At 58.6% G+C, this 56,176-nt stretch carries 54 protein-coding genes and 1 pseudogene (2 of these 55 cut by a window edge); 35 read left to right on the plus strand and 20 right to left on the minus strand.

Translation table 11 applies throughout. The features are described from left to right. A protein-coding gene (locus ACSQ13_RS17865; RefSeq protein ID WP_176248968.1) for an AEC family transporter crosses the window boundary here: on the minus strand, positions 1–424 show its start. 458 nt of this gene lie to the left of the window's left edge; 424 of the gene's 882 nt are visible here — the first part of the coding sequence; its start codon is at positions 422–424; its stop codon lies beyond the left edge, outside the window. Between the two features lie 84 nt (positions 425–508). On the opposite strand from ACSQ13_RS17865, the gene hspQ reads away from it, so the two are divergent. After that, the gene (gene hspQ / locus ACSQ13_RS17870) at positions 509–835 is read left to right on the plus strand and encodes a heat shock protein HspQ (RefSeq protein WP_176248969.1); all 327 of its coding nucleotides are present in this window, start codon (positions 509–511) and stop codon (positions 833–835) included. 35 nt (positions 836–870) lie between these two features. Here the strand turns inward: hspQ and ggt are convergent, their stop codons facing one another. The 3 genes from ggt to ACSQ13_RS17885 all read right to left on the minus strand — a co-directional run bounded on the left by ggt (position 871) and on the right by ACSQ13_RS17885 (position 3,577). Continuing rightward, positions 871–2,448: a gamma-glutamyltransferase gene (gene ggt / locus ACSQ13_RS17875; RefSeq protein WP_295508228.1), complete on the minus strand. Its 1,578-nt coding sequence runs from the start codon at positions 2,446–2,448 to the stop codon at positions 871–873. 290 nt (positions 2,449–2,738) lie between these two features. Then, entirely contained in the window at positions 2,739–3,239 is a 501-nt protein-coding gene (locus ACSQ13_RS17880) for an ATP-binding protein (RefSeq protein WP_176248971.1), read from the minus strand. A 2-nt stretch (positions 3,240–3,241) separates the two neighbouring features. Then, on the minus strand, positions 3,242–3,577 hold the full coding sequence (locus ACSQ13_RS17885) for an STAS domain-containing protein (protein WP_176248972.1): 336 nt from the start codon (positions 3,575–3,577) through the stop codon (positions 3,242–3,244). Positions 3,578–3,666: 89 nt separating this feature from the next. On the opposite strand from ACSQ13_RS17885, the gene ACSQ13_RS17890 reads away from it, so the two are divergent. The 9 genes from ACSQ13_RS17890 (at position 3,667) to rarD (ending at position 13,847) form a co-directional block, all read left to right on the plus strand. After that, positions 3,667–4,839: a thiolase family protein gene (locus tag ACSQ13_RS17890; protein WP_295508223.1), complete on the plus strand. Its 1,173-nt coding sequence runs from the start codon at positions 3,667–3,669 to the stop codon at positions 4,837–4,839. A gap of 77 nt (positions 4,840–4,916) precedes the next feature. Continuing rightward, positions 4,917–5,375 carry a GAF domain-containing protein gene (locus ACSQ13_RS17895; RefSeq protein ID WP_176248974.1) on the plus strand — a complete coding sequence of 153 codons (459 nt, stop codon included), beginning with the start codon at positions 4,917–4,919 and terminating at the stop codon, positions 5,373–5,375. Positions 5,376–5,442: 67 nt separating this feature from the next. Next, complete coding sequence (locus ACSQ13_RS17900; RefSeq protein WP_176248975.1) at positions 5,443–6,015, plus strand: helix-turn-helix domain-containing protein; 573 nt, start codon at positions 5,443–5,445, stop codon at positions 6,013–6,015. Then, the gene (locus ACSQ13_RS17905) at positions 6,015–6,638 is read left to right on the plus strand and encodes a LysE family translocator (protein WP_176248976.1); all 624 of its coding nucleotides are present in this window, start codon (positions 6,015–6,017) and stop codon (positions 6,636–6,638) included. The genes ACSQ13_RS17900 and ACSQ13_RS17905 overlap by 1 nt, the downstream gene beginning before the upstream one ends. A 2-nt stretch (positions 6,639–6,640) precedes the next feature. After that, a complete protein-coding gene (locus ACSQ13_RS17910) occupies positions 6,641–7,024 on the plus strand; it encodes a GFA family protein (RefSeq protein WP_176248977.1) in 384 nt (127 codons plus the stop codon). Continuing rightward, positions 7,017–9,464: a GcvT family protein gene (locus ACSQ13_RS17915; RefSeq protein WP_295508217.1), complete on the plus strand. Its 2,448-nt coding sequence runs from the start codon at positions 7,017–7,019 to the stop codon at positions 9,462–9,464. Before ACSQ13_RS17910 ends, ACSQ13_RS17915 begins: the two co-directional genes overlap by 8 nt. 63 nt (positions 9,465–9,527) lie before the next feature. Next, complete coding sequence (locus tag ACSQ13_RS17920) at positions 9,528–10,418, plus strand: homocysteine S-methyltransferase family protein (protein ID WP_295508214.1); 891 nt, start codon at positions 9,528–9,530, stop codon at positions 10,416–10,418. A gap of 12 nt (positions 10,419–10,430) precedes the next feature. Next, the gene (locus ACSQ13_RS17925) at positions 10,431–12,875 is read left to right on the plus strand and encodes a GcvT family protein (RefSeq protein ID WP_295508210.1); all 2,445 of its coding nucleotides are present in this window, start codon (positions 10,431–10,433) and stop codon (positions 12,873–12,875) included. A 51-nt stretch (positions 12,876–12,926) separates the two neighbouring features. Continuing rightward, positions 12,927–13,847 carry an EamA family transporter RarD gene (gene rarD, locus ACSQ13_RS17930; RefSeq protein WP_176248981.1) on the plus strand — a complete coding sequence of 307 codons (921 nt, stop codon included), beginning with the start codon at positions 12,927–12,929 and terminating at the stop codon, positions 13,845–13,847. A gap of 29 nt (positions 13,848–13,876) precedes the next feature. Here the strand turns inward: rarD and ACSQ13_RS17935 are convergent, their stop codons facing one another. After that, positions 13,877–14,287: a nuclear transport factor 2 family protein gene (locus tag ACSQ13_RS17935; RefSeq protein WP_176248982.1), complete on the minus strand. Its 411-nt coding sequence runs from the start codon at positions 14,285–14,287 to the stop codon at positions 13,877–13,879. A 58-nt stretch (positions 14,288–14,345) separates the two neighbouring features. Between ACSQ13_RS17935 and ACSQ13_RS17940 the strand changes: the two genes are divergently transcribed. Next, on the plus strand, positions 14,346–14,993 hold the full coding sequence (locus ACSQ13_RS17940) for a pseudouridine synthase (RefSeq protein ID WP_176248983.1): 648 nt from the start codon (positions 14,346–14,348) through the stop codon (positions 14,991–14,993). Positions 14,994–15,038: 45 nt separating this feature from the next. Here ACSQ13_RS17940 and ACSQ13_RS17945 read toward each other — a convergent pair whose 3' ends face one another. After that, positions 15,039–15,875 carry an alpha-1,2-fucosyltransferase gene (locus ACSQ13_RS17945; RefSeq protein WP_295508205.1) on the minus strand — a complete coding sequence of 279 codons (837 nt, stop codon included), beginning with the start codon at positions 15,873–15,875 and terminating at the stop codon, positions 15,039–15,041. A 148-nt stretch (positions 15,876–16,023) separates the two neighbouring features. Continuing rightward, complete coding sequence (locus ACSQ13_RS17950) at positions 16,024–17,463, minus strand: aldehyde dehydrogenase family protein (RefSeq protein WP_176248985.1); 1,440 nt, start codon at positions 17,461–17,463, stop codon at positions 16,024–16,026. Between the two features lie 163 nt (positions 17,464–17,626). On the opposite strand from ACSQ13_RS17950, the gene ACSQ13_RS17955 reads away from it, so the two are divergent. After that, entirely contained in the window at positions 17,627–18,280 is a 654-nt protein-coding gene (locus ACSQ13_RS17955) for a peroxiredoxin (protein ID WP_176248986.1), read from the plus strand. Positions 18,281–18,287: 7 nt separating this feature from the next. Here the strand turns inward: ACSQ13_RS17955 and ACSQ13_RS17960 are convergent, their stop codons facing one another. Continuing rightward, a complete protein-coding gene (locus tag ACSQ13_RS17960) occupies positions 18,288–19,004 on the minus strand; it encodes a glycosyltransferase family 25 protein (protein ID WP_295508199.1) in 717 nt (238 codons plus the stop codon). Positions 19,005–19,134: 130 nt separating this feature from the next. After that, positions 19,135–21,270, minus strand: coding sequence for a polyribonucleotide nucleotidyltransferase (gene pnp, locus ACSQ13_RS17965; RefSeq protein ID WP_176248988.1), 2,136 nt, complete (start codon positions 21,268–21,270; stop codon positions 19,135–19,137). A gap of 250 nt (positions 21,271–21,520) precedes the next feature. Between pnp and ACSQ13_RS17970 the strand changes: the two genes are divergently transcribed. Both ACSQ13_RS17970 and ACSQ13_RS17975 read left to right on the plus strand, forming a co-directional pair. Then, on the plus strand, positions 21,521–22,744 hold the full coding sequence (locus tag ACSQ13_RS17970; protein WP_295511074.1) for a cytochrome P450: 1,224 nt from the start codon (positions 21,521–21,523) through the stop codon (positions 22,742–22,744). Positions 22,745–22,840: 96 nt separating this feature from the next. Further along, the gene (locus ACSQ13_RS17975) at positions 22,841–23,332 is read left to right on the plus strand and encodes a hypothetical protein (RefSeq protein ID WP_176248989.1); all 492 of its coding nucleotides are present in this window, start codon (positions 22,841–22,843) and stop codon (positions 23,330–23,332) included. Between the two features lie 115 nt (positions 23,333–23,447). Here ACSQ13_RS17975 and rpsO read toward each other — a convergent pair whose 3' ends face one another. The 6 genes from rpsO to rbfA form a co-directional block, all read right to left on the minus strand. Beyond that, on the minus strand, positions 23,448–23,717 hold the full coding sequence (rpsO, locus tag ACSQ13_RS17980) for a 30S ribosomal protein S15 (protein WP_176248990.1): 270 nt from the start codon (positions 23,715–23,717) through the stop codon (positions 23,448–23,450). Positions 23,718–23,914: 197 nt separating this feature from the next. Beyond that, complete coding sequence (locus ACSQ13_RS17985) at positions 23,915–24,844, minus strand: calcium-binding protein (RefSeq protein WP_295511079.1); 930 nt, start codon at positions 24,842–24,844, stop codon at positions 23,915–23,917. A 130-nt stretch (positions 24,845–24,974) separates the two neighbouring features. Continuing rightward, positions 24,975–25,484: a DUF1643 domain-containing protein gene (locus ACSQ13_RS17990; RefSeq protein WP_176248992.1), complete on the minus strand. Its 510-nt coding sequence runs from the start codon at positions 25,482–25,484 to the stop codon at positions 24,975–24,977. Continuing rightward, positions 25,481–26,398 (minus strand): tRNA pseudouridine(55) synthase TruB, encoded by a 918-nt coding sequence (truB, locus tag ACSQ13_RS17995; protein WP_176248993.1) that lies wholly within the window; start codon positions 26,396–26,398, stop codon positions 25,481–25,483. Before truB ends, ACSQ13_RS17990 begins: the two co-directional genes overlap by 4 nt. A gap of 121 nt (positions 26,399–26,519) precedes the next feature. Beyond that, the gene (locus tag ACSQ13_RS18000) at positions 26,520–27,260 is read right to left on the minus strand and encodes a phosphodiester glycosidase family protein (RefSeq protein ID WP_295511083.1); all 741 of its coding nucleotides are present in this window, start codon (positions 27,258–27,260) and stop codon (positions 26,520–26,522) included. Further along, positions 27,257–27,688, minus strand: a complete 432-nt coding sequence (gene rbfA, locus ACSQ13_RS18005; RefSeq protein WP_176249065.1) for a 30S ribosome-binding factor RbfA — start codon at positions 27,686–27,688, stop codon at positions 27,257–27,259. The genes ACSQ13_RS18000 and rbfA overlap by 4 nt, the downstream gene beginning before the upstream one ends. 80 nt (positions 27,689–27,768) lie before the next feature. Between rbfA and dapB the strand changes: the two genes are divergently transcribed. Together dapB and ACSQ13_RS18015 are read left to right on the plus strand one after the other, a co-directional pair. Continuing rightward, complete coding sequence (dapB, locus tag ACSQ13_RS18010) at positions 27,769–28,584, plus strand: 4-hydroxy-tetrahydrodipicolinate reductase (protein ID WP_176248995.1); 816 nt, start codon at positions 27,769–27,771, stop codon at positions 28,582–28,584. Between the two features lie 87 nt (positions 28,585–28,671). Beyond that, entirely contained in the window at positions 28,672–29,028 is a 357-nt protein-coding gene (locus ACSQ13_RS18015) for a dihydrodipicolinate reductase (RefSeq protein WP_295511087.1), read from the plus strand. A 71-nt stretch (positions 29,029–29,099) separates the two neighbouring features. Here the strand turns inward: ACSQ13_RS18015 and ACSQ13_RS18020 are convergent, their stop codons facing one another. After that, entirely contained in the window at positions 29,100–29,288 is a 189-nt protein-coding gene (locus ACSQ13_RS18020) for a DUF1674 domain-containing protein (RefSeq protein WP_375708105.1), read from the minus strand. A 180-nt stretch (positions 29,289–29,468) separates the two neighbouring features. Between ACSQ13_RS18020 and ACSQ13_RS18025 the strand changes: the two genes are divergently transcribed. The 7 genes from ACSQ13_RS18025 to ACSQ13_RS18055 all read left to right on the plus strand — a co-directional run bounded on the left by ACSQ13_RS18025 (position 29,469) and on the right by ACSQ13_RS18055 (position 38,074). Then, on the plus strand, positions 29,469–30,740 hold the full coding sequence (locus ACSQ13_RS18025; protein WP_176248998.1) for an RsmB/NOP family class I SAM-dependent RNA methyltransferase: 1,272 nt from the start codon (positions 29,469–29,471) through the stop codon (positions 30,738–30,740). A gap of 114 nt (positions 30,741–30,854) precedes the next feature. Next, positions 30,855–32,603 carry a heparinase II/III family protein gene (locus ACSQ13_RS18030; protein WP_295511090.1) on the plus strand — a complete coding sequence of 583 codons (1,749 nt, stop codon included), beginning with the start codon at positions 30,855–30,857 and terminating at the stop codon, positions 32,601–32,603. Positions 32,604–32,619: 16 nt separating this feature from the next. After that, on the plus strand, positions 32,620–34,206 hold the full coding sequence (gene purH / locus ACSQ13_RS18035) for a bifunctional phosphoribosylaminoimidazolecarboxamide formyltransferase/IMP cyclohydrolase (protein ID WP_295511093.1): 1,587 nt from the start codon (positions 32,620–32,622) through the stop codon (positions 34,204–34,206). Between the two features lie 34 nt (positions 34,207–34,240). Beyond that, positions 34,241–34,738 carry a signal peptidase II gene (lspA, locus tag ACSQ13_RS18040; RefSeq protein WP_176249001.1) on the plus strand — a complete coding sequence of 166 codons (498 nt, stop codon included), beginning with the start codon at positions 34,241–34,243 and terminating at the stop codon, positions 34,736–34,738. Between the two features lie 51 nt (positions 34,739–34,789). Then, positions 34,790–35,293, plus strand: coding sequence for a DUF3035 domain-containing protein (locus ACSQ13_RS18045; RefSeq protein WP_176249002.1), 504 nt, complete (start codon positions 34,790–34,792; stop codon positions 35,291–35,293). A gap of 124 nt (positions 35,294–35,417) precedes the next feature. Further along, positions 35,418–36,761 (plus strand): M16 family metallopeptidase, encoded by a 1,344-nt coding sequence (locus ACSQ13_RS18050; protein WP_295511097.1) that lies wholly within the window; start codon positions 35,418–35,420, stop codon positions 36,759–36,761. Then, positions 36,758–38,074 carry a M16 family metallopeptidase gene (locus ACSQ13_RS18055; RefSeq protein ID WP_176249004.1) on the plus strand — a complete coding sequence of 439 codons (1,317 nt, stop codon included), beginning with the start codon at positions 36,758–36,760 and terminating at the stop codon, positions 38,072–38,074. Before ACSQ13_RS18050 ends, ACSQ13_RS18055 begins: the two co-directional genes overlap by 4 nt. 108 nt (positions 38,075–38,182) lie before the next feature. Here ACSQ13_RS18055 and ACSQ13_RS18060 read toward each other — a convergent pair whose 3' ends face one another. From ACSQ13_RS18060 to uraH, 3 genes are all read right to left on the minus strand, one after another. Next, a complete protein-coding gene (locus ACSQ13_RS18060; protein WP_295511100.1) occupies positions 38,183–40,522 on the minus strand; it encodes an aldehyde dehydrogenase family protein in 2,340 nt (779 codons plus the stop codon). A 49-nt stretch (positions 40,523–40,571) separates the two neighbouring features. Beyond that, a complete protein-coding gene (gene deoC, locus ACSQ13_RS18065) occupies positions 40,572–41,573 on the minus strand; it encodes a deoxyribose-phosphate aldolase (RefSeq protein ID WP_295511104.1) in 1,002 nt (333 codons plus the stop codon). Between the two features lie 85 nt (positions 41,574–41,658). Beyond that, positions 41,659–42,018, minus strand: coding sequence for a hydroxyisourate hydrolase (uraH, locus tag ACSQ13_RS18070; RefSeq protein WP_176249007.1), 360 nt, complete (start codon positions 42,016–42,018; stop codon positions 41,659–41,661). A 531-nt stretch (positions 42,019–42,549) separates the two neighbouring features. Here uraH and puuE point away from each other — a divergent pair. The 12 genes and pseudogenes from puuE (at position 42,550) to ACSQ13_RS18130 (ending at position 55,020) form a co-directional block, all read left to right on the plus strand. Next, complete coding sequence (puuE, locus tag ACSQ13_RS18075) at positions 42,550–43,962, plus strand: allantoinase PuuE (RefSeq protein ID WP_295511107.1); 1,413 nt, start codon at positions 42,550–42,552, stop codon at positions 43,960–43,962. Next, a complete protein-coding gene (locus ACSQ13_RS18080; protein ID WP_176249009.1) occupies positions 43,959–44,774 on the plus strand; it encodes a bifunctional allantoicase/(S)-ureidoglycine aminohydrolase in 816 nt (271 codons plus the stop codon). Before puuE ends, ACSQ13_RS18080 begins: the two co-directional genes overlap by 4 nt. Beyond that, entirely contained in the window at positions 44,771–45,259 is a 489-nt protein-coding gene (locus ACSQ13_RS18085) for an ureidoglycolate lyase (RefSeq protein ID WP_176249010.1), read from the plus strand. Before ACSQ13_RS18080 ends, ACSQ13_RS18085 begins: the two co-directional genes overlap by 4 nt. Positions 45,260–45,314: 55 nt before the next feature. Further along, a pseudogene (locus ACSQ13_RS18090) lies at positions 45,315–45,748 on the plus strand (solute carrier family 23 protein); the annotation flags it as partial. 153 nt (positions 45,749–45,901) lie between these two features. Beyond that, positions 45,902–47,125, plus strand: coding sequence for a urate hydroxylase PuuD (locus tag ACSQ13_RS18095; protein WP_295511111.1), 1,224 nt, complete (start codon positions 45,902–45,904; stop codon positions 47,123–47,125). An 83-nt stretch (positions 47,126–47,208) separates the two neighbouring features. After that, entirely contained in the window at positions 47,209–49,050 is a 1,842-nt protein-coding gene (gene mutL, locus ACSQ13_RS18100; RefSeq protein ID WP_295511113.1) for a DNA mismatch repair endonuclease MutL, read from the plus strand. Next, positions 49,047–50,294, plus strand: a complete 1,248-nt coding sequence (locus ACSQ13_RS18105) for a DNA recombination protein RmuC (RefSeq protein ID WP_295511115.1) — start codon at positions 49,047–49,049, stop codon at positions 50,292–50,294. Before mutL ends, ACSQ13_RS18105 begins: the two co-directional genes overlap by 4 nt. A gap of 125 nt (positions 50,295–50,419) precedes the next feature. Beyond that, positions 50,420–51,739 carry an NAD(P)/FAD-dependent oxidoreductase gene (locus tag ACSQ13_RS18110; RefSeq protein WP_176249014.1) on the plus strand — a complete coding sequence of 440 codons (1,320 nt, stop codon included), beginning with the start codon at positions 50,420–50,422 and terminating at the stop codon, positions 51,737–51,739. Continuing rightward, positions 51,736–52,497 (plus strand): DUF1365 domain-containing protein, encoded by a 762-nt coding sequence (locus tag ACSQ13_RS18115; protein ID WP_295511119.1) that lies wholly within the window; start codon positions 51,736–51,738, stop codon positions 52,495–52,497. Before ACSQ13_RS18110 ends, ACSQ13_RS18115 begins: the two co-directional genes overlap by 4 nt. Next, positions 52,494–53,732, plus strand: coding sequence for an MFS transporter (locus ACSQ13_RS18120; protein WP_295511121.1), 1,239 nt, complete (start codon positions 52,494–52,496; stop codon positions 53,730–53,732). Before ACSQ13_RS18115 ends, ACSQ13_RS18120 begins: the two co-directional genes overlap by 4 nt. Continuing rightward, a complete protein-coding gene (locus ACSQ13_RS18125; RefSeq protein WP_295511124.1) occupies positions 53,732–54,292 on the plus strand; it encodes a DUF3833 family protein in 561 nt (186 codons plus the stop codon). The genes ACSQ13_RS18120 and ACSQ13_RS18125 overlap by 1 nt, the downstream gene beginning before the upstream one ends. Further along, positions 54,289–55,020, plus strand: coding sequence for an SDR family NAD(P)-dependent oxidoreductase (locus ACSQ13_RS18130; RefSeq protein WP_176249018.1), 732 nt, complete (start codon positions 54,289–54,291; stop codon positions 55,018–55,020). Before ACSQ13_RS18125 ends, ACSQ13_RS18130 begins: the two co-directional genes overlap by 4 nt. Before the next feature lie 158 nt (positions 55,021–55,178). Here the strand turns inward: ACSQ13_RS18130 and ACSQ13_RS18135 are convergent, their stop codons facing one another. Next, on the minus strand, positions 55,179–56,176 hold the 3' portion of the coding sequence (locus tag ACSQ13_RS18135; protein ID WP_295511126.1) for a saccharopine dehydrogenase. It continues 61 nt past the right edge of the window; 998 of the gene's 1,059 nt are visible here — the last part of the coding sequence; its start codon lies beyond the right edge, outside the window — the gene reads right to left on this strand; the stop codon is at positions 55,179–55,181.

A 56,176-nucleotide genomic window follows, 5' to 3' on the forward strand; every position in this document is an offset into this window, starting at 1 on the left:
GCCAGATGCCAAAGGTGAAAGACCAGATGGCCATGATCGCGAACACCACAACGGCATAGCTAAGCCCCGCATCGCCAAAGGCGAACAAAGCCAGCGGCAGGCCCAGATTGCCGGTATTGCCAAAGATCAGCGGGGCCAGATAGGTGCGGCGGTTTAGGCCCATCCCCCAGACAAGTGCCGCCGCCACCAAGGTCACAGCGCCATATGCAGCCACAGTCGCCAGCGACAAGGCGGTCAGCGCGGCAGGGTCGATCTGCGCATTCATCAAGGACACAAAGATCAGGCAGGGAACAGACAGGGTCATTGCCAGTTGGGTGACAAACTGGATGCGGTATTCAAACCCCAGTTTCACCCAGACATATCCGATCCCGGCAAGCAGGAATACCGGGGCGACGATCTCTAGCACTGTCAGCGTTAGGTTCACACACTGTTTCCTTGTCTTGGTATTCTGTGATTGGACAAATGCCCCTTGAAGGGATTACTAACGAAAGGTAGGTGCATCAATGTTATGATTAGAACACGCGCAAAATATCATCTTGGCCAGATTGTTCGGCACAAAAAACACCCGTTTCGCGGGGTGATTTTTGACGTGGACCCGGAATTTGCCAATACCGATGAATGGTACGAAGCGATTCCCGAAGACAGCCGCCCCATCAAAGGCCAGCCCTATTACCATTTGCTGGCTGAAAACGACCAAAGCTATTACGTGGCCTATGTGTCCGAACAGAATTTGGTCGCTGATTATTCTGGTGAACCTGTCGATCATCCCGATATTCCCGATCTGTTCGGGCCGTTCACCGATGGCGCATATCCCCTGCATTTCCAACTGAACTAAACGGGAAGGCGCGTTTCCACGCCCTCCCTTTTGCATCAGTAGCCCAAGGCGCAGCCGTCTTTGCGCGGGTCGCTTGCCCCTTCCAAAACGCCATCGCCGCGCAATTTGATCGCTTGCGCCCCGCCAATCGCGGTTCGAGGGATTTCGACCTTGTGACCCATGTCCGACAGCTTGGCGCGGACATCGTCGGAATATCCGCGCTCCACATTCAGCACACCTTTGTCGGTAAACGCACGTGGCGCATCAATGGCGGTCTGCGGGTCCATGCCGAAATCGGTCAGGTTTGAAACAAGCCGCGCATGACCGTTGGGCTGATACGCGCCGCCCATCACACCAAACGGCATCATGACTTTGCCGTTCTGGCGGATCATGCCCGGAATAATCGTGTGCATCGGGCGTTTGCCGCCTTGCAGCTCGTTCACATGCCCTTCTTCCAGGGTGAAGCCCGCGCCGCGGTTTTGCAGCAAGATGCCGAACTTATCCGACGCAATACCCGACCCAAACCCGTGGAAAATCGAATAGATCAGCGAAACCGCCATGCCATCCTTATCGACCACAGTGATGTAAATCGTGTCTTTATGCACGGCCTCGGACAGGGGGGCCGGGTCTGCCATCGCCTTGGACGGATTGATCAGCGCGGCCAGTTTCTGTGCGGTGGCCGGATCCAGCATATGTGCCAACCGCGACGTGTGATCGGGATCGGCAAGGAAACGGTTGCGCGCGTCATAGGCCAGCTTTGCGGCCTCGGCTTCGATGTGCACACGTTCCGCGCCAAACGGGTCCATCGACGCGATATCAAAATGACCTAGCATATTGAGCATCAAAAGCGCGGTGGCACCCTGGCCGTTGGGGGCGTGTTCCAACACTTCGAGGTCTTTGTAAGCGGCCGCGATCGGGTCGCCATAGGTGCAGGCGGTATTTGCGAAATCCTCGGCTGTGTGCAGCCCGCCAAGTTTGCCAAGCGCCGCAACCATGTCCTCGGCGATTTCGCCGGTGTAGAATGCATCGCGGCCGTCTTTGGCCACCCGACGCAACACTTCGGCCTGGCCGGGCGCACGGAAGATCGCACCAGACTTCGGTGCCTTGCCCTCCATCAAATACACATCACGCGCCTTGCCCTGCAACGTGCCGGCATCATTGGCCCAGTCAAAGGCCACGCGCGCAGCAACAGGTACGCCGTTTTCAGCATAGTGGATGGCAGGGGCCAAAAGCGTATCAAGACCCAGTTTCCCAATGTCGTTCGACAAGGTGCAGAACGCACCCATCGCACCGGGCACGGATACGGCATGGGCACTCGTCAGCGGGACTGTGGTTTCGCCTGCGTTACGCAAAATGCCTGCGTTCAGGGCCTTGGGCGCGCGACCCGATCCGTTCAGCGCATGCACCTCGTCGCTGCCGGCAGGGGAATAGAGCACAAAGCAATCGCCGCCGATGCCCGTCATTTGCGGCTCGCAAATCCCCAGCAGAACAGCACCTGCAATTGCGGCATCCATGGCGTTTCCGCCCTGCTCAAGGATGTTGATCGCAGTCTTTGCGGCCAAGGGATGTGATGTGGCGCACATGCCGTTTGTCGCCAGAACGGGGGACCGTCCGGGAAATTGAAAGTCGCGCATGATGAGAGGTTTCCTGTTGCGATTGTGATTTGCGCCGAACCTAGCGCGGCACAAGTCGGAAAACCAATTTTTTCTGGGGGGTAAGAACCTCAACGTCGCGCACTGGGTGGGGGCTATTAGACGCGACGTTGAGGGAAGCTATTGCAGCTACGTCTTATGGTATGATGGCTAAGATGGGCGAAACTGTGATGCCGCTGCGGCGGTTTTGGGGTGAAAACAGGAAATAATAAGGCTTTCTAAGCCGGGATTGTTTTTATTACCATGCGGGCGGTCTGTCGGCCGGTAACCCGCTATTGCCGCGTTTTGTCATCGAAGTCTGTGCTTACGTGCATTATGATCGTCAGTCTGTTCAGCCGGTCACAGCGCCGGTAAGAAACGCTATCGGTCAGGCTGTGTATCAAATGCCAGCCAAATCCTCCCTCGGGCAAGGATTTAGGGTCTGTTGGCCCCCTCTCAAACGCGGTGGGGGGCAAGGTACTGCCGAAAAAGGGCGCGCCGGAATCCTGGAACACGAGCGAAAGGGCGTCGCCCTTTAGTGTGCAGGACATTGAAATCGGGTTGTCGCCTGATTGGCCGGTCAAAGCATGTTCAACAATATTGTTCAGGGTTTCAGCCATCACCAGCTCTATCTGGTCCAGCGCGGTCTGATCGAAAACAACTGTTGAAAGACGTGTCCGGCATGTCGCCAGAGCATCCCTGACATTACGGGCGGTCCCGCCAAGCGATAGGTTGAAAACCTGTGCTGGTCCGGTGCCACTGTCTGTTTGGTTCCTAGGGCTGTGTGCAATCATATCTAGAATTGATCTTGCAGCGCATGGTCCAAAGTGGGGTAAAGCGAAAAGACGCTATCCATCCGCGTCAGGCGAAAAACACGGTCAACCGGGCCATTCAGCCCTGCAAGCACCAAGGTTTTTCCAGGCGACAAATGTTTCATCGTGGCGACGATTGCACCCAACCCACTGGAATCGATGAAAACCACAGCACTCAGGTCAAGCAGGACTTTTTCAGGCGCGTTTTCTGTTATCTGGCGCATATTTTCCTTGAACTCGAGCGCAACGGCTGCGTCGATCCGGTTGTCCAGGACAGTGACAACTTGCAGTAGCTCTTCTGTTCTTGCGGAGAGTCTCATATGCTGGTTCCAAAAATATTGCAGTGTTCCAGCGGGATAAAGCAGATATCTTACGATTCGGTATTCAAGTCCTTTGGGGAGAGCCAAAAATGCAGAAAGTTGTAATCGCAGGTGCTTCGCGCACGCCGATGGGTGGATTTCAAGGCATTTTCGCCGATATGACAGCTGCCGATCTTGGCGGTCATGCGATCAAGGCCGCCATGGAAGGTGCCGGGGCCAAGACTGTGGACGAGGTGCTGATGGGCTGTGTCCTGCTAGCCGGGCAAGGTCAGGCACCCGCACGTCAGGCAGGTTTCAAGGCGGGTCTGGGCGAAGACGTCCCCGCCACGACCCTCAATAAAATGTGCGGTTCCGGGATGAAGGCCGCAATGATCGCCTTTGACCAAATCGCGCTGGGCCAAACCGGTGTCATGGTCGCGGGCGGCATGGAAAGCATGACAAATGCCCCCTACATCCTGCCTAAAATGCGCAGCGGGGCCCGTTTGGGCCATAGCCAGGTGATCGACCACATGTTCCTGGACGGGCTCGAAGACGCCTATGACAAAGGACGCCTGATGGGTACCTTTGCCGAGGATTGCGCCGAAACATTCCAGTTCACCCGCGCCATTCAGGATGACTATGCGCTGGCCTCCCTGTCCCGCGCGCTCCACGCGCAGTCCTCCGGCGCATTCGATAACGAGATTGCGCAGATGGAACTTACCTCGCGCAAGGGCAGCATCACCGTCAGCGCCGATGAACAACCCGCAAATGCGCGCCCTGAAAAGATACCGAATCTCAAGCCCGCCTTCCGTGAGGGGGGCACCGTGACTGCGGCGAATTCGTCCTCGATCTCGGATGGCGCGGCGGCTTTGGTGCTCGCTTCCGAACAAGCGGCCGCTGATCAGGGTCTGACCGTGCGCGCGCATATCATGGGCCACGCCAGCCACGCCCAGGCCCCCGGTCTTTTCACCACCGCCCCTGTTCCGGCCGCGCAAAAATTGCTCGCACGGCTTGGCTGGCAAAAAGAAGATGTCGACCTGTGGGAGGTAAACGAAGCCTTCGCCGTGGTTCCGCTTGCCTTCATGCACGAGATGGGGCTGTCCCATGACATCGTGAACGTCAACGGCGGCGCATGTGCGCTTGGCCACCCGATCGGGGCCTCAGGGGCAAGAATTATCGTGACCTTGCTCAACGCCTTGGAAAAACGCGGCCTGAAACGCGGCATCGCGGCGATCTGTATTGGCGGCGGCGAAGGCACCGCCATCGCAATCGAACGTCCCTAACTTCCAAATGGTTTTAAATCCTCGGGGGGATTGGGGGGCAGACAGCCCCCTTCAACCGTCGTTTCAAAAGGCACCCCATGCAAATCGACTACTCCACTCTTTCACAAACGCTCAAGTCCCTGACAGAGGGCGAAACCGATGCTGTCGCCTTGATGGCCACCGTCACCTGCGAGGTGCATCACGCGGATGACCGCTTTGACTGGACCGGATTTTACCGGGTCACCGAATCGGAACTGCTGAAAATAGGTCCGTATCAGGGTGGTCATGGCTGCCTGGTGATCCCGTTTTCACGCGGCGTTTGCGGGGCTGCTGCACGCACGGGGCAGACCCAGCTGGTGGCCGATGTTGATGCCTTTGAAGGTCATATCGCCTGCGCAAGCTCTACCCGTTCAGAACTGGTTTTGCCCGTGTGGAACGGGTCTGGCGATTTGATCGGCGTGTTCGATATCGACAGCAATCAACCCGATGCTTTCACCCAAGATGACGCGGATCATTTGCAGGCCATTCTGAAAGATTGCTTTGCGGGCGTGAAATAGTTCTGGATTTTTTCATAAAGCTGGCGCAGCGTGAAATTATCATCAGTAATTTCACGAGCCCCCGCCAGTGCAACACGCCCCGCTTTCCTCATCGCAAACCCTGGGTGCTGATCTGCGTGCCCTGCGCAAGGCGCGCGGGCTGACTCTGCACGCGCTCGCGGATGTGTTGAACCGGTCGGTGGGATGGATGAGCCAGGTCGAGCGTGATTTATCCGATCCGTCCATCACGGATCTGCGGCACATTGCAAAGGCGCTTGGTGTTTCTGTTTCAATGTTGTTCCGCCACGCGGCCGCACCGGCACACGAGGCGGGGTTTATCGTGCGCAAGGGCGCGCGCCGCCCCATCGGATCGTCCGTGGCGGGGCTGGTCGAAGAACTGCTGTCCCCTGATCTGACCGATGATTTCGAGATGGTCCATTCCACATTCCTGCCGCATAGCCGGATCAAGGACCGGGTCACGCGCCCGACCCAAGAGGTCGGCTACATCATCTCGGGCAGCCTCGAGATCGAGATCGGCACGACGACCCACATATTGCACCCCGGCGACAGTTTCCGCGTACGCGGAGAGCCGTTTCGCTGGGCCAATCCCAACCCCGACCCCGCTGTTGCGATCTGGGTCATTGCCCCGCCGGTGTATTGATGAGCTTTGAGGCATGGATCATCTTCGCGTTGTTTTGGGTGGTGTTCGTGACCACGCCCGGGCCGAATGCGGTTAATTGCATTAACAATGGTATGAACCTCGACTTCAGCCGCGCGATGATCGGGGTGCTGGGGATACTGACGCAGGCCGCCTTGTTTCTTGTCCTGTCCGCCTTTGGGATCACGGCACTGATCGCAACATCCCAGACCGCCTTTACCGTGGCTAAACTGATCGGTGCGGGGTTTTTAATCTATCTTGGCGTGCGCGGATGGATCAATGCGAAAACGGCTGTCAGCATTATTGAACGCCCCACGCGGTCCATCTATCTGCGGGCCTTTGCCATCGCCACGATCAATCCCAAATCTGTTGCCGGATATCTGGCCGCGTTCAGCCAGTTCGTACAGCCTGACGTGCCGATCTGGGATCAGATGCTGGTCATTGTTCCCACCGCGCTCACGCTGACCGCACTCAGCTACACGGGGTTTACCGCGCTTGGTGCAGGGTTGGGGCGCGCAGCGATGGGGGCTGTTTTCAACGTTTGGGTGCGCCGCGTGATGGCGGCCAGCTTTATCCTTTATGGCATTTTGCTCGGGGCAGCGTCTGCTCCGGCGGGAAGGGGCTGACCATGATGCAGGGAAGCTGTTTGTGCGGCGAGATCACATTTCAGGCCGAGGCGGCAGCGCGGGAACCGGCGGCGTGTCATTGCACCCAGTGTCGCAAGCAATCGGGGCATCATTGGGTTTCGGTTCAGGTGATGGACAGCGCGCTAAAGATTAACGGCAGCCCGCGCTGGTACACGTCGTCCCCCGGCGTGCGGCGCGGGTTTTGCCCGACATGCGGCAGTTTCCTGTTCTGGAAATCCGACGCCGACCCGGATACGGGCGTTTCCCTTGGTGCGGTTGACGGCCCCACGGGGCTGCACCTGACGCGGCATATCTTTGTCGCGGACAAGGGCGATTATTACGACATCCCCGATGGTGTCCCCCAAGAGGAGAAGGAAGATGGCTGAGTTTCCCACAACAGCACGGGTTGTCATCATCGGAGGCGGTGTCGTCGGTGTGTCGTCCCTGTACCATCTGGCGAAAATGGGCTGGACCGATTGCGTCTTGCTGGAAAAGAACGAACTGACCGCCGGATCGACCTGGCATGCGGCAGGCAACTGCCCCAGTTTCAGCACCTCGTGGGCGGTGATGAACATGCAGCGCTATTCGCTGGGCCTGTACAAGGGGCTTGCCGACGAGGTTGACTATCCAATGAATTACCACGTCACCGGATCGGTCCGGTTGGCCCATGGTAAAAACCGCATGATGGAGTTCGAGCGCGCCTGTTCGATGGGCAATTATCAGGGCCTAAACCTCGAGATGATGGACCTTGCCGCGATCAAGGAAAAATACCCGTTCATTGAAACCCATGATCTGGCGGGCGGCCTGTATGATCCCGATGATGGCGATATTGACCCCGCGCAACTGACCCAGGCACTGGCCAAAGGCGCGCGTGACATGGGCGCGCGGATCGAACGGTTCTGCCCCGCAACGGGGGTGAGCCGCGAGAATGGCGAATGGATCGTGCACACGGCCAAAGGCGATATCCGCTGCGAAAAGGTGGTGAACGCCGCTGGCTACTATGCGCAGCGCGTGGGCGAATGGTTCAAACCCTATGGCGGGCGCACGGTGCCGATGGCCACGATGAGCCATCAGTATTTCCTGACCGACGACATCCCCGAGCTCAAGGAATGGACCTTGGCCCAAGGTCACAAGGTGCCGCTGTTGCGCGACGTCGATAGCTCTTACTACCTGCGCCAAGACAAATACGGGCTGAACCTTGGCCCCTACGAGCGGAACTGCAAAGGCCACTGGATGCGGCCCGATGATCCGATGCCCGATGACTTCTCGTTCCAGCTTTACCCTGACGATCTGGAACGGCTCGAATGGTATATCGAGGACGCAATGGCCCGTGTGCCGATCCTTGGCACGGCAGGTGTCGGCCGTGTGATCAACGGCCCGATCCCCTATGCACCCGATGGTCTGCCCCTGCTGGGCCCGATGCCCGGCGTGCCCAATGCGTTCGAGGCGTGCGTGTTCACCTTTGGCATCACCCAGGGCGGTGGTGCGGGCAAGGTGCTGGCCGAATGGGTCACCGAAGGCCAGACCGAATGGGACATGTGGGCCACGGACCCGCGCCGCTATACCGATTACACCGATCAGGATTATGCCAACCAGAAGGCCATCGAAGTCTACGGCCACGAATACGCCATGCATTTCCCGCGCCACGCCTGGCCTGCGGGGCGCGATAAAAAGCTGTCGCCTGTGCATGACCGGATCATCGCACAGGGCGGGCAGATGGGGGCCTATAACGGCTGGGAACGCGCCAATTGGTTCGCAGCTCCGGGCGATGATGTGTCAGAGGAGGCGACCCAGACATGGGACAGAAACGGCCCGTGGGCGCAGCGCATCCGCGAGGAATGCGAGGCGGTGCGCGATCATGTCGGCGTGCTGGATTTGCCGGGGTTCTCGCGGTTCAATCTGTCAGGGGCAGGGGCCGCTGAATGGCTGCGGGGCCGGATCACGGGCGGGCTGCCCAAGATCGGGCGGATGAACCTTGCCTATTTCGCCGATGACCGCGGGCGCATTGTGACAGAGATGTCGGTGCTGCGGGATGGCGATGATGCCTTTACCCTGATCACCGCCGCCACCGCCCAGTGGCATGATTTCGATGTGCTGCGCCCTGCGATCGAGGCAGGCCTGACCCTGAGAGACCACACGCGCGACTATTCGACGTTGATCGTCACAGGCCCGCAGTCACGTGAGCTGTTCAAGGCGCTGGATACGCAGGCTGATTTGTCTGCGTCCTGGTTGTCACATCAGGCCGCTGTCGTCGCAGGGCAAAATTGCGCTTTGGCACGGGTCAGCTTTGCGGGCGAGTTGGGCTGGGAAATTCACGCCGCCAATGCGGATATGCCGGTGATTTATGATGCGGTCATCGCAGCCGGGGCAAAACCCTTTGGCATGTGGGCGCTGAATTCACTGCGGATGGAAAAGGGCTATCGCGCGTGGAAAGGCGATTTGTCGACGGATTATACCATGCTGCAAGGCGGGCTGGACCGGTTCGTGAAATTGGACAAACCGCAGGATTTCCCCGGCAAGGCCGCGTTGCAAAATGAACAGCAACAGGGCGTCTCAAAACGCTTTGTCACGCTGGTTGTCGAAGCGGGGGATCAGGACGCGCCCTATATGTCGACGCTGTCGCATAACGGTGAAGTGGTTGGTGAAACGACCTCGGGCGACTGGGGCTACCGTGTGAACAAATCAATCGCTTTCGGGATGCTGCGGGCCGACCTTGCGACAGCCGGAACAGAGGTCTACGTGGACATCTTCGGCACCAAGTGCCGCGCAATTGTGCAGGCGGACCAGCCGCTATGGGATCCGGAAAACGAGCGCCTGCGGGCGTAGTCGTTTTCTTTCAAAGAAATCGGGCCGGAATTTTCTGAAAATTCCGGCTCAACAGGAGATGTTATGACAGAAATCACCCTTCTTGATGGTGGCATGGGGCAGGAATTGGTCCACCGTGCCGGCGACAAGGCAACGCCGCTTTGGGGCACGCAGGTCATGATCGACCACCCCGGCATGGTCGAGGCGGTGCACCGCGATTACTTTGCCGCCGGTGCCACCATCGCGACAACCAATACCTACGCGATCTTTCGCGACCGTCTGGACGGCACCCCCTACGAGAGCCGCTTTGCCGAGTTGAACGATGCGGCGATGGCCGAAGCCAGGGCCGCTGCGGCTGATTTTGATGGCGCGCGCGTTGCCGGTGGTATTGGCCCGATCAAGGCCAGCTACCGCCCGGATCTGCACCCCGACTATGACACTGCCATCAAGATTTACCGCGAAAAGGCGCAGTTGACCGCCCCGTTGTCGGACCTGATCCTGTGCGAAACCGTGGTGTCTGTTTTGCATGCACGCAGCGTTCTGGATGCCGCGCTGGAAACAGGTCTGCCGGTTTGGGTGGCCTTGTCGGTCGATGACCAGGACGGCACGCGCCTGCGCTCGGGAGAGCCTTTGGCCGATGTGCTGCCCTATGTGGGCAAGGCCGCCGCACTGCTGATCAACTGTTCTTCACCCGAAGCGATCAAACCTGCCTTGGATATCCTCAAGACTGCTGGTCTGCCCTTCGGGGCCTATGCAAACGGGTTCGAGAAGATCACGCAGGAGTTTCTGGAAGACAAACCCACCGTTGATGCCCTGAACGCACGACAGGACCTCACGCCCGCGGCTTATGCCGATCACGTCATGGGCTGGATCGACCAAGGGGCCACGATTGTTGGCGGCTGCTGCGAAGTCGGCCCCGCCCATATCAAAGAAATCGCCAAGCGTTTGCGCGCGGCCGGTCACACCATCGTCTAAGGAACACATCTTATGGCACTCCCCTCTCAAGCGCGCGTTGTTATCATCGGGGGAGGCGTCATTGGATGCTCTGTCGCCTATCACCTGACCAAACTGGGGTGGAAGGATGTGGTGCTGCTGGAACGCAAGCAGCTGACTTCGGGCACCACATGGCACGCGGCTGGCCTGATCGCGCAGTTGCGTGCAACCGCCAATATGACGCGGCTGGCCAAGTATTCCCAAGAGCTTTATGGCGGCTTGGAGGCGGAAACCGGTGTTGCGACAGGGTTCAAACGCTGCGGGTCGATCACCGTGGCCCTGACGGATGAACGGCGCGAGGAGATATTCCGCTCTGCCGCCATGGCCCGCGCCTTTGGTGTCGATATCGAAGAAATCGGTCCCGAGGAGGTCAAGGCCCGCTATCCGTATCTGAACACGGACAGCGTCACGGGGGGTGTTTTCCTTGATAAGGACGGGCAGGGCGATCCGGGCAATATCGCCTTGGCGCTGGCCAAGGGCGCACGGCTGCGCGGCGCGCAGATATTCGAGCGGGTGAAAGCCACCAAGGCCTTGCGCGACGGGCGGCGGATCACGGGCGTGGCATATCTGGCCGAAGACGGCACCCAGGGCCAGATCACCTGCGACCATGTTGTGAACTGTGCGGGGATGTGGGGGCATGAGGTTGGCGCGATGCTGGGTACAAGCGTCCCGCTGCAAGCCTGTGAACATTTCTATATCGTGTCCGAGCCGATCCAGGGGCTTGAGCAACTGCCGGTGCTGCGGGTACCGGATGAATGTGCCTATTACAAATATGACGCGGGCAAGATCATGCTGGGGGCGTTCGAACCCGTGTCAAAACCCTGGGGGATGCAGGGCATTCCCGACAGTTTCGAATTCGACCAACTGCCCGAGGATTTCGACCACTTCGAGCCGATCCTCGAGGCTGCCGTGAACCGGATGCCGATGCTGGCCGAGGCGGGCATTCACACGTTCTTTAACGGCCCCGAAAGCTTCACCCCCGACGATGCCTATCATCTGGGGCTGGCCCCCGAGATGGACAACGTCTGGGTCGCGGCGGGCTTTAATTCCATCGGTATTCAATCGGCGGGCGGTGCTGGCATGGCACTGGCGCAATGGATGGAGGACGGCGCGAAGCCCTTTGATCTGGGGGATGTCGATATTGGCCGGATGCAGCCCTTTCAGGGCAACAAAACCTATCTGGTGGCGCGGGCAAAAGAAACGCTGGGCCTGCTTTATGCCGATCACTACCCTTACCGCCAAAAGGCGACTGCACGGGGGATCAGGCGGACACCATTCCACAGCCAACTGCTGGAACAGGGTGCCGTGATGGGGGAACTTGCCGGCTGGGAGCGTGCCAACTGGTTCGCCAATTCCGGCCAGACCCCTGCGTATGAGTATAGCTGGAAGCGGCAGAACTTCTTTGGCAATGTTGCCGCCGAACTGGCGGCGGTGCGCAGCAACGTCGGCATGTATGATATGTCGTCCTTTGGCAAAATCCGTGTCGAGGGGCGCGATGCCACCGCGTTCATGAACCATATCGGCGGCGGTCAGTATGACGTGCCCGTGGGCAAGATCGTCTATACGCAATTTCTGAACGATCGCGCGGGGATCGAGGCGGATGTGACTGTCACCCGCCTGTCTGAAACCGCCTATCTGGTGGTCACACCTGCGGCGACCCGACTGGCAGATCAGACGTGGATCCAGCGCCATCAGGGCAATTTTAACGTGGTGATCACGGACGTTACAGCAGGCGAGGCTGTGCTGGCTGTGATGGGGCCGAATGCCCGCAAGCTGATGCAGGCGGTCAGCCCGAATGACTTCTCGAACGAGGTGAACCCCTTTGGCACCGCGCAAGAGATCGAGCTGGGCATGGGCCTCGCCCGCGTGCACCGCGTCACCTATGTGGGCGAGCTGGGGTGGGAGGTTTACGTGAGCACCGACATGGCCGCCTATGTATTCGAGACGTTGATGGCGGCGGGGCAGGACATGGACCTGAAACTATGCGGGATGCACATGATGGACAGCGCCCGCATTGAAAAAGGCTTTCGCCATTTTGGCCATGACATCACCAGCGAGGATCACGTGCTGGAGGCGGGGCTCGGCTTTGCCGTCAAGACCGACAAACCCGCATTCATCGGACGTGATGCTGTGTTGCGAAAGAAGGAAACCGGGCTGGAACGGCGCTTGGTGCAGTTCAAGCTGACCGACCCCGACCCACTGCTGTATCACAACGAACCGATATTGCGTGACGGTCGGATTGTCGGCCATCTGTCATCGGGGGCCTACGGGCATCATCTGGGCGCAGCGATCGGCATGGGCTATGTGCCCTGCAAGGGCGAAGCCGCAGCAGATGTTCTGGAGTCTGCTTACGAGATCGACATCGCCGGAGCGCGGGTGAAGGCCGAGGTATCGCTGAAACCCATGTACGACCCGTCTGCGGAGCGCGTGAAAGTTTGATGCTGGCAGTTGGCCCGCGCCACGCGTAAGCAGGGGGCCAAGGAGACCAACATGCGCAATCCAGACACCCTTTCTGCCGACATCCCGACGAAATCCGAAGACACGCTACAAGGGTTGGGCTTTGCGGTCGGGGCCTATGTCATGTGGGGGTTTCTACCGCTGTACATGAAGGCGATGGCGCATATCCCTGCGGCCGAGATTGTTGTGCACCGGATCATCTGGTCCGTCCCCGTCGGCGCACTGGTTCTGATCCTGCTGGGCCGCACCGCGACACTGCGCGAGGCATTCCGGTCCCCGCGCACCTTGCTGATGGGTTGCGTGACGGCATCGCTGATTTCAATCAACTGGGGCATCTACATCTGGGCTGTCAATTCGGGCCACGCGCTGGATGCGTCGTTGGGGTATTACATCAACCCGCTGTTCAGCATTCTGCTGGCGTCAGTCCTGCTGGGCGAACGGTTGTCAAAACTGCAACTGGCCGCGATTGCCCTGGCGGCGGTTGCCGTGGCGATTTTGACGATAGAGTCAGGGAAATTCCCTTGGGTGGCACTTAGCCTGACGCTGACCTTTGGCTTGTACGCTTTGGCCAAGAAACGCCTGCCGATCGGCCCGAACCAGGGGTTCCTGCTTGAGGTGTTGATCCTGTTGATCCCGGCGTTGATCTATCTCGGATATCTGAGCGCCACGGGCCAGATGCATTTCTTGCAAGGAACGCCGTTTGACACGTGGATGCTGTTAGGCTGCGGGCTGGTCACGGCGGTGCCGTTGATTTTCTACGCCAACGGGGCCAAGCGGTTGCGCCTGTCGACCATCGGCATCTTGCAATACATCGCACCGACGATGATTTTTCTATGCGCTGTTCTGGTGTTCGACGAACCCTTTGGCCACGCGCGGATGATCGCGTTTCCGCTGATCTGGGCGGCTTTGGTGATCTATTCGATCTCGTTGTTCAGGCAGATGCGGCACAAATAGGGGGGCAGTCCACCGCCCCCCATAGCGGCCTATGACAGCGCGTCTTTGAAGGCGAGGAAGCTGGGGTCTTTCATCACCCGTGCATTCATCGCATCGCGCAGCGCGCCGATGGATTTATGCGGGCGCATGGCGACCTCGAATTTGGCGATCAACCCGTCGTCGCCAAGGGTAATCAAATCAACGCCTACGGCATCCAGATCGCCGATCTTGCATTGAAATTCCAGCGCCCAGTCGTTGCCTTCGCCCATGATGCGGCGGTACTTGAAGTCGCTGAACACTTGCCCCACATGACCCAGCACAGCAGCAACAGGGGCGCGGCCGGTCCATGTCTTGTAATAGGTCGGCGGCATGAACGTGACATCCTCGGCCAGCAGCGGCGCGATCCTGTCGGCCTCGCCTTTGGCGACGACGTCAATCATATTGGTAATTGTGGGGTGCATGGTCGGTCCTTTGCAGCAGGTGGGTTGAAAAACCACCCTACATCTGAGACGGACAGGTATGGAAACAGAATATAGCCCCCCGCAAGATCCTTTGGTGGTTTTGCACGAAGACGCCGAAGTGTTGCTCGTCGATAAACCCGCAGGTTTGCTGTCGGTCCCCGGCAAGGGTCCGCATCTGGCGGATTGCCTGATTGCGCGGATACAGGCCGTGTTTCCGGACGCTTTGCTGGTGCACAGGTTGGACCGCGACACATCCGGCGTGATGATCTTTGCGCTGACGCCCTATGCGCAGCGGCATCTGGGGTTGCAGTTTGAAAAGCGCATGACCCGCAAAACCTATGTCGCGCGTGTCTGGGGTGTGCCCGAGGAAAAGTCGGGCACCATTGATCTGCCATTGATCGTGGACTGGCCGAACCGGCCGCTTCAAATGGTGTGTCATGAAACGGGTAAATCCGCGCAAACAGACTGGCGGTTGTTGAAGGACGAAGGCGATACATCGCGCATCCGTTTGTCACCCAAAACCGGCCGCAGCCACCAGTTGCGCGTTCATATGCTGAGCCTTGGCCATCCGATCTTGGGTGATCCGTTTTATGCGACGGGTCCGGCCCTGGATTTCCCGCGCATGATGCTGCATTCCGAAGAACTGCGGTTCAACCATCCACAAGGCGGGCATTCGACCAAGGTCAGGGCAAAAGCACCGTTCTAGGGGCGGGTTTGGCCGGGCTTGGCCGGGTTTGACGCTCCGGAAAGGTTAAATTCTGATCCAGCCGTCGGCCAATATGTCGATGTCGATACGCTTTGGGTCAACGAACCACTTTTTGGGGCCTGCAACACGTTTTTCTGGGTTCTTGTTCAGCCACGCCGCCCACCAGCTGAAAGATGAATTGGCGATTACATTATGTTCGCACAGGGACATTAACCGCTGGTCTTCGTAATCGGTTTCGGGGCCGTTGAAATCGACGACAACTTTCTTGAACGGCAATGGCAGATGGTCTTTTGCCCATTGCGGATCATCAGAGAACACAAAGACTGTGGGGTCTTTTAGCCCCTCCGATACGGCAGCAAGACCCTTTTCATAATAGCTTTGATCGCAAAAAGTATTGACGCCCAGATCAACAAAATCACCGCGTCTTACATGCAGGCAGATCGACGTTGTTTCGGCAATCTGCTGGGCCATTTCCGCGTTTTGTGACGACATCGGATAGCGGTAAACAAATGCTTTGCGCAGCTCGTCTTCTACATTGGAGAAGTATTTCTCGGATAGCCAATAGCCGTGCAGGTAAGTGCCGTCGCCAAGCGTCTCGAAATTCGGGTCATAGGCCAGGGTGCGTTCGCGGTAGATCTTTGGAGAGGTCTTGAACGCGCGCCACAGATAATAGGCCAGGGGGCGTTCGTTCTGTGAAGGGGGGAGTTTTTCAGGCTCTGCCCAGTCGAGATCAAAGACGCGACGCAATTCACCTTCGCCCTTATAGACAGCGCGGCGGGTGTCGATTGAAAAGGGTACCGACAACCGCGCAGCAAGACCACAAGCTGCGGCGTACTGAAACATCTGGTTGCCCAAGCGGCCGTGCAGTCGCGCGTAGATCATAAGTGTCCCCCCAATATTTTCAAAGCTGCATAGATGATGTCACGTATTTGCGAAACCCTGGAAATACCGTCGGCGACCACCGCGCGAATGATCCGCCAGTAAGAAAGGCCATCTGATCCAGATAGCCTTTCTTTCGTTTTCTAGCCGTTTACTCGGCCGCCCAACCGGACACTGCCTTGATCTCGGTGAAATCCTCGATCCCGTACAAGCCGCCCTCGCGGCCATTACCGGATTGTTTCATCCCACCGAATGGCGAGCCTGCTGCGCGGCTTTGGCCGTTCATCTCGACCATGCCGGACCGCAATTGGCGGGCCAGACGGTTGCGACGTGCGCCGTCCTGGCTTTGGACATAGTTGGTCAGGCCATAGACCGTGTCATTGGCGATCTGAACGGCTTCTTCCTCGGTGTCGAACTTCATGATCGACAACACCGGGCCAAAGATTTCCTCGCGGGCGATGGTCATGTCGGGTGTCACGTCAGCAAAGACGGTCGGTTTGACAAAGAAACCACGGTTCAACCCGTCAGGGCGACCCGTGCCACCAGCGACCAGACGGGCACCTTCGTCGATGCCTTTTTGGATCAGGTCCTGGATCTTGTTGAACTGGCTTTCGTTGACGACGGGGCCAATGTGGCGGCCTTCCTGGGATGCGGGGCCAACGGTCACTTGCGCTGCCACTTTCGCCGCTTCTTCGACGGCTTTGTCATAGACATCGGACTGCACCAACATGCGGCTGGGCGCGTTACACGACTGGCCGGTGTTGTTCATCATATGCAGAACGCCGCGTTTGACGGCCTTGTCATCCGCATCGTTAAAGATCAGGTTCGCGCCTTTGCCGCCCAGTTCCAGATGCACTTTCTTGAGCGTATCTGCGGCCGCTTTGGAAATCAGCGTGCCCGCGCGTGTGGAGCCGGTAAAGCTGATCATGTCGACATCTTTGTGGCAGGACAACTGGCTGCCAACGCCGACGCCGTCACCGTTCACAAGGTTGAACACACCTTTCGGGAAACCGGCCTCGTCCATCATCTCGGCAAAGATCATCGCGTCCAGCGGGCTTTCCTCGGAGGGTTTCAGAACCATCGTGCAGCCCGCAACCACGGCGGCACCGACCTTGAGGGTGATCTGGTTCATTGGCCAGTTCCAAGGGGTGATCAGCGCTGCAACGCCAACCGCTTCGCGGATGATGCGGTCGTTGGGGGCGTGATCGCCAAGGGGCTGTTCGAATTTGAATTCTTTCGCGGCCTTGATAAAGTTGCTTAGGTGCCATGTGCCGGCACCAACCTGCGACGTGCGGGACAGTTCCAGCGGGGCACCCATTTCGGTGCTCATGGCAACGGCCAGATCTTCGCCGCGGGCTTGATAAATCTCAAGCAGTTTTTCCAGCAGCGCGATACGTTCGGCAGGTGGGGTTGCCATCCAACCGGGCAGCGCGGCTTTGGCGGCGGCAACTGCTGCGTCTGTATCGGCTTGATCACCAAGGGAAATAACCGCACAGGGTTCCTCGGTGGAAGGGTCGATCACATGGTAATCATTCGGCTTTGCGGGCGATACCCATTCGCCGTTAATATAGAATTCGCGTTTCTCTAGCATTGGAAAGCTCCTTTTATGATATCGCAGCACGGGGGTTGCCCTTGCCATTTGCGCACACCATGTCACCACAGTGTCGCACCTGCAAGTGAGGCCTTTCACAGGCCTGCAAAAGACATTTAGGGAATGCGGAATATGAATTTTAACAATAACAGGAGACTTTAAAATGGCTTTGCGTATTAACGATACTATCCCCGACATGACCGTCGAAACGGATCAGGGCACGATCAATCTGCACGAGTGGATCGGTGACAGCTGGGCGATCCTTTTCTCGCATCCCAAGGACTTTACGCCAGTTTGCACGACCGAATTCGGTGCCGTGGCGCAACTGGCCGACGAGTGGGCCAAGCGCGGCACGAAGGTGATGGGTATTTCCGTGGACAGTGCTGAAGAGCACAAGAAATGGAAGACCGACATCGAAGGTTTTGCCAAAGCCAAGGCCGGTTTTCCGATCATCGCTGACGAAGATTTGAAGGTGGCCAAGGCGTTCGACATGCTGCCCGCCGAAGCATACTTGCCCGATGGCCGCACACCGAACGACAGCGCGACTGTGCGTGCCGTGTTCATCGTCGGGCCAGACAAAAAGCTGAAGCTGTCGATGACCTATCCGATGTCCGTCGGCCGTAACTTTGCCGAAGTTCTGCGCGCCCTAGACGGTTTGCAGATGTCGTCTGGCAAAGGTGTCGCGACACCGGCGAACTGGAATGTGGGTGATGACGTGATCATCCCGACATCTGTTTCCGATGCCGATGCCAAGACCAAGTTTGGCGAATTCACAACTGTGCTGCCGTATCTGCGCACGACCAAAGCACCGAAATAAGGGCAGCTTAGGGCCGTTGTGGCCGCAGTCTGACCTGCGCGCGGTACCACGCGCGCTTGATCTCCCGCATCAGCTTGCCGCTGGTGCGGGTTTTTTGTTGGATCGTTGATCCGCCAATTTGCCCTGCGATTTCGCTTAGCCCGTTGGGCAGCAGCGTGTGGACCGGCTGTCCGGTGACCCAGTGCATCTGCAGCCATGTATCAATGGGCCGGTCAATCTGTTCCGACTTTGCCAACAGCCGTTTTGCAGCTTCGCGGCCCACGACCTGACAGCCGGTTTGCAACCCGATTTTTTGGGACAGCAGCAGCCGTGTATCGCCGTCCGTCGCAACGACGATGCCGGTCTTCTCGCGGTTCTTAAAGGGCAGGCGTATGAACATGTCGGGGGTCATATGGGCCGTGATCATCGACAGGGTGCGGGCGAAATCGGTTAATGAAACGGCCACGTCATCCTCGGCCACGATTGCATAGTCCCATCCGTTATCCACGATCATCTGCCAGCACTTGCGGTGGCTGGCAAAACAGCCCATTTCGCCGCCCTTCAGCGCAAAAGGATAGGCTGGCTTGTGCAGATTTCCGGGTAAAGCCCTCAAATCAGCCACTTGGGTCGTGTCACGCCCGTCAACGGCGTCAACAAGCTGCGCGTGGGGAAGATCACGCAGCAGTTTTTCAGCGTTGGGACGCCGTTCAATGCTGCCGGGCATGTGGATGATAAGAGAGTTCATTGCCGTGGAATAACCCGTTTTATGGGGGTTTCAAAGCTTTGATATGGTGGCCCGGCATGTCGGTGCCCAAGGCGTAAAAAAGCCCCGGCGTTTCCACCGGGGCTTTGTCGTTTCCGAAAGGGGCTAAGGATTACTCCTCGGCTCCTTCTTCTTTTTTGATCTCTTCGCCAGTTTCCTGATCGACAACTTTCATCGACAGGCGCACCTTGCCGCGATCGTCAAAGCCCAGAAGTTTGACTTTCACTTCCTGACCTTCCTTCAGAACATCCGAAGGGTGGTTCAGGCGGCGGTTTTCGATCTGGGACACGTGGACCAGACCGTCGCGCTTGCCAAAGAAGTTCACGAATGCACCGAAATCAACGATCTTGACGACGGTACCGGTGTAAACCGCACCTTCTTCAGGCTCGGCCACGATGGACCAGATCATGTCATAGGCTTTCTTGATCGACTCGCCGTTTGGCGATGCGATCTTGATGATGCCTTCGTCGTTGATGTCGACCTTGGCACCGGACACTTCAACGATTTCACGGATCACTTTACCGCCGGAACCGATAACTTCACGGATCTTGTCGGTTGGGATCTGCATCGTTTCGATGCGTGGTGCGTGAACCGAGAATTCACCCGCGCCGGACAGTGCTTTGTTCATTTCACCAAGGATGTGAACGCGGCCGGCTTTGGCTTGGGCCAAGGCTTTTTCCATGATCTCTGGCGTGATGCCGGCGATCTTGATGTCCATTTGCAGCGACGTGATACCTGCTTCGGTACCGGCCACTTTAAAGTCCATGTCGCCAAGGTGGTCTTCGTCACCCAGGATGTCGGACAGGATTGCATAGGAACCGTCTTCTTCCAGGATCAGACCCATGGCCACACCAGCGACTGGCGCTTTCAATGGTACGCCTGCGTCCATCATGGACAAGGAACCACCACAAACCGACGCCATCGAGGAAGAGCCGTTCGATTCAGTGATCTCGGACACAACGCGGATGGTGTAGGGGAAGTCGGTGGAAGCCGGTAGAACCGCCTGCAACGCACGCCAAGCCAGCTTGCCGTGACCGATTTCGCGACGGCCAGGGCCGGAAACGCGACCAACTTCACCAACCGAGTAGGGAGGGAAGTTGTAGTGCAGCAGGAAGTTGGATTTGAAGTTGCCGTGCAGCGCATCAATGAACTGCTCGTCGTCGCCGGTGCCCAATGTGGTCACAACCAGACCCTGGGTTTCGCCACGTGTGAACAAGGCCGAACCGTGGGTGCGCGACAGGATGCCTGTCTCGGATACGATTTCACGGATTTCGTCAGTCTTGCGACCGTCGATGCGTGTGCCTGTCTTAACAACGTCACCGCGCAGGATCGACGCTTCAAGCTTTTTCAAAGCGGAACCAAGGTTCGCATCTTCTTTTTGCTCGTCGGTCAGGGCTGCTTTGATGGTCTCGCGTGCGGCTGCAACAGCGGCGGTGCGCTCTTGCTTGTCAGCGATTGCAAAGGCGGCGCGCATTGCGTCTTCGCCAGCGGCTTTGACGGCAGCGGACAGGTCCGAATAGTCAACAGGCTGGAAATCAAACGGCTCTTTCGCGGTGTCTTCGGCCAGATCAATGATCAGGTCGATAACAGGCTGGATCTGCTCGTGGGCGAATTTAACCGCGCCCAGCATTTCTTCTTCCGACAGCTCGTAGGCTTCGGATTCAACCATCATCACGGCTTCTTTGGTACCGGCAACAACCAGATCCAGACGCTGTTCGGGCTTCAGGCGCAGGTCCTGCATGTCGTCAACGGTCGGGTTCAGGACGTATTCGCCACCTTCAAAACCAACGCGGCACGCGGCAATCGGGCCACGGAACGGCGCGCCGGAAATGGTCAGCGCAGCGGATGCGGCGATCATCGCGACCATATCGGGGTCGTTCACCAGATCGTGGCTCAGAACGGTACACATCACCAGAACTTCGTTTTTGAAGCCGGGTACGAACAGCGGGCGGATCGGACGGTCGATCAGACGGGCTGTCAGTGTTTCTTTCTCGGTGGGGCGGGCCTCACGCTTGAAAAAGCCACCCGGTACTTTACCGGCGGCATAGTATTTCTCTTGGTAGTGAACGGTCAGCGGGAAAAAGTCCTGACCGGGCTTTTGCTGACGTGCAAAAGTGACGTTGGCCATGACGCTGGTTTCGCCCAGTGTCGCGATAACCGAACCGTCTGCCTGACGGGCCACTTTGCCTGTTTCCAGTGTAAGCGTTTCTTCGCCCCACTGCATGGATTTTGTCGTTACATTAAACATCTACGTTTCCTGTTTCGGCCCGCGTTGGGCCATTTGCGTAGGGGGCATATTCCCCCTGACTCCGGTATCTTCTTTGTCGGGCGCTGGAGTCCGGGCGCCGGCTTTCAGATTGTGCGGCCATACAGGAGTTTGCGTGCGATGGGAAGAGAAGCGTTGACGCAGCGTTTTGTGAAACTCCTTGCTCAACAGGGGGGCTTGGCCTTTGATGGGGACAGGCAGGCAAGCCTGTCGGGTTTGGGAGGACCGCAAAATGGAGATGATTGCAGGGCATGTGGCGATTTCTCCGCCCAAGGGCGTTCCGGTTTGGGATGTTGACCCCTATTCGGTCGAGATCTTGCGCGATCCGGAACCGTATTATGCGGAACTGCGCGCCAAGGGGCCTGTTGTGTATATTCCCAAATATTCCGTTCTGGCCGTCGGGCGTTACCATGAAACAAAAGAGATTTTCTCGGATTGGGAGCGGTTCGTATCTTCACGCGGTGTGGGGTTGGACGATTTCGCCCATGGTCAGAGCTGGCGGCCCAATTCCATCATCCTGGAGGTCGACCCGCCCGAACACACGGCCGTGCGCAAGGTGATGATCCGCGCGATGTCGCCCAAGGTTGCTGCGGGCTATAAACAGATGTTCTTTGACGAGGCAGCACGTCTGATCAACGATCTGCTGACGCGCGACGGTTTCGACGCGGTGGGCGATTTCGCCGAAGTCTTTCCGACAAATGTGTTTCCCAAAGCGGTTGGCATGACCGATGTGAACAAACGGCATCTGGTGGATTACGGCGCGATGGTTTTCAATTCGCTGGGGCCTGACAACGACATTCGCAAGGCGACGATGGTCAAAGCCGCCGAGATTATTCCGTGGATCAACGCGGCTTGCGCGCGCGACAGGCTGACCGGCGATGGCATGGGCGGCATCCTCTATGCCGCCGCCGACGCCGGCGATATAACCCATGACGAAGCAGGTCTGCTGGTGCGGTCGTTTCTGTCGGCGGGGGTGGACACGACAGTGTCGAGCATCGGCAATGCGTTGGTCTGCCTTGCGCAGCATCCGGCCGAGTTTGAAAAGCTGAAAGCCGACCCGTCGCTGGCCCGCCCCTGTTTTGAAGAAGTGCTGCGCTATACGTCGCCGGTCCATACCTTTTGCCGCACAGCCAAGGCGGATACGCAGGTGTCAGGCGTCGATATTGCCGAACACAGCAAGGTTTTATGCGTCTTGGGATCGGCGAATATGGACCCCGACAAATGGGATAGCCCGCAAGAGTTCCGCATTAACCGCAAACCTGCCGGGCATCTGGCCTTTGGTGTGGGGGTGCATGGCTGCGTTGGTCAAAATATCGCCCGCGCCGAGATGGAGGCAGTGCTGACGACCCTCGCGCAGAAAGTCGACCGGATCGAACTGCTGGAGCAGCCGGTTTGGCGGCCCAACAACGCAATGCATGCGTTAGATCGAATGATGGTCAGGTTTCATTCTGCGTGACTTCTGCCAGGTTGTCTTGCAAGGCTGACCGGATAAGAGGTGCAGGTTTGCTTCTGTTTAGATGACAGTGAGAAAATTAATGAAAAGGAAAATGCGATGTTAAAGTCTATTGCGCGAATAGTAGCTGTTGGTGCGGTATGTGCCACGCCGGTTGTGGCTCAAGAGTTGGAGCAGTGGGGCGCGTCTGAATATTGGGACGTGATGATTGACCCGACACTGGGGGATGGATGCCTGATCCAATCGCAATTTACCGACGGTTCGGTTGTTCGCATCGGCTTTGATCGGAATGAGGGCATGGGCTATGTCACGGCCTTCAATGACGCATGGGGCGATATCGAAGAGGGTGCGATGTATCCTGTTCTGTTCGATCTGGACGGGCAGGAATACGAGGCCGATGCCAAAGGCATGTACCTTAATGATGTGCCGGGGGCCGACATCATGTTTGACGAAGAAGACTTCTTGTTCGACATCGCCCTAAAACAAACCATGACGCTTTATACCGAAGTGGGGCAGGTCATGTCGATCGACCTTACCGGAAGCTATCAGGCGCTTGAGGCGGCGATCGAGTGTCAGGAAGAGCAGGGCTGAGGCGCGGCCCCCGCGTCATCCACGAGATTTGGTGGCATAAAAAAACCGCGTCCCGATGGGGCGCGGTTAAATCATGTCACGGGTCGCAATGACCGATGTATGATCTTTTGTTAGCTTAGCGACGCAGGCCAAGACGTTTGATAAGGTCCTGATAACGAGCGTCATCTTTGCCTTTAACATAGTCCAAAAGCTTCCGGCGTGTCGCAACCATTTTCAAAAGGCCACGGCGACCGTGGTTGTCTTTCTTGTGGGTTTTGAAGTGCTCGGTCAGCGTTGCGATGCGCGAGGACAGAATGGCAACCTGAACTTCGGGCGAACCTGTATCGCCTTCTTTGGTTGCGAATTCTTTCATGACGCGTGCTTTTTCTTCTAGCGTAATCGACATCGGGGTCTCCTTTTCAAAAGGTTAAAGTGATGGCGCAGGCCGGGATGTCGTCCAGCACAGGCCCATGGAGCATCACCCCCTGTTTTGAATCAGCGGGCGATGGGCGCGTATAGGAAAGTTTCGGGCAGTTGGCAAAGACTTTATTGAGTTGCCGGTTGCGCTGGGCCCCGTGGTCCGGACCGGATGAGAAAGGGTTCTCATGTCAGGGCCAGACCCGCCGCGATCGCAGAACTAAGCGGGATGATCGACACATCGGCAACAGTCAACACATCCGCGCTTTTTACAGAGGCAACAATCACCCCGTTCATGCGCACCAGCGTCTGGTCGGGGTTTTCCGGATCGGGATCGACAGAAACCTCGGGCGCTTCATCTTCAGCCTGGCTATCGTCCCACACCAGCAACAAACTGTCATCTTCGGCTTCAAAATCTTCGATCACTGCGGCGTTTCCATCGGTGATCCAATTCCCCAGAATGATATTGTCGGCCCCGCCACCCGCTGTAACCACATCATTCTGACCTGCCACAATCGTATCGTCGCCATCGCCGCCATTCAGAAAGTCAGCTTCATCCTCGTCCAAGATGCCCGCAACATCAGGGTCGTCTTCGACCCCGACAATCAGGTCGTTACCCCAGCCGCCAAACAATGCATCCGAACCGCGCCCGCCGGCCAAGATGTCATTGCCCAATCCGCCCAACAGCGCATCATCGCCGTCGTCGCCAAACAGCGCGTCATCGCCCGCAGACCCGTTGAGCGAATCATTTCCGAAACCACCGCGCAGCACATCATTGTCGTTGTGGCCGGTTAGGCTGTCGTCGTCGGCACCGCCTTCAATCAGGTCGTTGCCGTCGTTGCCGTGCAGGTCATCATTGCCAGCCCCGCCACTCACCGTGTCGTTTCCGGCATCGCCCTGGGCATAGTCATTGCCGCCCTGGCCGCTGATCAGATCTGCACCGTCATATCCGCCAATCTGATCGTTGTTTTCGCCCCCTGTCAGGATGTCTGCCTGACTGGTTCCCGAAATGGTCTGGCCATTTGTGGGGGGCAGGTCGTCAGGAAAGGTATCGTCGTCGTCGTCCCCAACGCCGATATCGACAAAGGCAACCGCCCCCACCGCCATCAATCCCATTAAACCGGCCAAGAACAACATCACAGAATTCCAACTTCACTGACCCGCACAAGACGCGTCACCCTTCATAAGAGTGCCCATACTCTTATGCGTTGGTCAAAAGCATATACAGATAGCGGTTAACCGCTCCCTAATCGGGCCAGGCAAGCGGTTCTTGGGCATAGGAGATATACAAAGGGTGCTTTGGGTGGCCCGCTTTTGACAGGCCAAGATGGAACATCTTAACCCGCTGTTTTCTAAGTAACAATTCCACAGCCGAACCGCGACCCAAATGCGCGCCATGCGTCCCCCATGCGGCAATCACGGTATCAGCCCATGCCGCCCCTTGCAGCAGCACCTGGTCATTGTCGGGGCCCACGGGGTCTATGGCCTTGCGCATCAACTGGGGGCTGGTTTCGCGCCATGCAAAAATATTAGCCACCTGAAACGCCCCGAATCTCAACGCGCGCGCCCGGCGTTCGCAGCGCTCTACCGTGGGGTCATTTTGCACTTCAGTCGCTTTGGACGGGTTCAGCATCACGAACAAGACCTTGGGCCCCGCCCTGTCCCACACTCTGGTCAGACTGTAGCGGTACCGTTCACAGTCCGAATAAACAGCCGCCGACACCGCGTCGCCTTTGGTATGATATCGGGTGATCACGCGTCTTGAGGATGATTGAAAACGCGTGATGGATGCAATTCGCCCGCCTTGAAACGACCAACCGCCACGGCGCGCCCCTCATAGGATGCCCAGACCTCGTCGCCATATTCAACGTCATGGGCGATCACCATGCCAGGGTTCCCATTGCGCAAGCGCACGGCCCCTTCCGCCGTCGCTTTGACCTCCGGCAAATCCTCCAAACCCTTCTCAAGGGGCAAAAGATGGGCGTCCAAAGCATCGGTGCGCGCCATCTCTTCGATCTGCTCCATGGTAAGACCATCGCTGGCCTCGAACGGGCCGGACCAGATGCGGCGCAGTTCGCGCACATGGCCCAGACACCCCAATGCCTGCCCCAGATCACGCGCGATCGACCGCACATACCCGCCCTTGCCACAGACCATTTCCAAGGTCACGTGATCCGCGTCGGGGCGATCAATCAACAACAGGCTTTCCACCCACAAAGGCCGCGCGGCCAGTTCCATGGTCTCGCCTTCACGGGCCAGCTTATAGGCACGTTGCCCGTCAACCTTCACAGCTGAAAACTGCGGCGGAACCTGCTCGATATCACCAATGAAACCTGACAAAGCCGCCTTGATCGCCGCATCATCCGGACGCAGGTCACTGGTCTCCAATACCGTGCCTTCAGCGTCGTCAGTGTTTGTCGAAACGCCAAGGCGCACGGTAAACTCATATGCCTTCAGCGCGTCTGTAATATAGGGGACGGTTTTTGTCGCCTCACCCAGTGCAATCGCAAGTACGCCGGTGGCATCAGGATCAAGCGTTCCCGCATGGCCCGCCTTATTGGCATTCAGCGCCCAACGCACTTTATTTACCACGGTAGTCGAGGTCGGCCCGGCAGGTTTATCCACCACCAGCCAACCTGAAATATCCCGTCCCTTGCGTCTGCGCGCCATGTCTTGAACCCTATCTTTGTTGGCTGCGTCCTATCAAAATACAGACGCAATTGCCCAGACCGACTTATTCCAAATGGAAAAAAATCCTCGCCGAAGGCATAAAAACTCTTCTTTTCAACGCCTAATCGTCTGATACCACGCCAATGATGGGGCCCAGCGGGCTGAACCCCAGATCGTTGCGGCCCAGATCAGGCGCACGCATCCGTGAAATATTGCCATCAAAATAAAGCGCATTTGGCAGCTTCAGATGATCGCGAAAGAACACGCCGAAGTCATAGAAATTCACCACCCCGTTCGAGATGGCGAAATAGGCCGATTTGCCATCCGCGCTGGTCCCTACCCCATTACGGATATAACGCGATGTGCCGTCTTTCAGAAACTTCGGGTGCAGCTTGCCATCGATGACCAGCATCGGGCCGGATTGGGTCGCGCTCTTGCACCCCGGGGCGTCGCGGATGAACCGTTTGGTTTCGATCACGTCCGCGCGGGCGTCCCCTAGGCAAAGAACCCCGTTGGGAAGCAGCCCGAAATTGCCCGGCCCGGCGCTGCTGATCACACGTTGCAGCTCTTTTCCGTCTTCCAGATAGTACCCGACCGGTGTGCGGTCATCGTGATACATGCCTGCGTTCATCGCAAAGCCAAGCGTTTTTCCGTCCTCATTCAACGCCTTGTCCAAGGTGTTGAAATACCCATAGGGGGTGCCGTCTGCATCATAAAGAAAAAGCCCAAGCGTGTCGGTGCTCAGATCAACTTCGCAAACACTATAGCTGTTGCCCTGATAGTTTTCGTCCCGGCAGTTTTCTGCAGCAGCTTGACCGGCCGCGGCTCCAAGCAGCAGGGCGAGGGCCAGCAAACGTGTCACGACGCGTCGGGGTCCGAATCCGGCGCTTCATCAGGGGCTTCGGCATCACGGCGCACCACATCCTGGGCCAACATGCGCCGGGTCTCGTCCATCCGGTCAAAGGTCTCATCCAGTTGAAACCGCAGATCGGGCGCAAATTTCAGCACCAGTCTCTTGGACAGCTGACGCCGCAATTCACCCTTGTTGCGGGCCAGCAGCTTCAACACGTCCTCGCGCCCTTCGCCGCCCAAAGGCAAAACGTAAGCGGTGGCGATCTTTAGGTCGGACGATGCCCGCACCTCGCCCACGGTAATCGATAGCCGGTTGAGTTCTGGGTCGTGGACATCGCCACGCGCCAATACATCAGACAAGGCGCGGCGAATGGTTTCGCCGACGCGGAGTTGCCGTTGAGTGGGGCCCGAGCCCTCGTGAGTCTTGTTCTTTGCCATATGCTTCATCTAAGGGGTTGCTGAGGTTTTGCCAAGCAGGTCGCCACGCGCTAAACCAAGTATGAAAAAGGGAGCACAGCATGAGCGATACACCAGGCATAGCGATTACAGGGGCTTCGGGCCGGATGGGTCAGATGTTGATTGGGCAGGTTTCTGCCAATGACCGGGTGCGGTTGGTGGGCGCGGTTGAACGCGCGGGGCATCCTTGGGTCGGTCAGGATGTCGGCGTCGCCATGGGCGGCGCAGCTTTGGGGGTGATCGTAACCGATGATCCGCTCGAGGCGATTGCCCCTGCGCAGGCGGTCATCGACTTTACCGCGCCGCAAGCCACGCTGGAATTTGCAGCGATTGCAGCACAAGCCCGTGCCGTTCATGTCATCGGCACGACCGGCATGACCGAGGCAGAGATCGCGCAGCTTGAACCTGCATCGCGCCATGCTGTGATCGTGCGCGCCGGCAACATGAGCCTTGGGGTGAACCTGCTGACCCAACTTACAAAACGTGTGGCCGCCGCGCTGGACGAGGATTTCGACATCGAAATCATCGAGGCACATCACAACCAGAAGGTGGATGCGCCCTCGGGCACGGCCTTGATGCTGGGCGAAGCGGCGGCAGAGGGGCGAGGTGTGTCGCTTGCGGATGTATCCGACCGGGGCCGTGACGGCATGACAGGCGCGCGGCGACGTGGCGATATCGGTTTTACTGCGATCCGGGGCGGCGACATTGTTGGCGAACATGACGTTCTCTTCGCTGCGGCAGGTGAACGGATCATCCTCAGGCACGTTGCCTCGGACCGGGCTGTATTCGCGCGCGGGGCGATCAAAGCAGCGCTTTGGGGGCAGGGTAAGATGCCCGGGCAATATGACATGCTTGATGTGCTGGGGCTGAATGACTGACCGGCATCGTTATTTTTTACGGGTGAGATGAAACTATCTTAACGGTTCCTGCGTATGTGTTGGTAAGCAACCACGCAGGAGCCCTTTATGAGAGACGTTCTAGTACTCGCCTGCGCAAGTATCGTTGTGCTTGCGACGGCCGCCAAGGCTGACTTTCAAAAGCTTGAAACCCAGGCTGATTTTGTATCTGCAGTGGCTGGAAAAACATTAAAGCGACCGATGGTCGAGCTCAATGTGACACCGGCAGGGGGCATTTCAGGGAAGGGCGCTGTTTGGCCCGTCTCGGGTAAATGGACCTGGAAAGACGGGTATTTTTGCCGCGATCTGGTGTGGGGTGGCGGTGATCTGGGGCATAATTGCCAGGAGGTCAGCCTGAACGGGGGGAAGATACGGTTCACCTCTGACAAGGGCACCGGACAATCCGCCGATTTCACATTACGTTGACGGCAGCACCGGTTTTTCGAAAAACCGGACCAGAATTTTCGAAAAATTCTGCCGCGTCAAACCGCTGTCGTTCAAAAATCGACAGCGATTCCTTTTTTCTCCCAATCGCCATAGCGGACAGGCTCTGGCCCGTCCCTGCCGCCCAGTTCGGGTGGCAATTCCAGCTCTTGCGCTTTTTTGCGGCGCTCCGCGGCTTCGGCCAAGGCGCGCTGGGCGGCCGGCGGCAGGTCTGGCGAGATCATGGGATTGGGCCCGGGCATTGGCTCGGGTGGCAGATCGGGGCCCGGCTCCGGCATCGGCTGGGGATCATGGGGCGGGCTTGGCATCGGTTTTGGGCCTGCGTCGGTCATCATCTCATCCTCTTGAGGCTACGGCCCCCTTGATATACGCCGTAGATGCGCTCAGACAACCCGAGCGATCCAAGCAAGAAAGCGTTTCGCATGTCAGATACCGGCGTTCAGGCCCGCAGAAGTGCGGTTTATCTTCTCGATATGATTCTGGAGGAAGAAAGCCTGATGTCCGAACTTCTGGCATCCGGTGCCCTGGACAAGCTGCCCCCCGATGACCGCGCCCGCGCACAGCGGCTTGCGCTGGACACGTTGCGCGGCATGGAACGCGCGGACCGGCTCTTGCAAAAGCACCTTTCGAAATATCCCCCGCTGACGGTGCGCAACGCATTGCGGGTGGGCACGGTCGAGCTTTGCCAGGGCGGGGCCGCGCATGGCGTCGTGAACGCGATGGTCGAACTGGTCGGAAGCCACAAAAAACTGGGGCACCTCAAGGGGCTGACCAACGCGGTGCTGCGCAAGATCGCGACCGAAGGGCCAGAGGCGTGGGACGCGCTGCGATCCCCCCGTTTGCCCAAATGGCTGCGCGGCCCGCTGACCGAAGCCTGGGGGGCGGAAGCCATCGCAGGTATCGAGGCTGCCCATTTCGCCGGTGCGCCGCTTGACCTGACCGCCAAAAAAGACCCCGAGGCCTTGGCCGAGGCTGTGGGTGGCGTGGTTTTGCCGACCGGATCGGTGCGCGTCATGGACGCAGGGCAGGTGACGGCGATGCCCGGCTTTGCCGAAGGCGACTGGTGGGTGCAGGATGCCGCCGCTGCCTTGCCCGTCAAAATACTGGCCCCTCAAAAAGGCGAGGCTGTGCTGGATTTATGTGCCGCGCCCGGCGGCAAAACGATGCAACTGGCCGCAGCAGGGGCGCAAGTCACGGCTGTCGACAGTTCTAAACCGCGCATGCAGCGGGTTCGCGAAAACCTAGCCCGTGTTCATCTGCCGGCAAAGGTCGTCGTCGTTGATGCGCGCAAGTTTGAAGGTCAGTTCGATGCGATCCTGCTGGACGCGCCGTGTTCGGCCACAGGAACGATTCGCCGCCATCCGGATTTGCCCCATGCCAAGGACGGCTCCGAATTTGGCGAGCTGATCGAATTGCAATCCGAGATGATTGATCATGCGTGGTCCTTGTTGAACCCCGGCGGGCGTTTGGTGTTTTGCACCTGTTCGCTGCTTCCTGACGAGGGCGAGGTGCAGGTCGACGAGGCGCTGGAGCGGCATCCGGATATGTCTGTCGACCGCACGGCCCTTGATATCGAAGGCATTGATCCTGCGTGGATAAGTTCCGAAGGCGGGTTGCGGTTGCGGCCTGATTATTGGGCAGACCGTGGCGGGATGGACGGTTTTTATATCGTTTGTTTGCGCAAGGCAGCCTGATAGGGTGAAACGGAATCGATCAATGCCAAAAACGACCGGTCAAAATGCGGTGACTTAGGGACATTCTGTGCGTATAGTTTCCCAAACGCCACCAGAGCGTACAAGGGCAGCAGCATGATCAGTACCAGTTTTCACGCGCGAAAGACGCGTTTCCTGAACCGTTGGCACGCGCGCGCGGCCGCCAAGACCCGTGCGCAAGCCAAAGGGTTTGTTTCATCGCCGGAACCGCGCACGATCGGATCATTTGCGCGCGGCAGGCAGTTGATTGCAGGGAACCTGCTGTTTTCAGGTACGTTGATCGAAGCGCCCGAAGCTGAAACCCTGTGGGATGTCGCGACACCCGATCAGGAATTCGCACAAGAATTGCACGGTTTTGCGTGGTTGGATGATCTGGCGGCTGTCGGTGATCTGAAAGCCCGCGAAACGGCGCAACGATGGCTTTGGGGCTGGATTGACCAGTTCGGCACGGGCCGCGGGATCGGCTGGACGCCTGATTTGACGGGGCGGCGTTTGATCCGCTGGATCAACCATGCCTTGTTTGTTTTGCGCGGCACCGAGCAGGAACAAAGCGACGCTTTTTACCGGTCTTTGGTAAGCCAGACCCATTTCCTGTCGCGCCGTTGGCATGCCGCTGCCGCCGGTCTGCCCCGTTTCGAGGCGTTGACCGGGCTGGTGTATGCCGGCCTTTCGCTGGAGGGGCTGGAAGCTCTGGCAGACCCCGCGATCAAGGCGTTGGCGCGGGAATGCGATGCCCAGATCGACGAGCAAGGCGGATTGCCCACGCGAAACCCCGAAGAACTGCTGCAAGTCTTTACCTTGCTGACATGGGCGGCGGCTGCGCTGAGCGATGCAGGGCGGGGCACCCCCAAGGCGCATATGGCCGCCATCGAACGGATTGCCCCGACGTTGCGCACCTTGCGCCACTCGGACGGCGGTTTGGCGCGGTTCCACGGTGGCGGGCGCGGGGCCGAAGGCTGGCTGGATCACGCGCTGTCGACCGCCAAGGTCAAGACGCGGCAACCCGACGGGCTGTCGATGGGGTACGCACGTCTCTCTGCCGGTCGCACCAGTGTGATCATTGATGCAAGCGCGCCTCCGGTTGGGGCGAATTCGGTAAATGCCCATGCCTCCACGCTTGCGTTTGAATTGACATCGGGCCGCCGGCCATTGGTGGTCAACTGCGGGTCTGGCGCGTCTTTCGGGGCTGAATGGCGCAGGGCAGGGCGCGCGACACCGTCCCATTCGACTTTGTCGCTGGGGGGATATTCCAGCGCGAGGCTGGCCGATCCTGATCGCCACACCGGACAGGAAGCGTTGATTGATGGCCCGACATTCGTCCCCGTCGAAATCGGCGCAATGAGCGATGGCACCAAGTTTCAGGGCGGTCACAACGGCTATGTTGCGGGGTTCGGGCTGACCCATGCCCGCACGATTGAATTAACCCATGACGGGCGCGCCGTTGCAGGCGAGGATATGCTGCTGGCGCTGGAAGAGTCCGAAAAGCGCCAGTTCGACCGTGAAATGGACGCGGTCAAGCTCAGGGGTATCCCGTTCGAGATTCGTTTTCATCTGCATCCTGACGTCGATGCGACGCTGGATCTGGGCGGGGCGGCAATTTCGATGGCCCAAAAAAGCGGAGAGATCTGGGTCTTCCGTCATGATGGCATCCATAAACTGTCTTTGGAACCAAGCGTTTACCTTGAGCGCAACCGCCTGAGACCGCGCGCATCCTTGCAGATTCTGCTGGCCGGACGCGCCACAACACATGCCACGCGGGTCAGGTGGTCCTTGTCCAAAGCGCAGGAAACTGCGATTGGCGTGCGGGATCTGTCTCAAGACGATCCATATGATGACCAAGACTGACCCAAGGAACCTTACTATGCCCGATCTTTACCCCGTCTCCCGCGCGCTACTTTCTGTTTCTGACAAGACCGGTTTGGTCGAGCTTGGTCAGGCGTTGGCATCCCACGGGGTCGAATTGCTGAGCACCGGTGGCACCGCCAAAGCCTTGCGCGATGCCGGTCTGGCCGTAAAGGACGTGTCCGAGGTCACCGGATTTCCCGAAATGATGGACGGTCGGGTCAAGACGTTGCACCCGGTGGTACATGGCGGTTTGCTGGCGTTGCGCGACAATGACGAACATGTCGCCGCGATGGACAAACACGGGATCGGCGCAATCGATCTGGTGGTCGTCAATCTGTACCCGTTCGAAGAAACAGTCGCCAAAGGTGCCGAATACGATGAAGTGATCGAAAACATCGACATCGGTGGCCCTGCGATGATCCGCTCTGCCGCGAAAAACCACGGTTTTGTGAACGTGATCGTCGATGTCGAAGATTACGCCGTGGTGATCAAGGAACTGGGCGATCACAACGGCCAGACGTCCTATGCCCTGCGTCAGCGGTTGGCACAGACGTCCTATGCCCGCACCGCGGCCTATGACACCGCCGTGAGCACATGGATGGCAGCACAGGTCGGCGGCACACCGCGGCGTCGCACTGTTGGCGGCACCTTGGCCCAGACCCTGCGTTATGGCGAAAACCCGCACCAATCGGCAGCCTTTTACACAGACGGGTCAAACCGCCCCGGCGTTGCCACAGCAACCCAGCATCAGGGCAAGGAACTGTCTTATAACAACATCAACGACACCGATGCAGCCTATGAACTGGTCAGCGAATTTGACCCCGCTCAAGGGCCTGCCTGTGCGATCATCAAACACGCGAACCCCTGCGGCGTGGCGCGTGGCACGTCGATGGTTGATGCCTATTCGCGTGCGTTCGACTGTGACCGGACATCCGCCTTTGGCGGTATCATCGCGTTGAACCAGACATTGGACGGCGAAACCGCCGAAGCGATCAGCGAAATCTTTACCGAAGTTGTGATTGCCCCCGGTGCAACCGACGACGCAAAAGCGATCTTTGCCAAGAAAAAGAACCTGCGCCTGCTGACCACCAGCGGTCTGGCCGATCCAACGTTGGCCGCATTGGCGTTCCGTCAGGTTTCGGGCGGCTATCTTGTGCAGGACAAGGATATTGGCCGGATCACCATGGCTGACCTCAAGGTCGTGACCAAGCGCCAGCCTTCGGATCAGGAACTTGCGGACATGATGTTTGCATGGACCGTTGCCAAACACGTCAAATCCAACGCGATCATCTATGTCAAAGACGGTGCAACCGTGGGCGTCGGTGCCGGCCAGATGAGCCGCGTTGACAGCACGCGCATCGCCGCTCGCAAGGCGCAGGACATGGCCGAAGTCATGGGCCTGCCCGCACCACTGACCCAAGGGTCGGTTGTGGCGTCGGATGCGTTCTTTCCCTTTGCGGACGGTCTGATCACAGCGGCAGAGGCGGGTGCCACAGCATTGATCCAGCCCGGGGGTTCCATGCGCGATGACGAAGTGATTGCAGCAGCAGACGAGGCCGGGCTTGCCATGGTCTTTACCGGGATGCGCCATTTCCGTCACTAAGGTTCTTCGACAGCGTAGTTTTAAAAGGTTTGGTATGCGTATCATTTTCTGGGCCGGTTTTGTGGCCTTCTTTCTGGATCAGCTGAGCAAATACATCGTTATTCACGCGATGGAGCTAAGCCGCATTCGCACGATTGATGTGCTTCCGCCGGTGATCAATTTTCGTTACGGCGAAAATCGCGGGATCAATTTTGGCCTTTTCGGCGACGGAGCGGACGCAAGCCGGTGGATTTTAATCGCATTGGCTTGCGCGATCTGTGTGGGGGTTCTGGTTTGGGCCTATCGGCATGCTATGGGCTATTGGGCCAAAGTGAGTGCCGGTTTGCTGATCGGGGGTGCGCTTGCAAATGTCGTGGACCGACTGCTGTATGGATATGTCCTTGATTTCCTGAACATGTCTTGCTGTGGGATCAACAATCCCTTTGTCTTTAACATCGCGGATGTGTTCATTTTTGCGGGGGCAATTGGTTTGATATTCTTTACTTCCGACCCCAAAAAACCGGTGAACAAGCCGGGGAAAAAAGGTCAGTGACATTTACCGCCTGCCTGCGTTAGGTATGTACAGGCCTGTAGGAGACCCGTCATGCGCTTTGTCGCCGCTCTTGTTTTGATTTCGCTTGCACTTGCTGGCTGCGCCAACGATGGCCTGCGTGACATTCGTGGAACGGCCAAAGGTCCTGATGAATTCATGATCCAGCCGGTAAAGCCCCTGACCGAACCGGCAGATTACACGAGCTTGCCGGTGCCAACGCCGGGGCAGGCAAATCTGACCGACCGCAACGCCATTGCCGAAGGTATCCAGGCCTTCGGTGGCCGCCCCGAAGCAACCGGTGGCGGCATTCCGGCCAGCGATGGTGCGCTTGTTCAACAGGCAAGCCGTTTTGGTGTGGCTCCTGCGATCCGGCAGGAACTGGCTGAAACCGATGCGGCTTTCCGCAAGCGCAAGGCGCGGTTTACCCAGTTCAGGATCGTCCCGACGGACCGCTACAATCAGGCCTATAAACGCCAGTCCCTTGATGCGGCTGCCGAAGCGGCGCGTTGGCGTCGTGCAGGTGCGCGGACGCCGTCTGCCCCTCCGTCAAACTAATCGATTTCTTGCGGTATCGCGCCGACCAACCGGCTCGCCACGATTACAAATCTGTTAGGTCCCTTGATCGCCCCGCGGGGTGGCGTAAGTAAGGTGTCATCGGACCCTGCTTAAAGGACCAACCATGTTCAGATTACCGGCCTTTGCCGCCTTTGTTTCGCTTTTGCTGCCCGTGGCATCTGCCAGCGCCGCCGAAAACGAGGCTGTCACCCATTTCACCTTGGACAACGGGATGGAGGTCGTGGTCGTCGAAGATCACCGTGCGCCATCCGTTCAGCAAATGGTCTGGTATCGGGCAGGGTCGGCGGATGAACCTAAAGGGTCATCCGGTGTTGCGCATTTCCTTGAGCATCTGCTGTTCAAAGCGACAGACAAGATGGAATCGGGTGAGTTTTCAGCCACGGTTGCCAAAAACGGGGGGCGGGACAATGCCTTCACCAGCTATGATTACACGGCGTATTACCAACGGGTCGCAGCAGACCGGCTGGAACTGATGATGCGGATGGAATCAGACCGGATGAAAAACATCCGCCTGACCCCCGAAAACATCGCGACAGAACGTGACGTGATCATCGAGGAACGCAATCAACGCACGGAAAATGACCCTGCTTCGCTGTTTCGCGAACAAATGAGCGCGGCACAGTATCTCAACCACCGCTATGGCACACCCGTGATTGGCTGGATGCATGAAATGCGCGAACTTGATCTGCAAGACGCGCTTGATTTCTATGGCCTGTACTATTCGCCCAATAACGCGATCCTGGTGGTGTCCGGCGATGTCATACCTGACGAGGTCCGTCGCCTGGCCGAGCAATATTACGGTGTGATCCCAGCCAACCCCGATTTGCCTGCGCGGTTGCGTACCCAAGAGCCACCCCAAACCGCAGAGCGACGCATGACGTTTCGCGATCCGCGGGTGGCGCAGGAATATGTCAGCCGGTCCTATCTGGCGCAGGAACGTGATCCGGGCGATCAAAAGACCGCAGCGGCTTTGACCATTCTGGCAGAAATTCTGGGCGGTGGCACAACATCCTATCTGGCGGAAAAGCTGCAATTTGATGCGCCTGTCGCAACCTATTCCGGCGCTTTCTACAACGGGCAGACTTTGGACGATACGACCTTCAATCTGGTTGTCGTGCCGCGCCCGGATGTGACGTTGCAAGATGCCGAAGACGCGATGGATGCCGCGATTGCCAGCTTTATGAAAGACGGCGTTGATGCCGGACATCTGGAGCGGATCAAAGCGCAGGTCCGCGCCGAACAGATCTATTCGCGTGACAGCGCCGACAGTGTTGCGAACCGCTATGGCAGCGCGCTGGCCATCGGGCTGTCCGTTCAAGACGTGCAAGACTGGCCGGACGTTCTGGAGGCGGTGACCCCTGATGACATCATGCAAGCCGCCCAAGATGTATTTAACCGCGAGGCATCCGTTACAGGCTGGCTAATGCGTGAAGAGGTGACCCAATGAGACTGATTTACGCGCTTGTCCTGACCGTCATGGCCGCCCTTCCGGCGCGCGCCGAAGTGAACATTCAGGAAGTCACCTCGCCCGGCGGGTTGAAGGCGTGGCTGGTCGAAGAACCCTCCATTCCGTTTGTGGCACTTGATGTGCGGTTTCGGGGCGGGGCGTCCCTTGAAGGGCCGGATAAACGCGGTGCGATCAATCTGATGACCGCGCTGTTGGAAGAAGGTGCCGGCGCAATGGACGCGCGCGCCTTTGCACGTGCAGCGGAAGGGCTGGCATCCAGTTTCCGGTTCTCTGTTGACGACGATGCCTTGGCTGTGTCGGCGCAGTTTCTGACCGAAAATCAGGATGCGTCGGTGGCATTGTTGAAAGAAGCGCTACAAAACCCCCGCTTTGACGCAGAGGCGATCGACCGTGTCCGGGGTCAGGTTTTGTCGGGCATTCGGTCCAGTGAAAAAGACCCTGATGATATCGCGCGCAAGACGATGGATGGTTTGCTGTATGGCGATCACCCCTATGGGTCATCCTTAAGCGGCTCGGTCGAGACCGTGACTGCGCTGACCCGCGATGATCTGGTTGCAGCCCATGCGGATGTTCTGGCCCGTGATCGTGTGTTTATCGGTGCCGTTGGGGATATCACACCCGATGCCTTGGGGCTTTTGCTGGATGATTTGCTGGGTGGATTGCCGGAAAAGGGCGCGGCAATGCCAGCGGTGGCCGAAGTCCGGATTCCATCCGGTGTGACTGTTGTTGATTTCCCGACACCGCAATCCGTGGCCATCTTTGCGCAAAAAGGGATTAAACAGAAAGACGACGACTGGTTCGCGGCAACAGTGATGAACCAGGTTCTGGGCGGCGGATCATTTGAAAGCCGCCTGATGGATGAAGTCCGCGAAAAGCGCGGGCTCACCTATGGCGTTTATTCCTATCTGGTCCCGATGGATCTGGCCGAGACCTTTCAGGGGTCGGTCAGTTCGGCGAATGACCGTATCGGCGAAGCGATCAGCGTGATCCGCGATGAATGGGTCAAAATGGCAGAGAAGGGCGTGACCCAGCAAGAGCTGGACGATGCCAAGACCTATATCACCGGTTCCTACCCGCTGCGCTTTGACGGCAACCAACGCATCGCGAGCATTTTGGTGGGGATGCAGATGCTGGACCTTCCCATCGACTATATCCCGACGCGCAACGACAAGGTCGAAGCGGTCACATTGGAAGATGTGCAACGGGTTGCCGGTGAGTTGCTTGATCCGGAGGGGTTGGCATTTGTGGTTGTCGGCCAGCCTGAGGGCCTTGAAACGACCGCGGGCAACTAGGCCGTGATCGAAGTGAGGCGCGTGCGCGCCCCATGATGTTTTGCCGGACCCTGCGGGTCCGGCGTGCCTTCGGCGAGGATATTTTTGAGCCAGAGAAGAGATTAGGGTCTATTCTCCGTAAGGAATCCAGATGTTTTTGACTTCGGTTGAAGCTTGAAGGAACGCATGCCCCTGGCCGTCTTTGCCGTGCCAATCCCGTGCGTTGCCGTTGTTGACCCAAGTGCGTTTGAGGTTTTGGGCTGACCCCTTTTCGATGAGCGGGCTTAGCGGGCCTGCACCAAAGCTCCAGACCGCATCGACATCCATATGACGGGCCAGCGTTTCGGCAAGGTCGGGATGTGGTCCGGTCAGGATGTTGACCACGCCTGCCGGGACATCGGATGTTTCCAGCACTTGGACAAAGTCGGTCGCGGACAGCGGGAAGGGTGTGCTTGCGGCCAGAATGACGCGATTGCCCATGGCGATGGCGGGGGCCATGCATGAGATCAGGCCGAGCAAGGGGGCATCGTCCGGGCAGATTGCGCCAATGACGCCAACCGGTTCTTTCATTGCAAACGCTGCACCGCGTATGGGAACGCCATGGACCTGACCGTCGTATTTGTCGGCCCAGGCTGCATAGGTGAACAGGCGGTCGATCGAGGTTGCGACTTCCTTTGCGCCGGACTTGCCGCCTTGCATGGCATCCAGTCTGCCTGCGAATTCGGTACCGCGTGCCGCCAGATTTTCGGCAATATAATAGAGGATTTGCGCACGAAGATGACCAGTTGTCTTGCTCCAGCCTTTGGCCGCATGGGCGGCTTCGACGGCGTTGCGCACATCTTTGCGGCCTGCCAGCGAGATATGGCCCAAAAGGCTGCCTGACTTGCCAAAGATCGGGGCGGATTGCCCGCCGTCGGGACGTGCCTGTTTGCCTCCTATGTAGAGCTTTGCGGTGCGGTCGATACCGTCTGCCGGGCTGTTTTTCCCTGTCATCGGCGCGGGTGTCTTGAGCGGCTTGGGATCGCCTTTCGGTTTGGTATAGGCGGCAAGACCTTCCCAGCCCCCTTCACGGCCGAAACCGCTTTCGCGCAGGCCGCCGAAACCGGCCGCAGCATCCAGCATGTTGGTCCCGTTGATCCAGACAACGCCGGCCACCAGTTTGGGGGCGATATCAAGGGCAAGGTTGATGTTTTCAGACCAGATGGTCGCCGCAAGGCCGTAGCGTGTGTTGTTCGCAATCGCGACCGCTTCGTCCGGCGTGCGGAAGGTTGTCGCCACCAGAACGGGGCCAAAGATTTCCTCCTGCATCAATGTGTCGGCAGGGTGCAGGCCGGTGATCAGTGTGGGCGGATAAAAGCAGCCGCTGTCCGGGATATCGCCTGCGGTGAACATATCGCCAGCGCTGTTTGAGGCGACCATATCGGTGACCCGTTGCACCTGCACAGGGTCCACCAATGCACCAACATCAATTGATTTGTCCAAAGGGTTGCCAACGCGCAGCTTGCCCATCCGGGCGCGCAGTTTGGCATAGAACCGATCGGCAACGGGTTCATGTACCAACAGCCGCGATCCTGCACAGCAGACTTGTCCCTGATTGAACCAGATGGCATCCACCAGCCCTTCGACCGCTGAATCCAGATCGGCGTCGTCGAACACGATATAGGGGGATTTCCCCCCCAGTTCGAGCGTTAGTGCCTTGCCGCTGCCTGCGGTTTCCTCGCGGATGCGGCGACCCACTGCTGTGGAACCGGTAAAGGCGATCTTGTCCACATCGGCATTCACGATCATCTGGCCGACAGCACCATCGCCGGTCACGATGTTCACCACCCCTTTGGGCAGTCCCGCTTGTTGGCAGATATCGGCAAACATCAATGCGGTCAGTGATGTGTATTCGGCGGGTTTCAGCACCACGGTGTTGCCCATGGCAAGGGCAGGAGCCACCTTCCAGGCCAGCATCAGCAGGGGGAAATTCCACGGAATGATCTGCCCGCACACACCTAGTGCCTGCGCATCAGGCAGCTCGCCTTCCATCAGTTGCGCCATACCCGCATGGTAATAGAAATGCCGCTGCGCCAAGGGGATATCGACATCGCGCGCCTCGCGGATCGGCTTGCCATTGTCCAGGGTTTCAAGCACGGCGAACAAACGGCTGTGCTTTTGCAGCAGCCGCGCAATCGCATAGAGATACCGCGCGCGTTCATGCCCTGTCAGCTTGGCCCACTTGGGCTGCGCTTTGCGGGCGGCGCTGACGGCGATGTCGACTTCGGCTTGTGTAGCCTGCGTCAGGTTGGCCAGCACAGTGCCATTGGCAGGGTCGCGGCTTTCAAAGTCGTCCCTCGGCTCGGTAAATGCACCGTCAATGAAATGACCAAACCGGCTGCCCTGATCCACCAACCATGCCAAGGCATCCGCAGCAGATTCCGGTGCCACCCCATAGTCCATGGTCTCGTAAACTTCGGAAACACTCATGGCTTCACCCTTTTATAAATACTCAAATCCAACGCCTGCTGCATCCGGTTTAGCTGATGGCGTGGCGATAGCTTGCGGAATAACTGCCGGTCACGTGATGCTCGAGCTGGCGTTCGATATCCCCCAGCAGGGATGACGCGCCAAAGCGGAAAAGGTCGGGCCGCAGCCAGCGGTCCCCCAGTTCTTCCTTGATCATGGCCAGATAGGTAAGTGCGTCTTTTGCCTTTGAAATCCCGCCCGCAGGTTTATAGCCGATGCGGATTCCGGTCCGGTCGAAATAGTCGCGGATGGCGCGGATCATCACCAAGGTGACGGGCAAGGTGGCATTCACGGTTTCCTTGCCGGTTGAGGTCTTGATGAAATCTGCGCCCGCCATCATGCAAATGAGGGAAGCACGCGCGACATTGCGCAGGCTGCCCAATTCACCGGTCGCCAGGATCGCCTTTACATGTGCGTCGCCGCAAGCCGCCCGAAAGGCGCGCATTTCGTCGTAGAGCGCCTGCCAGTCGCCTGACAGAACATGCCGGCGCGAGATGACGATGTCGATTTCTTCGGCCCCTGCGGCCACGCTCATCTCGATTTCCTTTATGCGCAGTTCAAGCGGGGTCAGGCCGGCGGGAAACCCCGTTGAAACGGCGGCGATCGGGATGTTGGTCCCTGCAAGGGCGGCTTTCGCCGGTGCGATCATTTCGTGATAGACGCAGACAGCGCCCACCGTGACGGGTTCCATCCCGAGGGCTTTCATCAAATGCGGGGCCACGGGTTGCCGGGCCTTCGCGCATAATCTGTGGACCCGCCGCGCGGTGTCATCGCCGGACAATGTCGTCAGATCGATGCAGGTGATGGCGCGCAGCAGCCAGGCGGCTTGGTGATCTTTCTTGACCGACCGGCGGGCGGGCAAACTTGCGGCACGGCGCTCGACTGCCGATGTGTTGACCTGAACCGATCTGACCCAATCCATATCCAGCGGCATCCCCGGATTGCGAGGCTCTGTCACTTGGGGCAATTGGCTTTGCGCGATGTCTGTCTGGGTTGTCACATGTGTGGACATGGGCGGTTTCCTGTTTGATCAGATGTGCAAAGTGACATGGGCGTTGGTTCTTTGGCAACTACAGCGTCCCCACGTCACGCCGGTGTCAGCTGCCGCGATAGGTCGAATAGCCAAAGGGCGACAGCAAAAGCGGGACATGGTAATGCGCATCGGGGTCTGAAATGCCAAATCGCAGGGGGATTTGATCCAGAAAGCGGGGGGCTTCGGGCGGGGTGCCGATGGCGTCGAGATAGCCGCCCGCGTCAAAGACCAGCTCGTATGTGCCTGTGGTGAACTGATCTTTGGGCAGAATGGGCGTGTCGGTGCGGCCGTCGGCATTGGTCACCATCTGCACAAGCTTTACACGGGTGTCGCCGTTCATCCGGTACAAGGTGATTGCAAGCCCTCCGGCGGGCTGGCCGCGGGCTGTGTCCAGAACATGAGTGGTGAGATAGCCATGAGCCATGATGTCGGCCTTTCATTGGACGTTCGGTGTGCAGGATACGGGCGGCAAGTGCCGCGTCAATGCCCGTCGTTCGCGCGCGAATCAGGAAAAATTGTAAACCGATTCGTTTTTGCTTTGACCCGCGAATCATCCTCGGCCTATATGGATGACACATGTGATCAGAAGTGTCGCCTGCCAGCGATGCGCATAGCTCTGACATATGTACGCCGGGGATAGATTTTTTAGAATTCGAGCACACCATATGAATAATGGTGACTTTAGGACAGGGGCCGGCAGGACTGAACATACCATGCGTATGCGCAGCGGCCCCTGTCTGAATTTTACGCGACTTTCCCCCGACAGGTTTAAAAGTTTCAGATCGGCCAGCGCCCGAAAATTCCCGGATAACAAGCGAGCAGGGCCACGATGCGCGGATCTGGCAACGGGCTGACCTTAGAAACAGGTTGGCCTGTTGTACTTTCGCGGGATGGATTGTTGCAATTGATATGCTGGGCGAGGCACTGTTGCAGGCGTTGATCAAAGGACATGACCATGAACCGCTACCCCCGTGACTTTCAGGGCTATGGCCCCACGCCCCCTGACGCGCAATGGCCGGGCGGCGCACGTATCGCGGTTCAGTTCGTCGTGAATTACGAAGAAGGCGGCGAGAATAACATCCTGCACGGCGATGCCGCCTCAGAGGCATTCCTGTCCGAGATCGTTGGTGCTGCCCCTTGGCCGGGTCAGCGGCACTGGAACATGGAATCCATCTATGACTATGGCGCGCGGGCGGGGTTCTGGCGGTTGCACCGCTTGTTTACTGGCGCGAATATCCCGGTAACGGTCTACGGTGTCGCCAGCGCCTTGGCGCGGTCGCCGCAGCAGGTCGAGGCGATGAAAGAAGCCGATTGGGAAATTGCCAGTCACGGCCTCAAGTGGATCGACTACAAGGACCACAACGCCGAAACCGAAAGCGCGGACATCGTCGAAGCGATCCGTCTGCACACCGAAGTTGTGGGTGCGGCCCCTCGGGGGTGGTACACCGGGCGCAGTTCGATCAATACCGTCGCCCTGGCCGCCGAGACAGGCGTATTCGACTATATCTCAGACACTTATGATGACGATCTGCCCTATTGGATGCGGGTGTCGGACGGGGATCAGCTGATTATTCCCTATACGCTGGATTGCAACGATATGCGGTTTGCAACGCCTCAGGGCTTCAATTCCGGCGACCAGTTTTATGCCTATCTGCGCGATACATTTGACGCGCTATATGCCGAAGGCTGCGTTGGCGCGGCCAAGATGATGTCGGTCGGCTTGCATTGCCGTCTCGTGGGGCGCCCGGGCCGCGTTCAGGCGCTGAAACGGTTCATCGACTATATCAAAGGGTTCGAGGGCGTCTGGACCCCGCGCCGCATCGACATCGCTGAGCATTGGCGCGCGACCCATCCGCCCAAGCATCCCCTGCGCATCGACCAGATGTCCCGCGCCAGTTTTATCGAGAAATTCGGCGGCGTGTTTGAGCATTCGGCATGGATCGCGGAACGTGCCTTTGATCTTGAACTCGGCCCCGCCCATAATTGCGTTGCCGGCATTCACAACGCATTGGCGCGCATGTTCAGATCGGCCAGTCACGGTGAACGATTGGGCGTGCTGACCGCACACCCTGATCTGGCAGGCAAGCTGGCGGCGGCCAAACGGCTTACGGCCGAAAGCACGGCGGAACAGGGCAGCGCCGGGCTGGACGCGCTGACGGATGCGGAACGCGCCAAGTTCACCGAGCTGAACGCGGTTTACATGGCCAAACACGGCTTTCCGTTCATCATCGCGGTCAAGGATCACGACAAGGACGGTATCCTGCGCCACTTTGAAGCGCGGATATCGAATGATAGCCAAACCGAATTTCAAACCGCCTGCATGCAGGTCGAACGCATCGCACGTCTGCGATTGGAAACCATGCTATGACATATGCCTTTCCCCCCGGCGGGTTGCCGGACCAGTCGCAATCCCCTGACAGCACAGCGGTGTTCACAGACGCCTATGCCGTGATCCCCGCATCGGTGCAGCGCGATATCGTGACCAGCTTTCTGCCCGGCTGGTCGAACACCCGTGTCTGGGTTCTGGCGCGCCCGCTCAGCGGATTTGCCGAGACATTCGCGCAATACGCGCTTGAGCTGGGGGCTGGTGGCGGCAGTGACACGCCCGAACCGGATACGGAGGCGCAAGCGGTGCTGTTTGTCGCTCACGGCACGGCGCGCCTGACCATCGGGCATGATGCCTATGATCTGGTCCCCGGTTCCTATGTTTATCTGCCGCCTGCCGCTGTCTGGACCTTGTGGAACGCATCCGATGTACCTTGCGGCATTCACTGGATACGCAAGCGCTATGTCCCCGCCGCAGGTCTGCAAGCGCCGCCTGCCATGGTCACCCACGAAGACGACGTGCCGAAAACCGCCATGCCGGATACCGACGGCGCATGGGCGACGCAGCGCTTTATGGACCCGCTGGATTTGCGCCACGATATGCATGTGAACATCGTGACGTTTCAGCCGGGCGGGGTGATCCCATTTGCGGAAACCCATGTGATGGAACACGGGTTATACGTGCTGCAAGGGACCGCTGATTATCTGCTGAACCGCGACTGGGTGCCGGTGGTGCCGGGTGATTTCATGTGGTTGCGTGCCTTTTGCCCGCAGGCCTGTGTGGCAACGGGAACCGAACCGTTCCGCTATCTGCTCTACAAAGATGTAAACCGCCACATGCCACTTGCCCTATGACCCGCGATATCAAGGCTGAACCACTGACGGCGGACGCCTTTGCCCCGTTTGGCGATGTTCTGGATGCGTCCGGCAGCCCCGACAAGATGATCAACGCCGGGCTGTGCGGGCGGCATCACGATTTGGCAGCCCTTGATTTCGGGCCTGACGGGCGCGCGGGGATCAGCATATTCAACGCGCAGGCCCGCAGCCTGCCCTATACGCTCAACCTGATCGAGCGGCACCCCGAAGGGTCGCAAGCATTTATTCCCATGACCGGTGCCCCGTTTCTGGTCATTGTCGCCCCCGATGATGGCGGCCGTCCGGGCACCCCCCGGGCCTTTCTGACTGCGCCATATCAGGGCATCAACTTGCACCGCGGTGTTTGGCACGGTGTCCTGACCCCGCTGGCAGAGCCCGGTCTTTTCGCGGTGGTCGACCGGATCGGCGCTTCGGCAAACCTTGACGAATTCATGATCGACCCGCCTTATGTCATCACGACCTAAGGAAAAAATATGGACCGCGCCAAAAAGCGGCCAACTTCCAACAAGGGACAGAGACATGACACGTAACGCTATAGGGACGCCGGAACAGCTGCGCGATCCAAATTACGCCCCGTCACTTGGCCGCGCCATTCCGCTGGCTATCCAGCAGGTTCTGGGGATGTTTGTGTCGAATGTGACGCCTGCGATCATCGTTGCAGGGGCTGCCGGTTTCGGCTTTGGTTTCAACTCACCTGATTTCTCCGACCTGCTGTATCTGATCCAGATGTCGATGCTGTTTGCGGGCGTTGCGACCTTGTTGCAGACGCTGACGCTCGGCCCCGTTGGCGCGGGCCTGCCCATCGTACAGGGCACATCCTTCGCGTCTAACTCGATCATGATCCCGCTGGTGGCAGGCAAGGGCGTCGACGGCCTTGCCGCTTTGCCCTGCCGCCACTGGTCACGATGATCGGTCTGGCACCGATCAAGGTCGGCATCCACTACGCGACGGGCAGCTCCAAAGGCAGCCTGCCGCATGAATAATCTCCTGCCAGAAAGGCCCCCGGCTTCTCTGGCTTACAAATATCCCCGCCGGAGGCATCCCGCGCACCCCTCAGCGCGGGCCCCCGGCGGCCCCATTCCAACCGCCAAAGCAAGGATTTCAACATGTATGATATGGTCGCCATGGGTGCGTGGATCGAATTCGCCATCCGCTGGGTGCATGTGATCACAGCCATCGCGTGGATCGGGTCTTCGTTCTATTTCATCGCGCTTGATTTGGGCCTGCACCGTGACCGAAACTTGAAATCCGGTGCCGATGGTGAAGAATGGCAGGTCCACGGCGGCGGGTTCTACCACGTGCAAAAATACCTCGTGGCCCCGGCGCAAATGCCCGACGACCTGATCTGGTTCAAATGGGAAAGCTATTCGACATGGCTGTCCGGTTTCGCGCTGCTGATCCTCGTCTATTACCTTGGGGCCGAGTTCTATCTTGTGGACCCTGCGGTTGCCGATCTGGCGACATGGCAAGCAGTCGGCATTTCTATGCTGTCGCTGGCCTTTGGCTGGATTGTTTACGACCAGATCTGCAAAAGCAAATTCGGCGATGACAACACGCGCCTGATGATCGGCCTCTATGTGATCCTTGTCGGGATGGCGTATTTCTACACGTCGGTCTTTTCGGGCCGCGCGGCCCTGCTGCATCTGGGCGCGTTTACCGCGACGATCATGTCGGCCAATGTGTTTTTCATCATCATGCCGAACCAGCGCATTGTCGTGGCGGACCTCAAGGCGGGGCGCACGCCGGATGCGAAATACGGCAAGATCGCCAAGCAACGCAGCACGCATAACAACTATCTCACCTTGCCGGTGATTTTCCTGATGCTGTCCAACCACTACCCGCTGGCCTTCGCATCCGAGATGAACTGGCTGATCGCGGCGCTGGTGTTTTTGATGGGCGTGACGATCCGCCATTACTTTAACAGTCTACATTCGCGCGCTGGCAACCCGACCTGGACATGGCTGGCCACGGCGCTTTTGTTCATCACGATCATCTGGTTGTCCACTGCGCCGATGTTCCGCGTAGCTGAACCGGAGGAGGCGACAGGCCCGTCCTTGCGCTTTACCCAGGCTGACGGGTTTGATCAGGTCCATGATATCGTTTTGGGACGGTGCAGCATGTGCCACGCGGCTGAACCCGCATGGGACGGTCTGCTTTGGGCCCCCAAAGGGGTGCGGCTGGAAACCGAACACCAGATCGCCAAAGCCGCCAAGCAGATATATTTGCAAGCGGGCGTAACCCACGCGATGCCGCCAGCCAATCTCAGCTACATGCGTGCGGATGAACGCGCGCAGATCGTCGCGTGGTATCAAGCGGCAACGCGCCATTAACGGGATCGTCGGGTGGGTTTTAACCCAGGGCTCTTGCCATTGCGGCTTTCAGAATCGCGCGGGCCTATGCTAGCTCTAGCGTTATGGCACATCCGAACCCCAATATAAGCGATATGGCTCCGGTGATCCGGCAGCTTGATGAAACCGCGATCAACCGCATTGCTGCGGGCGAGGTGGTTGAACGCCCAGCGTCAGCCGTCAAGGAACTGGTGGAGAACGCCATCGACGCCGATGCGCGCCAGATCACCGTTGAATATGCCGACGGGGGCAAGACCCTGATCCGCGTCACGGATGATGGCTGCGGTATCGCGGCGGGCGATCTGACGCTGGCCCTGTCGCGTCATGCCACCTCGAAAATCGACGGCTCTGACTTGCTGAACATTCACACCTTCGGTTTCCGGGGCGAGGCGTTGCCGTCGCTGGGGGCCGTGGGCCGTCTGACAATCACCAGCCGCGTCGCGGGCCAAGACGGGGCCGAGATCACCGTGAACGGCGGCAAAACCGGCCCTGTGCGGCCCGCCGCGCTGAATGGTGGTACGGTCGTGACCCTGCGCGATCTGTTTTTCGCCACGCCCGCGCGGCTGAAATTCCTGCGCACGGACCGCGCCGAGGCACAGGCGATTGCCGACATCATCAAACGTCTGGCCATGGCCGAACCCTTTGTGCGCTTTACCCTGCGCGACGTGTCGGGCGATGGTCCGGGCCGCGAAGTCTTTCGTGCCGAGGCCGAACAGGGCGACATGTTCGCCGCCCTTCATGGCCGTTTGGCGCAAGTGTTAGGGCGCGAGTTTGCGGATAATTCCCTGCCCATCGATGCCGAACGCGAGGGGCTGCATCTGACAGGTTTTGCCGCGCTGCCGACCTATTCGCGCGGCACGGCCGTGGCGCAGTATCTGTTCGTGAATGGCCGTCCGGTGCGGGACAAATTGCTCGTTGGGGCACTGCGGGGCGCTTACTTTGATCTGCTCAGCCGTGACCGCCATCCGGCGGCTGCGCTGTTCCTCGATTGCGACCCGACCTTGGTCGACGTGAACGTGCACCCCGCGAAATCAGAGGTGCGGTTTCGTGATCCGGGTCTTGCGCGTGGCTTGATCGTATCCGGCTTGCGTCATGCGCTGGCAGATGCGGGGCACCGTGCCTCGACCACCGTGGCAGATGCGACCTTGGGCGCGATGCGGCCTGAACAGACCGGCGCGCGGGTGTACCAGATGGACCGCCCCTCGCTTGGCGCGCGGACTGTGGCCTATCAGGCGCAGGCCCCCGGTTTTGCCGAAACCGCCGGCATGTGGGGCAGGGTAGAAACACCCGCAGCGCCCGTAACCGAAGACCCGCAAGAGGCCCCCGATTATCCGTTGGGCACCGCACGCGGGCAGGTGCACGAGAATTACATCATCGCGCAGACCGCCACGGGCATGGTGATCGTTGACCAGCACGCCGCGCATGAACGGCTGGTCTATGAAAAGCTCAAGCGTCAGATGGCTGAAAACGGGGTTGCCGCGCAGGCATTGCTGATCCCCGAGATCGTCGATCTTTCCGCCTCCGATTGCGCGCGTCTGCTGGATGTGGCGGATGAGCTGACCAAACTGGGCCTGACAATTGAACCCTTTGGCGGCAGCGCCATTGCGGTGCGCGAAACCCCTGCAATTTTAGGCACCGTGGATGCCAAGGCGATGATTTTGGATATCCTCGACGAACTTGCCGATCAGAATGAGTCCAACACGGTCCAGGCCCGGATCGAGGCGATCCTGAGCCGGGTTGCCTGTCACGGCTCCATCCGGTCTGGCCGCTGGATGCGCGGCGAAGAAATGAACGCGCTGCTGCGCGAGATGGAGGCAACGCCTCACTCCGGCCAATGCAACCACGGGCGGCCCACCTATGTGGAACTGAAGCTCAGCGATATTGAACGGCTGTTCGGGCGCACATGATCCAGATCGACGGGCAAAGCTATGCGTTGAATGATCCGCGTGTCTTGATGGTGCTTGGGGCTGCGGCGCTGGTGCTGTTGGTCCTGATCCTGTTGATCATGGCGGTGCGCGCGGCGGGCAGATCGGCGCGGATGACCGAACCGCTTGCGCGGCAGATGCAGGTTATGGGCGGCCATGTGCAGCAGCTTGGCATGGGGCAGGAACAGCTGCGCGGCGGTTTGCAGACCGTGTCGGATACGCAAGCGAATGCACAGGCGCAAATGATCCAAAGCATCGAGGCGCGGATGGCCCATGTGCAGCAGCAGATGCAGGACCGGCTGGCCGAAAACGCCGCGCGCACGGCCCGCAATCTGGCCGAGATGCAGGAACGGATGTCTGCCACCTTGCACGGGTCGTCAAAACAAACCACGACCAGCCTGACGCAGCTTCAGGAACGGCTGGCGGCGATCGACAAGGCGCAGGAGAATATCACCAAGCTGTCCGGCGATGTGCTGTCCTTGCAAGATATCCTGAGCAACAAACAGACGCGCGGCGCGTTCGGTGAAATCCAGCTGAATGACATCGTGTCCAAGGCCCTGCCGAGCGACAGCTATACAATGCAGGCGACCCTGTCGTCTGGCAAACGCGCCGATTGTCTGATCCATCTGCCAAACCCGCCGGGGCCCATCGTCATCGACAGCAAATTCCCGTTGGAAGCCTATGAGGCCCTGCGCAAGGCCAAGTCGGACTACGAGCTTAAAGACGCAGCCCGTGCCATGCGCGTCGCCGTCAAGGCGCATATCAACGCGATCAGCAACAAGTATATCATCGAAGGCGAAACCGCAGATGGCGCGCTGATGTTTCTGCCCTCGGAAGCGGTCTATGCCGAACTGCACGCCAATTTCCCCGAACTGGTGCGCGAAGGCTTTGCCGCGCGGGTGTGGATCGTATCCCCCACCACCTGCATGGCGACGCTGAACACCATGCGGGCCATTCTGAAAGACGCACGGATGCGCGAACAGGCGGGGGCCATTCGCAAGACGTTGAAGATGCTGCACCGCGATGTCGAGATCGTGGTGGAACGCGTGGGCAAGTTGAACACCCATTTCGGGCAGGCGCGTGCTGACCTCGAAGGGCTGGGAACCGCAGCGGAACGCGCAGGAAAACGCGCGGCGCGGCTGGACAATTTCGACTTCGAGGAGATTTCGGATCAGGACAGAACCGTCGTGCCCCTGACCAAGCCAACCCCCGACAGCGCGCGCTGACCCTGGTTAACGCGGGGCATCAGGCAGGTGGTTAATTATATTTCCACGCACCTAAATTAATTCTTGGCGTGTGCCTCATTCGTATTACATCCACGATACCTGAACATACTGGACACCGCCCTCTTATGCCGTTTGAAGCCATCGACCCGCCGCAGCCCGACCTCATGACCGGACGACGTAAAATTGCCGTTATCGGTGCCGGGATTTCAGGGATGGGGGCCGCGCATATGCTGGCCGACGATCACCGCGTTACGATTTTCGAGACAGAAGCAAGACTTGGCGGTCATGCTCGTACCAAAATGGCCGGCAAGAATGGCGACCAGCCGGTCGATACCGGTTTTATCGTGTTCAACTATGCCAATTATCCGCATCTGGCCGCTTTGTTCAAAGAACTGGACGTGCCAGTGATCAAATCCAACATGAGCTTTGGCGCGTCGATTGATGGCGGCCGGTTGGAATATGCCCTGATGACGATGGATTCGATCTTTGCGCAGCGCCGCAATCTGGCGAACCCGAAATTCCTGCGGATGCTCAGCGATATTTTGCGGTTCAACAACTCCGCCGTCAAGATCGCTCAAGACCGGTCGCTGACCATCGAGGGCTTTCTTGAGAAGCTGGGCGCGGGCGAATATTTCCGGAAATATTATCTTGCCCCTTTGTCGGGCGCGATCTGGTCGACGCCGGTGGAAAAGATCATGGATTTTCCGGCCTATTCGATGATCGACTTTTTCGAAAACCACGCCCTGCTCAGCCACACGGGCCAGCACCAATGGTACACGGTCAATGGCGGGTCGCAGGAATACGTCAACCGTCTGGGCGCGTCGTTGTCGGCCAAAGGGGTCGATATCCGCCTAAGCGCTGCGGTGCAGTCGGTGCGGCGCACGGCCGTCGGGGTCGAAGTGAAATCGAACGGTGCCGATTGGGAACGCTTTGACGAGGTGGTGTTTGCCACCCATTCCGACGACACGCTGGCGATGTTGTCAGACCCAAGCGCGCAGGAGCAGGCCGCTTTGGGCGCGGTTAAATACCAGCCGAATAATATTGTGCTGCATGCCGACACCAGCATCATGCCAAAGCGCCGGAAGACATGGGCATCCTGGGTCTATTGCGAGGATAAGGGGCAGCAATCCGACCGGATCGACCTGACCTATTGGATGAATTCGCTGCAACCGATCCCGATGGATGATCTGCATTTCGTGACCCTGAACACCAAACGCCCGATCCGCGAGGAACTGATCTATGATCAGGTGACCCTGCGCCATCCGGTTTATGATATGGAAGCCCTGGGTGCCCAAGAACAGGTGCGCGGATTTAACGGGACGAACAACACGTGGTTCTGTGGGGCATGGATGAAAAACGGTTTCCACGAAGACGGGCTTTCCAGCGCTGTCGATGTCGTGCGCGCGATCAGAGGCGAGGCAAAGGTGTCCTTGGCGGCAGAGTGACCAATAGCGTCGATCACATTGCGGGCGTCACCTATCACGGGCGCAAGGGCAGTGTGGAAAATGCGTTTCGCTATTCGGTGGATTATGTGCTGGTCGATGCCGAAGCCGATCTGAAAACCCCGCTGCTGTTTGCGCGCAATCGCGCTGGCGTGACGTCTTTGCAGGACATTGATCATGGCGGCGACAAAGGCGCGGGGCGCGGTGCCGCCTGGGTGCGCGATGTATTGGCGCAACATCAGATCACAGGTGTCGCTAAAATCGAATTGATGGCGCAGCCGCGTGTACTGGGGCATGTGTTCAACCCGGTCAGCTTTTGGCTGTGCCGCAGGGCAGACGGCACCTTGATCACGGTGATTGCCGAAGTGTCGAATACATTTGGCGACCGCCACAGCTATCTGTGCCACCATCCCGACCTGTCCGAGATCAAGCCCGACGATCATCTGCACGCGACCAAGATTTTCCACGTGTCCCCGTTTCAGCCGGTCGAGGGGAGCTATGATTTTCGGTTTGATATCCGCGAGGATCGTATCGGCATCTGGATCGACTATACCCAAAGGGACGGCGGGTTGATTGCGACCCTGACCGGCAAGCGCAGGCCGCTGACCAACGCGCGCATTGCGTGGTCCCTGCTGCGCAGACCTTTTGGCGCGCGCCGTGTCCTCGCGTTGATCCATTGGCAAGCGGTCAAGCTGTGGTGGAAAGGTGGCGGTTATCGGCCCAGACCGGAACCGCCCAAGCAAGACGTGTCGCGCGGATGAAGCCCGCTTCGAATAACCTGCCTGCCTACGCCTTGTTTGCAGCCCTGTTGGCGTCTGCCGGCTTGCCGATCTATATCCACGCGCCCAAGTTCTTTTTGGATGAATACGGAGTGTCTTTGGCCGCGTTAGGCTCTGTTTTATTCGGTCTGCGCCTGCTGGATGTGGTGCAGGACCCGTTACTGGGGCGGCTGTCTGAAAGGTTGCGAAACCATCGCGGTCTGGCTGTTGGTTTTGCCAGCGGTCTGATGGCGCTGTCGATGTATGCCTTGTTTGCAATCCCGCCCTTGCTGCCGCCCCTTGTGTGGTTTGGCCTGACCCTGACGGGCGTGTTTTCGGCGTTCAGCTTTCTGACGATCTGCTTTTATGCCCAAGGCGTGGCCAAAGCCGCGACCCTGCCCGGCGCAGGGCATCTGTCGCTGGCGCGCTGGCGGGAAACCGGTGCGCTGCTGGGGGTTTGCGTAGCCTCTGTTGCACCGGTGGGGTTGGGCGTTGCGCTGAACGCGCCCTTTGCCGGTTTCGCCGTCGGGTTTGCTGTGCTGGCGGTGGCTTCGGTTCTGGCGATGCGCGGTGAATGGCGCAACATCGGCCTGCCCGCCGCGACGGGTTTTGGCACCATTCTGCGGGACGGGGTGGCGCGACGGCTTTTGCTGATCGCGCTGTTGAACGCGGCCCCTGTCGCGGTGTCATCGACGCTGTTCCTGTTTTATGTCGAAAGCGCATTGCAGGCCCCCGGTTGGGAAGGCCCGTTGCTTTTGCTGTTTTTCCTGTCTGCCGCCGCCGCTGCACCGTTTTGGGGAATGCTTGCAGAACGATACGGCGCAAAACGGGTCTTGCTTGGCGCGATGGTACTGGCAATCGGTGCCTTTGGCGGTGCCTTGTTCCTTGGAGTGGGGGATGTGGGGCTGTTTGCACTGGTGTGCATCGGATCGGGCGCGGCACTTGGCGCTGATCTGACGCTGCTGCCTGCGATGTTTGCCACGCGTTTGGCTGTGATATCGCCCTCTGCTGCCGAAGGTTTTGGACTTTGGTCACTTGTCTCGAAGTTCACACTTGCCTTTGCAGCTGTTACGCTACTTCCAACACTACAAATGTCGGGGTTCGAAAGCGGCATGGCGATCCCCCCTCCTGCGGCGATCACGACGTTAATCTGGCTATATGCGGGGCTGCCCTGTCTGCTCAAGCTGTTGGCTATTGCGTTGCTGGTTGGAACCAGACTTGAAAAGGACAGGACGTAATGGATATTCTCTCATTCTTGATCGGGGCAGGGTTGGTTGCAGGGGTTGTGCTGCTGCGCCATCTGGTGGCTGACTTTCCGTCGCAGCGCCCCGAGGATCATGTCGAAGATTTCAACGTTCTGGATATGAAAAAGGATCTGGACGGGGAAATGGTTTGCGAAGGCGTCATCTTCGGGCCGATGGGGCGCGTGACCAGCACGTTCGTCGCCGACTTTAACGTTGAATGGAACGGCGACACCGCGACGATCAACGAACATTTCGTCTATGATGACAAATCGACGCAAGACCGGGTTTGGACAATCAAGCTTGGGCCCGATGGCACCTTCACTGCGACAGCGCCCGATGTGCCAGGCGTTGGAAAAGGGCACCATTCAGGGGCCACGATCCAGATGCTTTATCCCATCAAATTGCCCGAAGAAGTGGGGGGGCACACGTTGCAAACCGTGGATTGGATCTATCTGACTTCCGAAGGGACTTTGATCAACCGCAGCCAGTTTCGAAAGTTCGGCATCAAGGTCGCTGAACTGGTAGCGACCATTCGGAAAAGGGATCCAAAATGAAATCCTGGCAAGGCAAACGGTACTGGCTCGTTGGCGCAAGCGCTGGCCTGGGCGAGGCATTGGCCTACAAGCTCTGCCGTGCCGGGGCCGAAGTGATCGTGTCCGCCAGATCCGAAGAAAAACTGGTGGAATTGGTCGCGGCATTGCCGGGCAAGGCACGCTATCAAACCATGGATGTGCAAGACATTGAAAGTGTCCGCTCCGCTGTTGAAAACATCGGCGATGTCGACGGCATCGTCTATCTGGCCGGGGTCTATTGGCCGTTCGGTGCAAAAGACTGGAACGCAGATCACGCGACGGCGATGATTGACGTGAACCTGACCGGCCTTGTGCGTGTGCTGGGCGAAACCGTGCCGGACATGGTCAAAAAGGACGCCGGGCACATCGTCATCACGTCAAGCCTGACCGCCTTTCGCGGCTTGCCAAGATCTATCGGTTACACGGCATCCAAAGCCGGCACGATGTCCTTGGCAGAATGCATGTATGCAGATTTGCGCAAAACCGGGGTGCAGGTTCAGGTGATCAATCCCGGATTCATCAAGACGCAACTGACCGACAAGAACGACTTCAAAATGCCGTTCCTGATGGAGCCGGAAGAGGCCGCGCAAGAAGTTTTCGACCACATGAACAGCGATAGCTTTAAAAAGAGCTTCCCCTTTGTCTTTTCACTGTTCTTCAGGTTGGCCCGGTTCCTGCCCGACGCAATATATTACCGCCTTTTTGGTTAAATCAGCCCAATTAAAAGGTGTCGTCTTGCGACGACATTACATTTTCGGCGGGTGCCCCTGCTTCTCCGGCTCTTAAATATCCCCGCCGGAGGCATCTTCCTTTTGGGGTGGCTCAAAGACCGCCTCCGGCGGGGATATTTAAGAGCCAGAGAAGACGGTCAGATTTCAGACAGGTGTTTGCCAAAGATGGCTTCGGCGCGTTGCCATACCATGCTGTTTTGCAAAAGCGCTTGGAGTGTAGGAAGAAGTTGCGAGGCGTAGTCTTCGGAGCTTTCTAGAGGGAGCATCGATGGCAGGTTGTCGATGGCAGTCACCTCAAGGGGCGGTGCGTCATGGACACGCAATGCGGGTTTTCCCCAGGTTGTCGCTTCGGTGTAGATTGGTACAGGGTTAAACGCGCTGTCTGGATCGCAGGCAATGTCGCCGATCACACGTAGTTTTCGAGGGGCATTGATGGCCGTTTTGGGAACAAAAACGGGGGTGGTTGGACCAGCAAGGATGCAGTTGAAGAACAATGTGTGATCCAGAATTTCAGGGAAAGGTCCGCCGCTGGCTGTTTCGACCATGTCCCACGCCGTGACCGGTATGCCCAATCGTTTACACAGGTCTGCGGCCCCAGTCCCGACGCGGCCGAGGGCCCCAATCACAAGCGCATCCAGCTGGTCGGTGTCGAGTGTTGCAAGTTCTTCTTGCAGTTTGTTCGTCAGAGCATCTGCATTTTTCGAGGGCGTGATCGGCGCGGCGGTTTCACCGCGCATTTGGGCCGCCCAGCATGTGACGGCCACGGCCGCACCCGCAAAGCCTGCCCAATAGCCAAAGGCCGCCACGCGACGGCCGGCATCGGTCGTAAGGTATTCAAGGTCATACAAGGTGCCGCCGCCCGCCTTGAACCGCTCCAAAAGGATGCGGCCTGAGGATTGCCCTTTGTAGGCGTGGCCGAACATGATGTGCCGGTGTGGCAGGGGGCTGCCATCGGCGGGGAGTTCTTTGAGGCCGAAGATAATGACGTCGGATGGCGCTTGGGGCCAGCTGAATTGGGGGGCAATGGTGCAGCCCGCCTGCGCGTAGGCGTCGGTCGGGATGACACGGGTGTCCGATGCCTCGACGGTGACTTTGAAGCCTTGTTCAATCAGGGCAGCGGCCCCTTTCGGGGTGA

This window comes from Sulfitobacter sp. SH22 (genome assembly GCF_965641905.1).
In the GTDB taxonomy this organism is placed as follows: Bacteria; Pseudomonadota; Alphaproteobacteria; order Rhodobacterales; family Rhodobacteraceae; genus Sulfitobacter.

Excerpts from the sequence above, each read along its gene's own strand:
- dapB (WP_176248995.1), top strand. The coding sequence starts at position 27,769 with ATGAGCGATACACCAGGCATAGCGATTACAGGGGCTTCGGGCCGGATG.
- ACSQ13_RS17960 (WP_295508199.1), bottom strand. The coding sequence starts at position 19,004 with ATGAACTCTCTTATCATCCACATGCCCGGCAGCATTGAACGGCGTCCC.
- ACSQ13_RS18120 (WP_295511121.1), top strand. The coding sequence starts at position 52,494 with ATGAAGCCCGCTTCGAATAACCTGCCTGCCTACGCCTTGTTTGCAGCC.
- ACSQ13_RS18085 (WP_176249010.1), top strand. The coding sequence starts at position 44,771 with ATGACCCGCGATATCAAGGCTGAACCACTGACGGCGGACGCCTTTGCC.
- ACSQ13_RS17925 (WP_295508210.1), top strand. The coding sequence starts at position 10,431 with ATGGCACTCCCCTCTCAAGCGCGCGTTGTTATCATCGGGGGAGGCGTC.
- ACSQ13_RS17915 (WP_295508217.1), top strand. The coding sequence starts at position 7,017 with ATGGCTGAGTTTCCCACAACAGCACGGGTTGTCATCATCGGAGGCGGT.
- uraH (WP_176249007.1), bottom strand. The coding sequence starts at position 42,018 with ATGGCTCATGGCTATCTCACCACTCATGTTCTGGACACAGCCCGCGGC.
- ACSQ13_RS17935 (WP_176248982.1), bottom strand. The coding sequence starts at position 14,287 with ATGCACCCCACAATTACCAATATGATTGACGTCGTCGCCAAAGGCGAG.
- ACSQ13_RS17950 (WP_176248985.1), bottom strand. The coding sequence starts at position 17,463 with ATGCTAGAGAAACGCGAATTCTATATTAACGGCGAATGGGTATCGCCC.
- rarD (WP_176248981.1), top strand. The coding sequence starts at position 12,927 with ATGCGCAATCCAGACACCCTTTCTGCCGACATCCCGACGAAATCCGAA.
- ggt (WP_295508228.1), bottom strand. The coding sequence starts at position 2,448 with ATGCGCGACTTTCAATTTCCCGGACGGTCCCCCGTTCTGGCGACAAAC.
- truB (WP_176248993.1), bottom strand. The coding sequence starts at position 26,398 with ATGGCGCGCAGACGCAAGGGACGGGATATTTCAGGTTGGCTGGTGGTG.
- ACSQ13_RS18020 (WP_375708105.1), bottom strand. The coding sequence starts at position 29,288 with ATGCCCGGGCCCAATCCCATGATCTCGCCAGACCTGCCGCCGGCCGCC.
- ACSQ13_RS18015 (WP_295511087.1), top strand. The coding sequence starts at position 28,672 with ATGAGAGACGTTCTAGTACTCGCCTGCGCAAGTATCGTTGTGCTTGCG.
- ACSQ13_RS17920 (WP_295508214.1), top strand. The coding sequence starts at position 9,528 with ATGACAGAAATCACCCTTCTTGATGGTGGCATGGGGCAGGAATTGGTC.
- puuE (WP_295511107.1), top strand. The coding sequence starts at position 42,550 with ATGAACCGCTACCCCCGTGACTTTCAGGGCTATGGCCCCACGCCCCCT.
- ACSQ13_RS18095 (WP_295511111.1), top strand. The coding sequence starts at position 45,902 with ATGTATGATATGGTCGCCATGGGTGCGTGGATCGAATTCGCCATCCGC.
- ACSQ13_RS18110 (WP_176249014.1), top strand. The coding sequence starts at position 50,420 with ATGCCGTTTGAAGCCATCGACCCGCCGCAGCCCGACCTCATGACCGGA.
- rbfA (WP_176249065.1), bottom strand. The coding sequence starts at position 27,688 with ATGGCAAAGAACAAGACTCACGAGGGCTCGGGCCCCACTCAACGGCAA.
- ACSQ13_RS18030 (WP_295511090.1), top strand. The coding sequence starts at position 30,855 with ATGATCAGTACCAGTTTTCACGCGCGAAAGACGCGTTTCCTGAACCGT.
- ACSQ13_RS17885 (WP_176248972.1), bottom strand. The coding sequence starts at position 3,577 with ATGAGACTCTCCGCAAGAACAGAAGAGCTACTGCAAGTTGTCACTGTC.
- ACSQ13_RS17940 (WP_176248983.1), top strand. The coding sequence starts at position 14,346 with ATGGAAACAGAATATAGCCCCCCGCAAGATCCTTTGGTGGTTTTGCAC.
- ACSQ13_RS18125 (WP_295511124.1), top strand. The coding sequence starts at position 53,732 with ATGGATATTCTCTCATTCTTGATCGGGGCAGGGTTGGTTGCAGGGGTT.
- ACSQ13_RS17970 (WP_295511074.1), top strand. The coding sequence starts at position 21,521 with ATGGAGATGATTGCAGGGCATGTGGCGATTTCTCCGCCCAAGGGCGTT.
- ACSQ13_RS18060 (WP_295511100.1), bottom strand. The coding sequence starts at position 40,522 with ATGAGTGTTTCCGAAGTTTACGAGACCATGGACTATGGGGTGGCACCG.
- ACSQ13_RS17880 (WP_176248971.1), bottom strand. The coding sequence starts at position 3,239 with ATGATTGCACACAGCCCTAGGAACCAAACAGACAGTGGCACCGGACCA.
- lspA (WP_176249001.1), top strand. The coding sequence starts at position 34,241 with ATGCGTATCATTTTCTGGGCCGGTTTTGTGGCCTTCTTTCTGGATCAG.
- hspQ (WP_176248969.1), top strand. The coding sequence starts at position 509 with ATGATTAGAACACGCGCAAAATATCATCTTGGCCAGATTGTTCGGCAC.
- ACSQ13_RS18025 (WP_176248998.1), top strand. The coding sequence starts at position 29,469 with ATGTCAGATACCGGCGTTCAGGCCCGCAGAAGTGCGGTTTATCTTCTC.
- ACSQ13_RS17985 (WP_295511079.1), bottom strand. The coding sequence starts at position 24,844 with ATGGGATTGATGGCGGTGGGGGCGGTTGCCTTTGTCGATATCGGCGTT.
- pnp (WP_176248988.1), bottom strand. The coding sequence starts at position 21,270 with ATGTTTAATGTAACGACAAAATCCATGCAGTGGGGCGAAGAAACGCTT.
- ACSQ13_RS17895 (WP_176248974.1), top strand. The coding sequence starts at position 4,917 with ATGCAAATCGACTACTCCACTCTTTCACAAACGCTCAAGTCCCTGACA.
- ACSQ13_RS17945 (WP_295508205.1), bottom strand. The coding sequence starts at position 15,875 with ATGATCTACGCGCGACTGCACGGCCGCTTGGGCAACCAGATGTTTCAG.
- ACSQ13_RS18050 (WP_295511097.1), top strand. The coding sequence starts at position 35,418 with ATGTTCAGATTACCGGCCTTTGCCGCCTTTGTTTCGCTTTTGCTGCCC.
- ACSQ13_RS17890 (WP_295508223.1), top strand. The coding sequence starts at position 3,667 with ATGCAGAAAGTTGTAATCGCAGGTGCTTCGCGCACGCCGATGGGTGGA.
- ACSQ13_RS18130 (WP_176249018.1), top strand. The coding sequence starts at position 54,289 with ATGAAATCCTGGCAAGGCAAACGGTACTGGCTCGTTGGCGCAAGCGCT.
- ACSQ13_RS18045 (WP_176249002.1), top strand. The coding sequence starts at position 34,790 with ATGCGCTTTGTCGCCGCTCTTGTTTTGATTTCGCTTGCACTTGCTGGC.
- ACSQ13_RS17955 (WP_176248986.1), top strand. The coding sequence starts at position 17,627 with ATGGCTTTGCGTATTAACGATACTATCCCCGACATGACCGTCGAAACG.
- ACSQ13_RS17905 (WP_176248976.1), top strand. The coding sequence starts at position 6,015 with ATGAGCTTTGAGGCATGGATCATCTTCGCGTTGTTTTGGGTGGTGTTC.
- rpsO (WP_176248990.1), bottom strand. The coding sequence starts at position 23,717 with ATGTCGATTACGCTAGAAGAAAAAGCACGCGTCATGAAAGAATTCGCA.
- ACSQ13_RS18080 (WP_176249009.1), top strand. The coding sequence starts at position 43,959 with ATGACATATGCCTTTCCCCCCGGCGGGTTGCCGGACCAGTCGCAATCC.
- ACSQ13_RS17975 (WP_176248989.1), top strand. The coding sequence starts at position 22,841 with ATGTTAAAGTCTATTGCGCGAATAGTAGCTGTTGGTGCGGTATGTGCC.
- mutL (WP_295511113.1), top strand. The coding sequence starts at position 47,209 with ATGGCACATCCGAACCCCAATATAAGCGATATGGCTCCGGTGATCCGG.
- ACSQ13_RS18055 (WP_176249004.1), top strand. The coding sequence starts at position 36,758 with ATGAGACTGATTTACGCGCTTGTCCTGACCGTCATGGCCGCCCTTCCG.
- ACSQ13_RS17910 (WP_176248977.1), top strand. The coding sequence starts at position 6,641 with ATGATGCAGGGAAGCTGTTTGTGCGGCGAGATCACATTTCAGGCCGAG.
- deoC (WP_295511104.1), bottom strand. The coding sequence starts at position 41,573 with ATGTCCACACATGTGACAACCCAGACAGACATCGCGCAAAGCCAATTG.
- ACSQ13_RS18105 (WP_295511115.1), top strand. The coding sequence starts at position 49,047 with ATGATCCAGATCGACGGGCAAAGCTATGCGTTGAATGATCCGCGTGTC.
- purH (WP_295511093.1), top strand. The coding sequence starts at position 32,620 with ATGCCCGATCTTTACCCCGTCTCCCGCGCGCTACTTTCTGTTTCTGAC.